A 52,442-nucleotide genomic window follows, 5' to 3' on the forward strand; every position below is an offset into this window, starting at 1 on the left:
GGTGCCGAGCTGCACGGACGCGCAGGCGGGCGCGACCCGGGTGCGCGTCGGCTGCATGGCGCGCGCACTGGAGAACCGGATGTTCGTAGCGCAGGCGGTAACCACCGGGACCGCCGACTGGAGTCCGGCTCTGGATACGAATACCGGCGAGGCCACGATCTACGCGCCGATGGACCACGGCTTTCCCGATGACGGCATCCTCGCGACGACCCGCGGCGGGCAAACGTGGGCGATCGCCGATCTCGACATCGACGCGCTCGAACGCCACCGCGCGCAGGCCCAGGTGGCCGTCGACCTCGATTGGGATGGCCAGAAGGCGCCGGCATTCCGGCAGGCCCGGCATTCGTGAGCGGCAATTCGTTTCACCCCGCACACCACCCCGAACCCGAAGCCGAATGCCCGCCGTCAGGTTCACTCCAACCCGAGGCATGACCATGACGAAACTTTCCGTACTCGCCCTGCTGTGCTCTTCGCGCCGACCACAACATCGGCTATCTCGACAAGGCCGAGCAGTGGATCCGCCTTGGACCCACGACTTTCGGCATTTTCGACGCCTTTCCTGATGACGCGGGCCGGGAAGCCCATCTCTCCGGCAAGGTTGCGGCGGCCTTGATGGCAAAGGCCGGGGAATTATTCTCCGAGCCGCCGACCATCGAGAAAGTAGAGGTGCTTGCGGCAAAGCTGCCCGGCTAGGCAACCCGGCAGGCGGAGACAGCCGAAACCGCCTTCGGGCGGTTTCGTTGGCTGCTGGCTCGAGAACAGGGGCCAGTGCCAATAAAACCAGCCCTTCGATGGGCGTCCCGACAGAATTGCAGAGGGCCACGACACATCGTCCGCTTTGGGTCGGAAGCAGCCGCCAAATCTATGAATTCAGCTGCGCATCCAGGTAGCTCCGCACGCTGACCAAGCCTGCAACGCCACCTTCCACCATCAGTTCGATCGCCGAACGTCCAGCAAACAGCGGCGCGTTGTTGGACGCCGTCACCCAGCCATCAGCGTTGCGCTCATCGGGGAAGATGGTGTGGAGTGCCTTGTAGATGCCGAGGACGTAGCTGATTCGGACGAGGACATCTCCGGACACTTCGGCATAGTCTCCACGTTGCCAAGCGTCGAGGGTGGTTCGGTCTCTGCAACCGAGGATCAAGACCTGCTGCTCGGGCGGTACCCGCCACTTCTCGCAGATGCGGAAAAACGTACGTAACCCGGGGCCCGCCATCTCTCGCTCGATCGTCATCCACCTGCCCCCGCTCCTCGCCTCGTTCGCCATACGGGCCAGTGCCCCGCCGCCATGCCGTTCCTCCGCGACGGATGTCTCGCGGGAGGCACGAAGGCACGGTTTTTGACACCACCCTGTAACTTACAGAATTTGCTGTAAACGCCTGTAATTCCGGACGCCCCCTTACAAATCAATCGGTTACAAACGTCCACATCTGGAATTCACAAGGCACCCGATCCACGTCTTGCCGCATCTCTGTAACTTACAGAAACAGCCGCCAAGTCCTGTAAAACGCCGCAAACTTGCGACCCCCATACGGTCAGAACTAGGCGTCACTTCACATATTGATCGCGTCCACCGCGGTGCGGTATCCCGTATGAGCCAACGAAGCCAACTCGGCACTTGCTTGCTCCGAGACAGGAAACGCATCTAGGCAGCGGCCAAGGATTTGGAGAACTTCGCCGACTTGGATGCCATGCAAGCGGCCTTTCATCGCAATACCCCATTTCTTCACTGCCAGACGATCACGCCGATGAGGCCTCTGGCCATCCAGAGCCTCTCACCCGTTCTGTCCCGACGATATCGTCTGCAGGTAACGCAGCGCTTTCCCGGCATCGCCATCCCGCACCGTTTCGAACAGGGTCCGATGATCGAGCACGTCGATCCGCGTAGCCGTCATGTGGACAGCTGCCAGTCCGGCGTCTGACTGCAGCCCCAACAGGGCTTCGAACACGTTGACGAACGGCCGAAACCGCTGCTGGATCGATTGATCATCTGGGCGTTGCTGCAGGGTGTCGAGATCTACGCGAAGCGCCTCCGCCAGCTCCGGCTCGGAGATCCCAAGTGCGCGTGCAAAGCGCGCCGGCGACAGGGCATCGGCGCCCTCATCCTTGAACACGCCTTCCGATGTTTGATCCTGATGCGTCATTGACCCCTCCATCGCATCGCACTGCGCTCACAGCAACACTCCCGACTCCTTGGATACCTTGGCCTTCCTGCAAGGCAGGGTCACCGCTCAGCCCTACGACAGGTTGCAGTGCATGATCGCGAAGTAAAAGTTGGTTCCCGGCGGGCAACCTGCAATGAGATCCAGCGCTGCTTGCGGGATCCAGCAGGTGATGCTCCGCGTGGCCGCACTGGATTCATCTCCGATGACGTCCAGCGTCATATGGTCCTTCCAATACTCAGGCACGTTGCTTTTGAAGGCACTCATCGCGTGCTCCTGCGTTCCGCTGACGGCCACAAAGAGGGTCTCCCCTTCGCCAGTAGCGCCATACGCGCAATAGGCGATGTGGTACTCAACTGGACGATGGCCCTGCTCGGGATTTTGCCCGGATACTCCCTCCGGTGCCCCTGAGCCCACCCCACCCTGCGCTCGAGTGTCTGCCTGCATTGCACTACTCCTTGATCGCCAGATTGGTCCGTTGTGGCGACAGGCCCATGCTCCGCGCATAGGCCACTGCCACCTGCTCAGATGGGAACCGCAGTGGTCGCGGGGTGTTCCAGCCATCCGGACGGATGAGGTTGGACGCAGGCAGGGGCTCATCCCGCAGCACCTTGGTGAATCCCCGCCCCCGGACCACAAGTACCCACGAGGACGCCCTGCCATCGAACACCTGGACGGGCTCGATGACCCTGACCAACCCGAACAACCGGGCGATCTGCAGTGGGAACAGGGAGATCAATCCGTATCGCATCGGCACACCTTCTTAAGGCTCGGGAGCAAGGATCGCCGGAAGGTGTCTCGCCAGCTGCGACCGAATCCATGCGATTGAACACACTTGAAACTTCGGCAGCTGGGGTGAACCGCCCACCGTCCACCGCACTTTGAGCCGCACATTCACGAATCCATCGTGACGGGTGGGATCACAAGGGAATTGAGGTGGGACAGCAGTTCTGTGTTCTGTCGAACGAGTGTTTCAAGCTGCCCGCTCATGTGGGCGCACTCCTCTCTGGCTCGAGCTGCCTCCATGAGCGCTTTGTCCCGATCCGCCAAGTGCTGTGCTTGTTGCAGTTCGCTGTGCGCCAGGCGAGCCATCAACTGCTGCGTCTGCGTAGAGACCGCACCCAACCTTTCTTCCGCCTCTCGAAGCGCCCTGCGGACTTCGGCCATGTCGGCCGTCTGACCATCGTAGGCATCGATGACTTGTTGCAGATGCTGCTCAGCTTGGGAGCGCTCATCTGCCCAGGCAACCTGTGCGTTTCGCAGGGCCTCGCCAGCGATCTCGACTGCACTGTTCCAGACAGAGGTCAACGCTGCGTTGGACATTTGCAGCACGGGCTCTGGCAGCGGCACGACGGCGACCGCGGGAGGCTGTTGGCGCTCCCGTCGCCACTCTCGCATCACGGCGCTTGCCGCGTTCATATCCACCTGGGCGGCATGACGGACCGCTGCGACGCTCGGAAACTTGCCACTGCGAGCGTAGAGCTCTGTTGCCGCAGCAATGATGCGGGATCGGGCGTCTCGACCGTCGCCCGCTATCTGGGTCTGGATCATAAGAAGATTCTTCTTGTAATGGCCGGGTTGACCAATGAATTGACCGGTTAGCGCGGTCTGACTGCGTGCGACGTGGCGCTATCTGCGAAAGGTCAACACGTTGTCGCCATTGGGCTTAGACGGCGACCACGGCCGATGCGGATGGCGTCCATGCAAGCGCAGGTCGTTCTCAGCACTGGCCTGGTCGTACGCCCGAACCAGGCTTCCAACCGCCATCAGCGGCTTGCCTCCCAGGCGCTTCCACTGGCCGGACAACAGTGATCGCATCGCAACCGCCCCGTCAGGCCAGTCACATCCCAGACGCTCCAGCGCGCCATGCAGCTGCGCGAGCCCCACCAGCTCATGGCCCAAGGCATACAGGTGGGCACCCCCCTCCGCGTAGCACCACAGCTTGCCCACGTCATGGGTGAGAGCGTGAGCGATCCCCACGTCTCGTTCCATGCCAGTCAATCGCGGCGTGTCCCGGACGTTCTCTGCCATCTCGATGGAGTGCACCGCCAAACCACCGGTATACGCATGGTGATGCGCCTTCGACGCCTGGCACTGCCAGAAGTTTCGGTACACAGCCGGCATGGAAAACACGTTGCTGAGAAAGCGCCTCAACGGCTCGGATTCACAGGCATCCACCACATCACGGCAGCGGAACACGATGTCGTCGCGCTTGCCGAACTGGTCCGGAATCAGGTTGAACACATCCAGCTCCGGCCTCGGCTGGATGCGGGTCACCACATGCGTTTCGCCCTCCGAGGTTTCCAGCGGCATTGCGCAAACCTCGGCCTTCAGTACCCGCTCGGTATCCTGGGCCATCGACGGCAGCCAGGACCACGCATCCATCTGACCGGTTTCCTGCAGGATCCTAAGGTGGCTTGCCCCCGAGTCGAAGGTGTGAACCTGCTCGACAATGGCGTTGATCAGGATCGTGCGGACATAGGGAATCTCGACTTCCATTTCGTACTCCTTGGATTAGGCAGCCTTCGAGGCGAGCAACTGATTCAGGGCACTGCGGAGCTGTTCAGCGGACATAGCCGACAGCTGTTCGGGCGTAATCGACTGGAGCTCAGCAGGCGGCTTCTGTCCGTGGGCACTGAGCAGCCCGGCGATCGCCAGCCCATCCTGACGCGCGAGGTTGGGGACGAAGCGCGAGTACACCGTGAACAACATCTGCGTATTGCTGTGCCCCATGAGTCGGGCGATCCACTCCGGACTCTCGCCCGAAGCCAGCATCAACGTCGCCGTGGTGTGCCGCGTCTGGTAGGGACGACGCTTCTCCAATCCCAGGAAGCGCAGCAGCGGATACCAGATCCGGTTTGCGAAGTTGTGCGCATCGATCGGATTGCCTTCCCGACTGCAGAACACGTATTCCACATCCGGATCCCGCTTCTCCCACTGCCGCTCCAACGCCTCCCTGACCATCGGCAGCATCGGGATGTCCCGGATCGAGCTTTCGGTCTTGGCGTTCTCTTCGGATTCGCCTGCCGAGAACACCTCCCGGATCCGGATCAGTCCTTGCTCGAAGTCGACGTACTTCCACTTCAGTCCGTTGATTTCGCCGGTACGCATACCCGTGAAGAACCGACAGGTAACGTAGTTCCGATAGTCAGGACGGATGGTGTTGCGGACCATCTCCACCTCCGCGAGCGAGAACGGCTTGACGTCGGAGCGCCTCCCCTTCAGCCGTTTCACCCCCTTGAAGATGTCCGGCATCCCGAAGCGTTCGCTGGCTTCCGTCATGCACTGGCGCAGGAGACCCATCGTGCGGTTCACGGTCGTCGGCGACAGCTTCGGACTGGAACGACCAGGAAGATCAGCCAACCTGGCGCGGAAGCTCAGTACATCTGCCTTGGTGATCGAATCGATCCGCCGGCTCCCGAACTCCGCCAACAGATGCGCGTCGAACGTGGCGTCCACGCTTTCACGATGCTGGCGCCGCCATTGCGGTGCCATTTCCGCACGCCAGGTAATAGAGAAGGTTCTGAAGTCCGGAATCGACACATTGGCCTCATCCGTCGGCGCACGCCGCACCTGCGGCTCAGGCCTGACCTCCTTGCCAGGCGCAAACCGCTTGCCTCGAGGACTCTCAGGAAACGTTGCCGCGTAGTCAAAGCTTCCCTGCCGAATTTCCTTGGAAATGCGGTTCAGCAACGACTGGACCTTGCGACGATTTTCCGCGGTGTCCTGAAGCGCGGTCTGCTCCCTGCAGCGCACGCCTCGAAAGAAGAAGTCGAGGTAGAGGGTCCCCGTCTCGGGGCGAACGCGGACCTTAGCCATGCGCCACCCGACCGCTTGCCATGGGGATGGCGTCCATCGTCGGTGCCCGCCCACAAGACACCTTGCCAATGTCCCGCTGGATGGCCTCCCAGATGAAGAGGAGCTTCCGGCCGCCAAACGGCCGGATGTAGTGCACGCCCTCCAGCAGCACCGCGTCCTTGAGGCGGGTGCGAATGGTCCGCGCGTCGTAGTGGATGCGGGTGGCGAGTTCGTCGGTGGTGATGTAAGTTTCCATCTGGTCGCTCCTGTCGATTGGCGTCAACAGCTGTCGCGTATAGGCGACGCTTGTTGACGATCATAGACGACAGGAGACGTATGTCAACGACAAATGTCGCTTATGTGCGACAATATTTAAGAGCCGTTCATGATTCGATTCCGCCTGACCGAGCTGATCGCGGACAAAGCGTTCAAGGAGCGGCGCGTCGTATCGCTGACGGAAGTGGCCGATGCGACGGGCATTCACCGTGCCACGTTGTCCAAGATGGCCAATCAGCCGGGCGCGAACATCGGCACGGACATCGTCGACAAGCTCTGCAAGTACTTCGCCTGCCAGCCGGGCGAGCTGCTGACCTATGTCGAGGAAGATCCCGGGCTCGCCTGAACGGCCCGGACTCAGTACCTGAGAACGCGATCTGGGAGGATCGCCGTGATCAGCAGGGGACCAAATGACTAACGACGAATTCAAAAGCACCCTTTGGGGGGCGGCCGACAAGCTGCGTGGCTCGGTCGCTGCGGCGACCTACAAGTATCCGGTACTGGGGCTGGTGTTCCTGAAGTACGTGTCGGACATGTTCGATGCCCAGGCGCAGGTGATCGTGAAGCGCCTGGCCGACCCTAAGGCCGAGTACTACATCCCGGACGAGGACAGCCGTGGGGAGATCGCCACCCAGTTCACCCAGGACAAGACCTTCTACGACGCCGACAACGTCTTCTGGGTGCCGCCCAATGCGCACTTCAGTGCGCTGCTGGCCCAGGCTGCCGCGCCGGACTTGGCGCAGCGCCTGGACAAGGCACTGGGCGAGATCGAAGCCGAGAACCCCAGCCTCAAGGGCGTGCTGTACCGCGAGTTCTCTCGCCTGGAGCTCGAGCCCGGGAAGCTCGGCGAGTTGATGCAGCTGCTGGCCAAGCTCAGCTTCGACCCCGGACGCCACGGCAGCCGCGACGTGTTTGGCGAGGTATACGAATACTTTCTCGGCCAGTTTGCTCTCAAGGAAGGCGCCCGCGCCGGCGAGTTCTACACGCCCAAGAGCGTGGTCAACCTGTTGGTGGAGATCCTGGCCCCGTTCAAGGGCACCATCTACGACCCGGCCTGCGGCTCGGGCGGTATGTTCGTGCAGTCAGCCCGGTTCAAGGACGCCCACGCCGCCACGCTTAAGAAAAAGGGCGATTTGGCCATCTACGGCCAGGAGCTGATGGCCGCCACAAGGCGCTTGGCCCTGATGAACCTGGCCGTGCACGGCCTGCACGGCGACCTGGGTGCCACCTACGGCGACACCTTCCACAACGATCAGCACAAGACCCTGCGTGCCGACTATGTGCTGGCCAACCCGCCGTTCAATATCTCCGACTGGGGCGGCGACAAGCTTGCCGACGACCCGCGCTGGGTGCACGGCATCCCGCCGAAGGGCAACGCCAACTTCGCCTGGCTGCAGCACATGCTGGCGCGCCTGTCCTCACGCGGCCGCGCCGGCATCGTGCTGGCCAACGGCAGCATGAGCTCGCAGCAGAGCGGCGAAGGCGATATCCGCCGCAGCATGGTGCAGGACGACGTGGTGGAGTGCATGGTCGCGCTGCCGGGCCAGCTGTTCTCCAACACCCAGATCCCGGCGTGCCTGTGGTTCCTGAGCAAGGACAAGGGGGCGGGCGATAACGGAAGCATCGACCGCCGTGGGCAGGTGCTGTTCATCGACGCCCGCAAGGCCGCGAGCGGGCGCATCAGCCGCACCCAGATCGAGTTCACCGACGAAGATCTGCAGCGGATCGCGCAGGCTTATCACCGCTGGCGCGGCACTCAGTTCAGCGACGGCGAGGAGTACACCGACGAGCCGGGCTTCTGCTACGGGGCCTCACTGGAGGAGATCGAAAAACACGGCTTCGTACTCACGCCCGGGCGCTACGTCGGCGCACTGATGCAGGAAGACGACGACGAGGCCTTCGGGGAAAAGATGGATCGACTGACCGCGGAGCTGGCCGAGCAGATGGCGAAGGGAGCGGAACTGGATGCGGTGATCCGGGAGAGGTTGGGAGCGTTGGGTTATGGGGTCTGATGGCGACTGGCAGGCTATTGAAGACGTCGTAGTCGATATCCTAGATCGGCGTGGCGTTACTCCGCTGAAACTTGGCGGCGACTTCTCCGCCTCAGGACACCGCGTTATCTCAGCAAAGTTGGTCAAGAATGGTCGCCTTGATCTTGAGGCGGACGAAGCCCGTTTCGTTGACGAATCGATCTACAAAAAGTGGATGCGCTTACCGCTTCTAGCGGGTGATGTCATCGTGACTTCAGAAGCGCCACTCGGTGAACTCGCCTACTTGTCCAAAGATGCGGACTGGTGTTTAGGGCAGCGACTATTTGCCCTTCGCCCGCGTGCGAATGTGATCGATGGCCGTTTTCTGTACTACGCACTTCAAACCCAAGCAGTCCGTGCTGATCTTGAAGGCCGCGCATCCGGAACAACCGTTCTCGGGATCCGCCAAGCGGAACTTCGAAAGGTCTTGGTCCCTGTTCTTTCAATTGATGTGCAGCGAGACGTAGGGGGGTTCCTTGGATCTCTCGACGATCGAATCGACAACCTGCGCCAGACCAACGCCACCCTCGAAGCCATCGCGCAAGCCCTGTTCAAGTCCTGGTTCGTAGACTTTGATCCCGTGCGCGCAAAGGTCGAAGGCCGCGAGCCCGAAGGCATGGACGCCGCCACCGCAGCACTGTTTCCAAGCGACTTCGAGGACTCCGAACTCGGCCCGATTCCTGGCGGTTGGGCTGCGGGAACGGTGGGCGACATCACGACTCTCAATGCCTCGAAGTGGACATCCAAGAAGCACCCAAGCACGGTCAGATACGTCGACCTTAGTGGAGTAACCCGAAATCGGATCGAAACGTGCACCGAGTTTGACTTCGATGCCGCGCCGAGCCGCGCACATAACCATCTGCGGGAAGGCGACACCATCGTCGGCACCGTGCGCCCCGGCAATCGGGCCTACGCCTACATCCATGAGCCGGAGGAAAACCTCACGGGAAGCACCGGGTTTGCTGTACTCAGCCCGAACACGCCAGGCCTGTCCAGCTTCGTTTATCTGGCGTCAACCAGTGACGAAGCCATAGAACGACTTGCCAATCTCGCCGATGGCGCTGCCTATCCGGCTGTTCGCCCCGGAGTGGTAGCCGATGCGCCGTGCACTCTTCCTTCTGGCTGCGTTATGGAAGCCTTCGCACAGATAGCAACGCCGCTGCTTGAAGGCATTGCGAAGAACAACGCCAGAGCAGTCGCGCTTGCCGCACTCCGCGACACCCTTCTCCCCCGCTTGATCTCCGGCAAGCTCCTCCTCCCCGACGCCGAAGCACTCCTCGACTAGGCCAACGCGTGAACCACACCTGTCCGATCTGCCATACGCCGCTGCCTGCCGCTCCGCGCTACCCGCGGTATATCTGCAACACCTGCGCAGCGCGCGCGACATCCTCCGACGGCAGGCAGCTCGGGTTCTCCAATGTCGACATGTCTGGTGGATACGAGGCCTATTACACCGACACCGGCGCGCCATACGACAGCCACGACTGTTGGATCGACGGCATAGCCTGCCATGCCGATGAGGCGCGCTTCGGCGGCATCGTCATTGAATGCTGTAAGCAGCCACCTGCGGGCTACTGGGACAACCGGCAATGATCGCAAGGAGAGCAAGGAATGACCGATTATTCGCAGAAGCCACAGTGGGAGCGTGTGGCCGATGCCGTTGCCGCACTCGGGGGAAAGGCGACCCGCGCCGAGGTTTGGGAGTACCTGAAGCGATCGCTGCCTGATTTCCCTTTCAGCACGGTATCGGCGGAGTTGAATGCCGTTGCCGTCAATGCACCGGCTCGGACGTCCTATCACGCGGGCAGCCAACCGCGTCGCACCGACACGGGGAATCGCTACGACCGTCTGTTCAAGGTTGGCTCCGGCAGTGGCGCGTACTACGAGGTCTATGACCCCGAGGTGCAGGGCGTGTGGGAAATCTACGCCGATCCCAGCTCGACCAGTACACACAAAACCTCGATTCGACCGGTCGGCGCGACGACCGCGGCGCTCATTGTTGTGCTCAGCGACGGTGCGGTGAAGCCAGGTAATACCTTTTTCCCGGTGCAGGCGCTGGACAACGGATTCTTCCCCGAGTCGATGATGCGGGCCAAGAACCCGGATGCCCCGGCCGTGCCGGCACACTTCACGACGGACGCTGGCACCTCGTTCCAGTCCGATATTTATCGCGGCACGAACACCGGCTACCTGCACAACCGGTCGGCGGCGTCCGCGTACTACCAGGCCAAGGGCGCGAAGGGCGGCGACTCCCTGCGTTACGAAAAGCTCGGTGAAGGCGAGTACCGCATTGTCCATGTGCCCGCGGCGTCGGCCGGTGACACGTCAGACGCAAGTTATGCCATGGAAACCAATCCAGAGGATCAGCGGCCAATGAGCATCAACAGGATCCTGTTTGGTCCGCCGGGCACCGGCAAAACCTACAACACCATCAATCAGGCGCTTCGCATCCTCGACCCTGACTTCCTCGATGAGTTCTCCGATGAACGTGAGACGCTGAAGCATCGCTTCGACGAACTGGCGCAGGCCGGGCTGATCAGGTTCGTCACCTTCCACCAGAGCTTCAGCTACGAGGACTTTGTCGAAGGCATCCGCGCGAGTACCGACGAGACGACCGGCAGGTTGCGTTACGAGGTCGAGGACGGCGTGTTCAAGCAGATCTGCGAAGCCGCACGCAGTCGAACCGTGGCTGCAGAGACTGGTTCGGGCGTCAGCATTTCCGGGCGGAAGATCTGGAAGCTCTCACTGGGTGATGCCAATTCCGAGCAGCACGTCTTCGACGAATGCATGGAGAACAGCATTGCCCTGATGGGTTTCGGTTTCGGCGCGGACCTGACTGGTGTTTCTTCACGGCATGAGATCTTCGAGCGAGTTCGGGCTGCCGAGCCGGCCACCAAATCCACCGACTACGCAATCACGGCGCTCGACCAGTTCGTCCGGCGTGTGCAGGAGGGTGACCTGGTCGTGGTGACCCACGGCAACCTCAAGTTCCGGGCCATTGGCGAGGTGACCGGTCCGTACCGCTACATGGGACAAGGCGAGGACGAGCATTACGTGCAGGCGCGGCCTGTTCGCTGGTTGCGCCAGTACGACCCGCCACGACCATACGGCGACCTGATGGAGAATCGCTTCAGCCAGATGACGATCTACGAGCTGAGATCGGGCTCGATCAATCTGGATCGTCTGGCGGTACTTCTTTCGCCCGAGACTGAGAATCAGATCCGGCGGCATGAGCCCGAGGCTCGGGTGCTGATCATCGACGAGATAAACCGCGGCAGTATCTCGCGCATCTTCGGCGAACTGATCACGCTGCTCGAGCCTTCAAAGCGAGCGGGTGCTCCGGAGGCGCTGGAAGTCACGCTGCCGTACTCCAAAGAGCGCTTCAGCGTGCCCGCCAATGTGCATCTGATCGGCACCATGAACACCGCCGACCGATCCTTGGCCGGGCTCGATGTCGCCTTGAGGCGCCGCTTCGAGTTCGTGGAGATGCTGCCCGACGTCGAGGCGCTTGGCGGTGTCAAAGTGGATGGCGTGCCGCTGGACGCGCTGCTGGATACGATGAATCGCCGGATCGAGGTTCTGCTCGGGCGCGACTACATGCTCGGTCACGCGTACTTCATGGGACTGAAGGAGACGCCGACGTTGGAGGCGTTGGCGCGGGTCTTCCGCCGCCAGGTGCTGCCACTACTGCAGGAGTACTTCTTCGAAGACTGGCAGAAAATCGTCTGGGTGCTCAACGACCACCGCAAGCCCGAGGAGCTGCGCTTCGTGCGTCAAGTGAACCTAGGCGTGGCCGAGCTGCTGGGCGACGAGGTCGAGCTTCCGGGCGAGGGGCGCCTGTGGCGCATCAACAATGACGCCTTTGACCTGCCCGAAGCCTATCGGGCAGTCATCAAGGCACCGCAAGCCGCCGCGTGAACCTGGTTACAGTCCGCGAGCATGCCAGGCTGACCACCGGCCCGGTGGTAGCCGGGAGTCTGGATGAGGCGAGTATCCCCTCCTCGGCCTTCGACTGGCTGTGCGGCGAGGCGCAGCGGTTCCGGTCCGGTGGCGCTGCACTGGTGCAGCTGGAAGGAAGGCGCTGGCTGCGCCTGGACAACTACGTGGGGGTGCTTGAATCGCCCTGTGGCACCCGGATCGAGATCCTGCCCAAACACGTACGCGGCGACACCGACGTACCCACGGCCCGTCGCGTATTGGTGCAGATGCTGTGCCATGGCCTGCGCCTGCCGGTGCGCGACACCGGACCGACCGCGCTGCAGACCTTCAATGCCCCAGTCAGCGAGTGGATCATCCAGCAGTTCCTGCAGGAACTCGATGTGTTGGTTCGGCGCGGTTTGCGCTTCGACTACCACCCGGTGGAAGAGGAACTTCGGTTCCTACGCGGGCGCCTGCAGGTTGCGCGACAGCTGCGGCAACCGGCCGGGCGGCAACACCTGTTCCAGGTGGAACATCAGGTGTTCGACGCCAACCGGCTCGAGAACCGGTTGATCGCTACGGCTCTGGACAAGGTGGCGCGCATGACCCGCGAGCCGGGCAACTGGCGCCTGGCGCACGAGTTGGAGCATCAGCTTGTTGAAGTGCGCCACAGCAGCAACGTCGTCGGCGACATCCGGCGTTGGAGCAGCGACCGCCTGATGAGCCACTACGGCCGGATCCGCCCTTGGTGCGAACTAATCCTCGGCGACCGCAACCCGCTGTCGGTACTGGGCGAATGGACCGGGCGCAGCCTGCTGTTTCCGATGGAGAAGGTGTTCGAAAGCTATGTGGAGGCGTGCCTGCGTCGCCACCTGCCACCCGGCGCAACGCTGAAGACACAGGCAGCAAGCGAATGGCTGTGTCGCACGCCGACGCGGAGGATGTTCCAGCTCAAGCCGGACTTCATCGTCGAGTTCGAGGGCGAACGCTTTGTCGTGGATGCCAAGTGGAAGCTGATAGACGGTACTGCCGTCGAGTCCAACTACGGTCTGGCGCAGGCCGACTTCTACCAGTTGTTCGCCTACGGACAGCGTTACCTACAGGGCCGTGGACGGATGGCGTTGATCTATCCAATGAACCTCGAATTCAAGGTTCCACTGGACAGATTTTCCTTCAATGATCAACTGATGCTGGATGTGTTGCCGCTGGATCTGGCTTCCGGGCGTTGGGTAGGAGATGTACTGCCTGGAAGGTAGTAGCCGTTGCGGCTCGGGCGGCCTTGGTCTGTTCACCGCAGATGCTTGCGTCTCATTTCGGCCAAAAGCGGACATCACGCACTGGCGGATGCCGGACTTTCCCTCATTATTGGGATGCTCCAGATCTAGTCGACAGTCAACTTCGGCCAACGATTCACTAGCCTCAATCAACGAGCCCATGGCTTAACGATACTCGGAACCATCAAGGCTCCCGCAGACTTGTCAGACTGGCGAATCAGCCCGAGAATCCAGAGATGGTGCCGCAAAGAAGTGTAGGTTCTGGCGCCGAGAGGTACAGCCCAGTGTTACGCAGCAAATCGCAATTGGGGGGGGAGCTGCTTGAGCAATCAAAAAAGGAAGGCTATTTCGTTAGTGAGCGGTGTTGTTGCCCGTTCGCGCGCAGGCAGAAAGCACTCGGCGGCTGACGAAGCCGAAAGGGCATTCCTATTTCGTAGCCAGCTCAGTGCGGCGATGATGGATGCGCGGGTTCGGGTCAGCCAACAGGCAATACCAAAATTCTTTGGGGAAGTCGCGAGGCTGACCGCGTTTGAGAATTTGAGATTCTCTAAGAGTCCAGTTGGCTACTCCTATCTAAGGCTTCTGATGACAACTGAGCCTCGAACTTTAAAGTTCGAGCTTTCATGGTTGGCTGAGAGAATCCGAAACGCTGTCGCAGAACTCAATGATTTCATCGCGCTGAAGGGACAGTTCGAGCAGTCGGTATTGAAGGGAAAAATGGCTCAAGCGCTCTCTGAGCTCAATTCCATCGAGGAGCGCCATGGAGCATCGCTATGGTCGATCTCGTTGCGCGTCGCGATTCTTCAGGATGAGGGGGGGGACGAGGCACAGAAGGACTTCACTGCTACCTTAAGAAAGACCTATCCAAAGGCAATTTTGCCATTCTACCTGCGGCATCTATCTGAGCGAGCCGAGCGGTCAGTTCCCATAGGTTGGTATCTTGAAAATGTGAAGCGGCGCATCGATCGATTCAAAGACGACGACCTGAAAACCTACTTACTATTCAAAGTCCTTGAGGAGTGGCCAAGAGATCAAAAGAAGGTCGCCGCGATACTGCGAATCGAACAGAATCACCATCTGATCGATATCTATGAGACATTGGTATCGCTAATCCAGCACCTAGCTGCTTCGTCGGAAGATGCGTCCTTGCGTAAGCACCTCACGCAGATTGTCGAGAGAATAAGTGGGATCGAAGACTTTCGGATCGAAAAAATCCGCATTCGGCTTGGCATGCAAACTAGTGCTAAATGTTTTCTCATCGATGATTGCATCGCGACAGACCGCCTTATTTCTGGCGATATCGTTGGCGCTTACAGGGCGTTGCGACATGAAGAGAGCGCCGCGCGCCTCAGTGGATTCACTATCCTCCTTCAAGGATTGGCGCTTTCGGTCGTAAAGGAAGGAAGCGCTGTTCTAGATAGAAGACCTGGTCACCTATACGGTCGCGCATCACACGCGATGGGGCGCGCCTCGATTGATGGTAGAAACGATGACGACGGCCTTGCAGACACGGCACGGAAGATAGGCCATGTATATTCCGGACTCTCGAGCTGCGCCTCAATTAGATATTTTCAACTCGCAATTGCGGCCAACTCAGCGGAAAAGCAATTTGAGTACATGAGCTTAGCTAGTGCAAATTGCGAGCACCTATCTTTCATTGATTTCTCGATCCGATTTCCAAGTGATGTAGCAACAGATCTAATCGGAAAATTGAAGGGGTTGGTATCGAGAGATGTGGCCCTTTGCTTCCAGCATGAAGATCACTTAGTTTCCACCAGTGTGGATGAGGCCGTTGCGGCTTATGCCCTGTGTACAGCCGCTCACAATGCTGGCCGATTCGATGATGTTGAGCGGAATATCGGAAGCGCCTTAACGTCTAAATCGACCATTCTTAGCAGCGCGGCATCGACTATCGCGCTGTCTGCATTCGGCGCGAACGGCAATTTCAAGAGCTCGGCCGAGCTTGTCAGTGCGGAAGTGGCAATCAAGGCAAGAGCTCCAGAGTCGCTCCCAATCGTGCAGGTTTTTTCCAATGCCGCTTGGCGCGACATTGCACCGTTCTCCGAGGATGTGGCGATGTCCAACGCACTCGCCGCACTAGCAGACATCGACTCAACTGACACGACTAGAACGAACAGGATATTCGCTCTACAGAAAGTCCTGAGAGGTATGGGGGTCGAGTTACCTTCAGATTTGAAGGAGGTAGCGAAGGGCAGCAGACAGCAAGAGTTCGTGTACTTCCTACTACGAGCGTGCTCTATGGATGTTTTGGACATGCTTACGTCGCTAGAGAGTTCGATGGCTGTCCTAGAGCAGCGCCGCGAGATTTACTCTGTCTTGCTTGATTTGGACCCCGCGAATTCAGATGAGTATCGCTATCAAATTCTCTCCATCTCCAAAGAGATCCGAATCTCGCAAGGACTGAAAACGATTGATGCGACAAGAATCCACGTCGATGCTCCCGCTATTCGGTCGATGCTTCGCCGTGATCTAGCAGAGAGTTTCGCCCGCTATCTCCAGCTGACAAAGGATGGTGACGCTAATCCGGAATCATTCGATGCGATCCTGCGTGACATAGCCAAGCCAGAGCAACTTGCTAAGCACCTCTTGTTCCCAAAAGAGACGGAAGCTGACGATCTGCTTTTCACCATGATCGGACAAGCACGCGATCGGTTTCTTTTCAACGTCCCGCACGGCCTCGATAGCTATCTAAGCAAAAGAGTGAGGCACGGCTCGATCGTTGGGCACCTCAGGGCGCCCGCCGAAGCGGAGGGAATGATCACGCAGCAAGACAGAGATGGTCGATACAAAGAGAATACGAGATGGGCGCACGCCATCTCGCTAGCGAAGAGCCCTGCCGAGATGCAGAGAGCATTTCTAAGCTTCGCAAGATCCTTGGATCAGCACTTACTTCGGTTGAAAGATGTGCTCCTTCACGTCAAGTGCGAGGAAAAACCACTTGGTCTTCTCGACGTTCGTCTGCAGCCTATCCAATACCGCCTCATCAGGTCTGTTGCACTTCAAGACCGCACGCTCGATACATTTCTAGAGACCATGATGGGAATGCTTCGCGCAATTCTGAACAGCGCTCTCGTTGGAGCGAATACCTATATTGTTCAGGAGACTTCGGGTCACGTCGACACCTTGTTTCAACAGTTGCGCACCACCGTACAGCAACAGCTACCACCATGTGCGGAGCGTTATGATATGAATGCTGCCATCAACAGAGCTTCGACCAACGTTCAAGCTGCTGTGACATCCGCCGCAAGCTGGTTCGCCCCCACCACGGTAGACGATGTGAAGTTCACGATGGATGATGCATTCGATATCGCCCTCATATCGGTGAGAACCATCAATCCAGATTTTGAGCCCGACATCAGTTTTGAGGACGAGTCAGGATTGCAATTCACCGTAAATGAACTGCCATTTATGCAGGACGTGCTGTTTGAGGCTATCGGGAACGTGGCTAAGCATGCGCATCTCAAGGCACCTTCCGTCGAAATCCATTCTCGGTATTCAATCGAACACTCTCTGCTCACAATTGAAGTCTTGAACGACATCAGTCCAGAAGTGAACCTGGAGCAGAAGATTGCGAGACTGGCTGAGCTGAAGCCTATTTTGAGAGACGCTGACTATCTGCAAAAAGCGAGGACAGAGGGGGATTCAGGTATCCCCAAGCTTGCTAGCACCGTGTTTCAATCTGAGCACGGCGAGTTAGAGTTCGATGTGACGCCTGAAGGTCGGTTCTCATTGACGTTTTCGTTGTCGGTGAATTCTGCGAAATGAAAGTCCTGATTGCGGATGATGAGCAGCCGAAGTTAGCGAGCATCGTAGACTGGCTATCGATATTTGCGCCAAACGTCGAGATTCTGACGTCTCGGTCAGTCAGATCCACCATACAAATAGCGATCTCCAGACGTCCGGAGCTAATTTTGCTGGACATGTCGCTGCCAACATTCGACATTGCTCAAGGCGAGACTGGGGGGCGTCCTCAAGGCTTTGGAGGGGCAGAAGTATTGAGGCATCTAGAGTTCCACGAGCTGTTGCCAAAAGTAATCGTCATTACGCAATACGAGGGCTTCGAGAGCAAAGGCAAGCACGTTGGCTTGCGTGAGTTGGGCGAAGAGTTACGCGGCCTACACGGTGATTCTTTCGTAGACTGCGTTTACTTCAGCGCGGTCAGTGACGAATGGAAGCTCCAGCTAGGAGAGTTCATTTCAAAAATGATGGACGAGAAAGATGCGGATTCTGCTGATTGATGACAATGCACCTCGTGTGGCGAGAATTATAAAACGCCTCACCGAGGATCTTGGGCTGGACTATCAGGCCATCGTCAGTGCGCGCAGCACAGCCGAGGCAGCTACACAGTTGAAAGTTGAGAAATTCGACCTCGTTCTGCTCGACCTAATAATTCCCGCGAGGTTAGATGGAGAGGGTGACGTCAGATATGCGCTGCAATTATTAAGTGAGATCCATGAGGGCGTCTATTTGATGCCTCGCAAGATTGTTGGCTTGACCGCATACGACGATGCCGCATTGGCAGCACAGCAGACATTCCGCGATGGAACTTGGACTCTCATCGTTACAAATGAAATCAGCGACGAATGGGCAGATACAATCAAGAATTGCGTTCTCTACCTTCGCAAGGAGGCTAACCAACACGCTCCGAGAGACTACGCGTCTGATGTTCTAATCGTTTCGGCTTTACCCAAAGAAATCGAAGCTGTTCGTAGACTACCTTGGCAGTGGAAAGCCTCCGAGCCTGCCGATGACAACACCTTCGTTGTTCGAGGTTCAATTCAAATTGATGATAAATCCTATAGCGTTGTAACGGCCCACGCCGCACGCATGGGAATGGTATCGGCGGCAGTATTGACTTCTAAATTGATCGGCATCTTCGCCCCAAAAGTATGCGTAATGCCCGGAATTTGCGCTGGCATCCCGAAGAGAACGGAAATTGGCGATGTCATATTTGCTGATTGCTCGTGGGACTATCAAAGCGGTAAACACGCAATGGACGAAGATGGGTGTTCGCTTTTTCAGCAAGAGCCCCACCAGATTGCCATAGATGCTCGCGTTGCTGCATACATCGATGAGATTGCTAAGTCCGAGAACTCACTTACCTCTATTTGGAAAGATTGGCCGAATTCGCCAAAGGTACCGTTCTCAGTGCATCGCGCCCCGATGGCCAGTGGCTCGGCAGTCTTGGCCGATTCGGATTTTGTTCAATCTGTGCTCAAGCAGAATCGCAAAATTCGAGCCATTGAGATGGAATCGTATGGGTTCTTGCATGCATGCAGCATGGCTTCTGAGCCCCGTCCCCTCGGCCTCGTGGCAAAGAGCGTGTGTGATTTCGCCGATAACATGAAGGGCGACGACTATCAGGCATACGCAAGCTATACGAGCGCACAGACTATCCGGCTATTCCTGGAGCGGTTTCTTCCTACGCTGGCAGCTTAGCTTCCCAAGACAGGCCATGCCTTGCCCTAGCCTTGATGCGTTGGCGACATGTCTGCTTTGGGTCGAAAGCAGCCGCTCCCGCCCTTGCACTACACCACCCAGGCATCCGCCAACAGCTCCGCCTGCGCAATCACCTTCTCAATCGCCTCCGGCTGCTTGTCCGGTGGATACCGGTGCGTGGCCAGCAGCACCTTCACCATCGCCACCATCTTCGCGCGCGAGTCCTTACGGTTCTGCCAGTTGATCGTCGCCGACTTGCGTAGCTTGTCGGTCAACTCCTGGGCCAGCGCGCGCAACACGGGGTGGCCGAGTTCTCGCACGGCAGATTCGTTCTCCGCCAACGCCTGGTAGAAGGCGAATTCCTCCTCGCTCATGCCGTCCGGCGGGCGTGCCTCGTTGATTTCCCGGGCCAGCCGGATCAGCTCTTCGATCACTTCGACCGTGGTCAGGCCGCGGTTCTGGTAGCGGTTGATCGCTTCTTCCAGCCGGGTGGCGAATTCCTTGCCCTGCAATGCGTTCTTTTGTCCGCGTGAGCGGATCTGGTCGGCTAGCAGGCGTTCCAGCAGTTCGGCCGCCAAGTTCTTCGTCGGCATCTCGCGGATCTGGGCGAGGAAGCGTTCGTCCAGCAGGCTGATGTCCGGCTTGTCCAAGCCGAGCGTGCCGTAGAGATCATTGACGCCTTCCACCAGCACGCCCCGGGCCACGAGTTGGCGCAGCGCGGCCTCCTTTTCCAGCCGCGACAACCCGCCTGCAGAACGGGTCAGCTTGATCAGGCTCACGCGGACCGCCTGGAAGAAGGCGATCTCTTCACGGACCGCCATCGCCTCGGGCCGGGTACCGGCCAGCGCCTGTGCCTTGGTCAGCTTGGCGACTTGGTCGAGGTAGGCGCGCACTCCTCGGTTGCGGCCCTTGTCGTCGGCTTCTGGGTTCAGCTTGAGGATGTGCTCCATCGCCGGGGCGAGCAGAGCCAGGGCGCGCTTCGGATCCTCGAATCCGCTGCAGTCGAAGCCTGCAAAGAACTCCTTACGAACCACATCCAGGGTGTCGAGCAAGATGCCCAGCGCCGCGCCGGAGGTGTCCACCGGCTCTCGCTCGGCACCGCTGTCGCGGGTGTATTGGCGGATGGCCTTCTTCAGCTCCTCGCCAATGCCGATGTAGTCCACCACCAGGCCACCAGGCTTATCCATCCAGATGCGGTTGGTGCGGGCGATGGCCTGCATCAGGCCGTGGCCCTGCATGGGCTTGTCCACGTACAGGGTGTGCACGGGCGGGGCATCGAAGCCAGTCAGCCACATGTCGCGCACGATCACCAGTTCCAGCGGCGTCTCGTGCGGCTTCAGCTCGTCGGGCGACTGCTTGAAGCGCTTCTCCAGCAGCTTGCGGTCGGCTTTGTCAGTGCGGTGCGGCTGGAAGTGCGGCGGGTCGGCGGAGCTGCCGGTCATCACGACCTTAATCCGACCGGAGTTGATGTCGTCTGCATGCCAGTCCGGGCGCAGCTTCACGATCTCGTCGTACAGCCGGACCGCGGCCTCGCGCGAAACGGCCACGATCATCGCCTTGCCGGCCACGGACTCCTTGCGTGCCTCCCAGTGAGCCACAAGGTCTTCGGCCAGGGTCGCCATCCGCCCGTCGGCCATGGCCAATGCCTCCAGCCGGGTGTAGCGGCTGGCAGTGCGGTTCTGCTCGGCCTCATCCTCGTCACCGGTAGCGTCGAGGAACTCGTCCATCAGCGCCTGCTTCTCGGCCTCGTTGAAGCGCAGCTCGATGATCCGAGACTCGTAGCTAACCGGCACCACCGCTTCGTCTTCCTGTGCGGCGATCATGTCGTAGACGTCGACATAGCTGCCGAAGACGGCCTCGGTGTCGCGGTCGTCCAGGCTCACAGGCGTGCCGGTCATGCCTAGGTAGATGGCATTCGGCAGGGCATCGCGCATGTACTTGGCCAGGCCGTACTTGGTTTTGCCAGTCTTCGTGTCCAGGTCGGCGCGGAAGCCGTACTGGGTGCGGTGCGCTTCGTCGGCGATCACCACCACGTTGTCGCGCTCGCACAGTACCGGCACCGAGGTCAGACCGGGCTCGGGCGCGAACTTGTTGATGGTGGTGAAGAACACCCCGCCGGCCTGCACCTCCGACAGCATCCGGCGCAGGTCCTCGCGACTGTCGGCCTGGGTGGGTGTGGCGCGCAGCGACCAGGCGCTATCGGAGAATGTTTCGTAGAGCTGGCCGTCCAAGTCGTTGCGGTCGGTAACCAGCACCACCGTGGGATTGCGGAACTCCTGCCGATCGCGCAGCGCCATCACATAAAACAGGGCCAGCAACGACTTGCCCGAGCCTTGGGTGAACCAGATCACGCCGCCCTTGCCATCCTTGCGCTGGGTTAGCGCTTCGACCGCGCGCTCGACTGATTTCTTCACCCCGTGATACTGGTGCCACTGGGCAATGATCTTGAAGCTGGCGCCGCCGTCGGCCCCGGCATAAGCAACGAAGCCGCGGAAGAAGTCCAGCAGCGTCGCCGGGTTGAGCAGGCCGCGCATGAGTACTTCCAGCTCCAGCTGCCCGTCGCGGACCTTCTTACCGTCCAGCAGCCGCCAGCGCGAGTAGCGCGACAGATCGGCACTGAGCGATCCGTAGCGCGCAACCGTGCCGTCTGAAACGACGTTGAGCAGGTTGAACCAGAACAGCTGCGGAATCTCGGCCTTGTAGTTCTGGATCTGGTTCCAGGCGGACTCGAAGTCCGCGTTGAGGTCGGCCGGGTTCTTCAGCTCGACCACCACGAGCGGCAAGCCGTTGACGAACAGCACGATGTCCGGCCGCCGCAGCTTTACGCCCTGTACGGTGAACTGGCGCACGGCCAGCAGGTCGTTGTGGCCATCAGGGTCGATCACCGGGACGCGCAGCACCTCGCGTCGGCCGTCGCTGGCGTTGCGCTCAAGGGGCACGCCGTTGCGCAGCCAGTCGTAGAGCTCGCGATTGCCGTCGATCAGGGACTGGTGCCCATAGCCGGCGATCTTCATCACCACAGCGTCTACATCGGATGCCGGGAGTTCGGGATTGAGGCGGATGATGGCTTCGCGGACCCGCGGTGCCAGCACCACGTCCGACCAGCGCTCGCGCACGCCCATCTCGCCACCCGGCGCAACTGCCTCGCCCTCGACGATGGCCCAGCCCGTGTTGGCCAGCCACTCCAGGCAGGCGTCTTCGAGGTGATGTTCCTTCATTACCTTGCGCAGTCCCGATGTCCCCCGGGGCAGTATGCCGCCGAATGGCTCACGGAATTGGCGGCCGTTGGGCGCAAGCCCGTCGATGGCACCGTCGTGCAGGTGGGCCGGGATTCCAGTGTCGGGGTCGCTTTCGCGGGTCTGGCTGTTGCTGTGACACATGGATCTGTCACAGAACCTGTCACAAGCCATTCCGGTGGGTTCCGGGGATGACCGACGGCGATCCTTCAGAAGTGGTCCGCAAGTTGGCTGTGACAGTCGAACTGGCACAAAAAAGCCCGCTTTCGAGGCGGGCTTTAGTCATCCAACGCATTGATTTATAGGGAAACTCTGGTGGCTATGGGTGGACTCGAACCACCGACCCCAGCATTATGAGTGCTGTGCTCTAACCGGCTGAGCTACATAGCCAGATTTCCCGAATTGTTCGCGTTGACCCCGACATTATGAGTGCTGTGCTCTAACCGGCTGAGCTACATAGCCGACGCGAACCCGGAATTATTCCGGGTTTGGCTGCCGTCGTCAATTGGCGCGGCTTGCGGCTTGCGGCTTCACGGCCCGGCTGGCAGAGTCGGAGGCAGTAGATTTCTGGAGTCCGCATCGTGATCGATCCGGACGGGTTCCGGCCCAACGTGGGCATCGTGCTGATGCACGAGGACGGGCGTGTGTTCTGGGCGCGACGCGTGCGCCGGGACGGCTGGCAGTTCCCGCAGGGCGGGATCAACAGCGATGAAACCCCGCTGGAAGCGATGTACCGCGAGCTGCAGGAAGAAACCGGCCTGCAGCCCCGGCATGTGGACGTATTGGGCGCCACCCCCGGCTGGCTGCGCTATCGGTTGCCGCCGCATGCCATCCGCCATCGCGACCGGCTGGTCTGCATCGGCCAGAAACAGGTCTGGTACCTGCTGCGGTTCAAGGGCAGCGAGGCCGACCTGCAGCTGGACCTGACCGAAACCCCCGAATTCGACGGCTGGCGCTGGGTGCACTTCTGGTACCCGCTGGACCACGTGGTGACCTTCAAGCGCACCGTCTACGCCCGCGCGCTGGGCCACCTGGCGCCGATGGCGCGCGACGTGGCCGGAGTGCTGGCGATCCCGGAGCCGGCGATGCCCGCGCCGCTGCGCTCCGGGCACGCACCGCGGCGTTGACGCCAAGCCTGCCGGCGCGCGGCCGGAAGGCGAAACTGAATGCATGGCGACCGCTCGTCGGCCCGATGTTGCATTGCAACAATTCCTGCCGTATGTTGCATCGCACAAACCGGAGATTCCCCCATCCGGTGCCACGGCAACGCCAGGAGAACGCCATGTACCAGTTCAACGACCAGTTCAGCAAGGCCACCAGCCAGTTCGCCGAAGCCGCCGCCAGCGTCAACCGCCTCGCCCTCGAGAATGCCGAGAAGGCGTTCGGCCTGCAGCTGGCTGCGATCAGCGAAAACCTCAACGCCAGCTTCGCCTTTGCCGGCGAGCTGATCGACGTGCGCGACGCCGAGGACCTGAAGGCCGTGTGGCCGAAGGGTATCCAGATCGCCCGCGCCAATGCCGAGCGCAGCTTCGGCGCCGCGCAGGAAGCGTTCGCCGGCACCCTGAAGACCAACGAAGCCATCGGCTCGCTGGCCAAGAACCAGTTCGAGCAGGCCGGCGCGCAGGTCAAGGCCGAAGTCGAGAAGGCCACCAAGGCCGCCTCGAAGACTGCCAAGTAATCCCCCCCCCCGGGACTGACGCAGGCCCGCTCCCCCTTCGGGTTCTGCGCTCGATCACCCGGCGGCTTCGGCCGCCGGGTTTTTTTTGCCTGCGATCCCGGCCGGCTTCAGCGCGGCTCCTGCCGCAGCATCGAGCCGAAGCTCAGGTACCAGGAATCGGCACCGCTGCTGTTGCGGCCGAAGCCCAGGAACACCGGCCCCAGCGGCGTGTCCAGCCCGCCGAACACACTGCCGGCGACCACCGCGCTGCCGCTGCCGAAGGCGCTGCGGGTATTCCAGACGTTGCCGGCTTCCACGCTGGCGCCCATGTACAGCGGCAGCGAGAACAGCCGGCTGGTATCGCCGGTGCGGCGATAGAACACCGCCCGCGTCAGCGCGGCCTGGCTGCCGACCAGCGAGCGTTCGGCGAAACCCGACAGGTTCAGGAAGCCGCCCAGGAAGGTCTGCGAACGGAAGCCGCTGGCGTCGTCCTCCAGCGCGCTGGCCACGCGCGCGCCCAGCAGCAGGTGATAGCGCTTCCATGCCAGCACCCAGTCCAGCGACGCGCGCGCCACTTCGCCGTCGGCGCGGGTGCCGGCCCAAGGGTGCAGGGACAGCACTTCGAGGTTGGCGCGGCCGCCGCGGGTGGGGAAGTCGATGCTGTCCAGGCTGTCCCAGGTGGCGCCGGCACGCAGCCCGGCGAAACTCTCCGAGCCCACCTGCACCAGCCCGGCGCCGCCCACGTCCAGACGCGCGCTGTCGCGCCCGCCGACCAGCGCCAGCTCCATCCGCCAGGTCGGCTGCGGCGAATAGCCCAGGCCGATGTCGAACTCGCGCCGCCGCAGCCGGTATTCCGCCAGCTGATCGCCCTGCCGCCACAGCGGCAGCGATTCGCTGCGCACTTCCACCGCCGGCCGCAGATAGAACGCGCCGCGCGTGCCGAACGGCTGGTACAGCTCGCTGCGCAGGCCGGTGATGCGACCCAGCTGGATCAGGTTGCGCCACTTGCCGCCAATCCGGTTGGCGTCGCTGAACACCAGCTCCGCCGACAGCAGGTAATCACTGCGGCCGTTGAAGTCGTCGTCCAGCTGCAGCCCGACCTTGCCGGATGCGGTCCACGCCTTCTGCTGCGGCTGCACCACCAAGGCGGCCCTGCCGTCGCGCGGCAGCAGGCGGTAGTCGATGGTTTCGAAGCGGCCGTCGCCGTAGGCATTGCCGATCGCGCGCTCGGTCGCGGCCACGTCGAAGGGTTTGCCCACCAGCGCCTCGGTGGCCCATGCCACCCGCCGGGTGGCCGAGGGCGTCTGCCCGGGCTCGACGTCGAGGAAGGCGACCAGCCCCGGATCGAAGTCGCGATGGCGCTGGCGCGCGCGCAGTGCGGCGTACTCCGCGACGGGCAGCGCCAGCGCGCGCAGCCGCGGCAGCTGCGCTTCGGCGGCACGTTCGCCCATCGCCACCGCTTCGGCCGAGCGATGGAAGTCCGCGGCGGTGATGTCGCCCAGCACCGGCTGCAGCAGCACGTCGGCATCACCCAGCGTGGCCAGACTGCGCGCGGTCTTCTCCGCCATCAACGCGGTGATCACCTGGTCCAGCACCACCGCCGGGTTGGTCAGCGCGTCTTCCTTGAGCAGCTGCGAACCCACGTCCACCACCACCATCGGATGCGCACCCATCGCGCGGACCTCGTCCACCGGCACGTTCTCGGCCATGCCGCCGTCCACCAGCAGCTGCTCGCCCACCTTGACCGGGGCGAACGCGCCGGGCACCGACATGCTGGCGCGGATCGCCACCGCCAGGTCGCCGTCGGCGAACACCTTCTTCCTGCCGGTGACGATGTCGGCGGCCACCGCGCGGAACGGGATCGGCAGCTGGTCGAACCCTTCCGCACGCCAGGTCGACAGGGTCAGCCGGCGCAACAGCAACATCAGCTTCTGCCCGCGCACCAGCCCCGCGGGGATGCCGAGGCGGCCGTCGCGATAACCGATCTCCAGGTCGATCAGGTGGCGAAAGTCCTCCTGCTTGCGCTCCATCGGCAGCTGCGCGCGCGGCGGGCCGTCGACGAACATGTCGTTCCAGTCGATGGTGGCCAGCAACCGCTCCAGCTCGTCGGCGTCGAAGCCCGCCGCGTACAGCCCGCCGACGATCGCGCCCATGCTGGTGCCGGCGATCGCGCAGACCGGGATGTGTTCGCGCTCCAGCACCTTCAGCACGCCGACGTGGGCGGCGCCACGCGCGCCACCTCCCCCCAGCACCAGGCCCACGCAGGGCGCATCGGACGGCGCCACACCCGGCTGCGCCGGCGCGCCCGCCGACCACAGCCCCAGCAACAACACCGCCACCACGCCCCGCATGCGCATCCGCCCCATCGCCTGTTCCAGATCCCCGACCATCCGGCCGATCCGCAACTTTACTGTCACCCCGCAGCGCGCATCATGACCACCGGCACATGAGTCGCATTTGCGCTGGCATTTACTATACCGGCGGGTATATGATCCCCGCTCTTTTCGCCCGACCTCCCGCAGCCGCGCATCTCTGCCTGCAGGCGCAAACGCGTCGCCGACCTTCCCAGGAATCTCCCATGACAGCCCAGTCTTCCCGTCGTCCGCCCCGCCCGGCCCTGCGCTGGATCCTGATGCTGGTCGGCGTCGCCGTGGTGTTCGGCGGCGTGCTCCTGTTCAAGGCGTTCTTCGCCAAGCAGACCAACAATTTCTTCGACAACATGCCGCAGCCGGCGGCCGCCGTGTCGGCCACCATCGCCAAGCCGCAGCGCTGGGCCGAGGGCGGCGAGGCGGTAGGCACGCTGGTGGCGGTCAACGGCACCGACGTCACCACCGAAGCCGGCGGCGTGGTCCGCAGCATCGAGTTCGAGGCCGGGCAGCCGGTCGCCGCGGGCGCGGTGCTGGTGCGGCTGAACACCGCCAATGAAGCGGCCACCCTGAAAGCGCTGGAAACCTCGGCCAGGCTGGCCGAAACCCAGGCCCACCGTTGGCAGCAGCTGGGCAAGGACAAGCTGGTTTCGCTGGACGAAGTGCAGCAGCGCACCGCCGCCGCCGCCGCCGCGCGCGCGCAGGTGGAAGCGCAGCGCGCGCTGATCGCGCAGAAGACCATCCGCGCGCCGTTCGCCGGCGTGCTTGGCATCCGCAAGGTCAACCTCGGCCAGTTCCTGGCGCCAGGCGCGCCGGTGGTCAGCCTGCAGCAGCTCGACCCGATCTACCTCGAATTCAGCCTGCCGGAACAGCTGATCGGCCAGATGGTGGACGGCACCAGCGTGCGCGCCACCGTCGATGCACTGCCCGGCCAGTCATTCGAGGGCAAGGTCACCGCGGTGGAGCCGCAGGTCGATACCAATACCCGCAACTTCCGCGCCCAGGCCACCCTGCGCAACCCGGACGGCGCGCTGCGCCCGGGCAGCTTCGCCAAGGTCGGCTTCGACCTCGGCAGCGAGCGTGAGGTGGTGGTGATCCCGCAGACCGCGATCAGCTTCAATCCCTACGGCAACGCGGTGTTCGTGATCGGCAAGGTCAAGCGCAAGCCCGGCGAGAAGGACATGCAGGGCAAGCCGCTGACCGGCGACAAGCTGGTGGTCACCCAGCGCTTCATCAAGACCGGCAACACCCGCGGCGACCTGATCGCCGTCACCAGCGGCCTCAAGGCCGGCGAACAGGTGGTCACCTCCGGCTTGTTGAAGCTGCGCAACGGCGCCGAAGTGACGATCAACAACGACGTGCGCCCGGCCGCCGACGCGCAGCCGGAAGTCGAGAACAGGTAAGGCCGGGACTGCCCATGAAATTCACCGATATCTTCATCAGGAAGCCGGTGCTGGCGATGGTCGTCAGCCTGTTCATCCTGCTGTTCGGCCTGCGCGCCTTCAGCGAACTGAACGTGCGCAAGTACCCCGAGATGCGCAACGCGGTGGTCAACATCAGCACCACCTATTTCGGTGCCGACGCCGACCTGATCCAGGGCTTCATCACCACCCCGCTGGAACGCGAGATCGCCAGCGCCGAAGGCATCGACTACCTGTCGTCGACCAGCTCGGCCGGGATGAGCAACATCCAGGCCTACATCCGCCTGGACAAGGACCCCAGCGAAGCGCTCACCCAGATCAGCGCCAAGGTCAACAAGATGCGCGGCCAGCTGCCGCCGCAGTCGGAAGACCCGGTCATCGATCTGCAGCAGGGCGAGCAGATCGCCGCGATGTACGTGTCGTTCGCCAGCGAGACGCTGGACAACAACCAGATCACCGACTACCTGACCCGGGTGATCCAGCCCAAGCTGGTGACGGTGGACGGCGTGCAGCGCGCGGACATCCTCGGCGCCGGCACCTTCGCCATGCGCATCTGGCTGAAGCCGGAAAAGATGGCCGCGCTGCAGGTCACCGCCAGCGACGTGTCGAACGCGCTGCAGTCCAACAACGTGCTGGCGGCGGTGGGCTCCACCAAGGGCCAGATGGTCGCCATCGACATGACCGCGCGCACCGACCTGCGCAATGCCGACGAGTTCCGCAAGCTGATCGTGCGCGAACAGGACGGCGCCATCGTGCGGCTGGGCGACATCGCCGACGTCGCACTGGGTTCGGAAAGCTACGGCACCTCGGTGCGCATCAACGGCGAGTCGGCGACGTTCATGGGCATCTACGTTGCCCCGGACGCCAACTCGCTGGACGTGATCAAGGCGATGCGCAAGGTCTGGGACAACGAGATCGTGCCGCAGCTGCCGCAGGGCATGCAGGCGAGCATCCCGTACGACAGCACCGAGGCGATCCAGGACGCGATCGACGAGGTGATCCGCACGCTGATCGAAGCGCTGCTGATCGTGATCGTGGTGATCTACCTGTTCCTGGGCTCGGTGCGCAGCGTGCTGATCCCGGCGCTGACCATCCCGCTGTCCCTGATCGGCGGACTGTTCCTGATGCTGCTGATGGGCTTCACCATCAACCTGCTGACCCTGCTGTCGATGGTGCTGGCGATCGGCATCGTGGTGGATGACGCGATCATCGTGCTGGAGAATATCCACCGCCACATCGAGGAGGGCATGAGCCCGTTCGACGCCGCCATCCGCGGCGCGCGCGAACTGGCCTGGCCGGTGGTGGCGATGACCACCACCCTGATCGCGGTGTACCTGCCGATCGGCTTCCAGGGCGGCCTGACCGGCGTGTTGTTCACCGAGTTCGCCTTCACCCTGGCCGGCGCGGTGCTGCTGTCGGGCGTGATCGCGCTGACGCTGACGCCGATGATGAGCTCGAAGATCCTGCAGCCGCACGATCCCGACCATCCCAAGAGCAAATTCGAGAACTGGCTCGACAGCCGCTTCGAAAAGCTCCACCACGGCTACCAGCGCAAGCTGCACAGCGCACTGGAAACCAGGTCGGTGATCGCCGCATTCGGCCTGATCGTGCTGGTGAGCTGCGTGTTCCTGTACATGGGCGCGCCCAAGGAACCGGCGCCGGTGGAGGACGAGGGCTTCATCTTCTCGGTCGCCAGCGCCGACCCCATCGCCACGCTGGACTACGTGGAGCGCTATACCGAGGAAGTCACCAAGATCGCCAAGACCGTGCCCGAAGTGCAGGACTACTTCCTGTTCAACGGCGGCTTCGGCGGCGGTGGCGGTGCCAGCCCCAGCGCGATGGCCGGCTTCGTGCTGAAGCCGTGGAGCCAGCGCAGCCGCTCCACCAACGCGGTGTTGCAGCAGGAGCTGCAGCCGAAGATGTCGCAGGTCACCGGCCTCAACATCTTCGCGCTGGTGCCACCTTCGCTGCCCAGCGCCGGCGGTGGCGGCGGCGGTGGCGAGTTCGTGATCGGCGGCGTGGGTGAGCTGTCGCAGCTGTCCGAGCTGGCCGACGCGATCCTGCAGAAGGCGATGGCCAGCAAGCGCTTCATCTTCCTGGACAAGGACCTGAAGATCGACAAGCCGCGCATCGAGGTCAACATCGACCGCGACAAAGCGGCCACGCTGGGCATCGACATGCGCACGCTGGCGGCCGACATGTCGGCGATGCTGGCCGGCGGCTATTCCAACCTGTTCTCGATGCAGAACCGCGCCTACCGGGTGATTCCGCAGGTGCAGCGCAGCGACCGCCTCAACGCGGCGCAGCTGGAGAACTACTACACCCGCACCCGCGACGGCGAGCTGATCCCGCTGTCCACCATCGTCACCCTCGAGGAAAGCGCGCAGCCGCAGTCGCTCAAGCGCTTCCAGCAGCTCAACGCTGTCTCCATCACCTTCGCCCCACGCCCCGGCGTGAGCAAGGGCGAGGCGCTGGCGATCCTGGACCAGGCGGCCAAGGAAGTGCTGCCGCAGGGTTACAGCGTGGACTACGCCGGCGAGTCGCGGCAGTTCAAGCAGGAAGGCTCGGCGATGCTGATGACCCTGGCGCTGGCGCTGGTGGTGATCTTCCTGGTGCTGTCGGCGCAGTTCGAAAGCTTCCGCGACGCGCTGATCATGCTGCTGACCGTGCCGATGGCGATCTGCGGCGCGCTGCTGGCGCTGAACGTGCTGGCGCTGCTGTCGCAGGTGCTGCAGTTCGCAGGGATCGAGGCGTTCCCCGGCATGAGCATCAACATCTACACGCAGGTGGGCCTGGTCACGCTGGTGGGCGTGATTTCCAAGCACGGCATCCTGATCGTGGAGTTCGCCAACAAGCTGCAGATCGAGCAGGGCCTGTCGAAGCGCGAAGCGATCGAGGAAGCCACCGGCATCCGCCTGCGCCCGGTGCTGATGACCACCGCCGCGCTGGTGTTCGCGATGATCCCGCTGCTGATGGCGAAGGGCCCGGGCGCGGCGTCGCGCTTCTCGATGGGCGTGGTGATCGCCTCCGGCATGACCATCGGCACGCTGTTCACCCTGTTCGTGCTGCCGGCGTTCTACCTGTACCTGGCCCGCGACCACGCGCACGCCGGTGGCAAGGAACATTCGTCGCTGCCGCCGCCGGAACCGCAGCACGGTTGATGGCCGCCGGCTGATGCAATGTGAACGCCCGGGGAAACCCGGGCGTTTTTTTGCGAGTTCACGAAGCCCCATTGTCCGGCCGCGGCGAACCTGCTGCCCGGCACAGCGGCGCATGCGGGAAGACCCGCTTGCCCCAACCGGCCTACGTGCCCAGCACGGGCACCCGCAGATGTCCTGCCAGCAGCATCGGATCGACGCCCGGCCCATGCGGCAGCACGCCCCAGCACGGCGCCGGCAGGCGTTCGCGCAGCATCGCGATGTTGTCCTCCACGCGCGCCATCGCCGGATCCACATGCGAGGCGATCCAGCCCGCCAGGTGCGCGCCGTCGTCCACGATCGCCCGCGCACTCAGCAGCGCATGGTTGAGGCAGCCCAGCCGCAGCCCGACCACCAGTACCACCGGCAGCCGCAGCGCGCGCACCAGGTCCACCTGCATCATCGATGCCGACAGCGGTGCGGCCCACCCGCCCACGCCTTCCACCACCAGCGCATCCACCTGCGAAGCCAACCGCGCATGCGCGGCGAGGATCGGGGTCAGCCGCACCTCCGTGCCGGCATCGCGCGCGGCCAGCTCGGGCGCCAGCGGATGTTCCAGCGCGAACGGATTGATGTCGGCGTAAGTCAATCCCGGCGCACCGGCGGCCTGCAGCGCCAGCGCGTCCTCGTTGCGCCACTGCCCGTCGATGCGCTCGCAGCCGCTGGCGACCGGCTTCATTCCCGCCGCGCGCAGGCCGTGCGCGCGCAGCGCATGCAGCAGCGCGCAGCTGGCCAGGGTCTTGCCGATGCCGGTGTCGGTGCCGGTCACGTAGATCGAGAACATCGCGCGCTCCGCCCGTCGTGATGGGCTGCGATGGTAATCGCAGCTGACCTGGTTGCTACACTGCGCGAATGAGCTTTACCGCCACCACGCTGACCGGCAGCAAGCCGGAACAATACGCCCAGCTGCTGGAACAGGCGCGCGCGCTGCTGCACGGAGAGCGCGACCGCACCGCCAACGCCGCCAACCTGTCGGCGCTGGTCTACCACGCGCTGCCCGACCTCAACTGGGTCGGCTTCTATTTCTTCGACGGCACCGAACTGGTGGTGGGCCCGTTCCAGGGCCTGCCGGCCTGCGTGCGCATTCCGCTGTCCAAGGGCGTGTGCGGCGCTGCCGCCAGCACCCGCGCCACCCAGCGCGTGGAAGACGTCAACGCCTTCCCTGGCCATATCGCCTGCGATTCGGCCAGCCGCTCGGAACTGGTGGTGCCGCTCTACCAGGGCGAGACCCTGCTGGGCGTGTTCGACATCGACAGTCCGATTCCCGCACGCTTTTCCGTTGAAGACCAGCATGGCCTGGAAGCGATCGCCCGGGCGTACCTGGAATCGCTTGGATGAACGTGAAGCTGCGCAACATCGGCCCCAAGTCCGCGGCGTGGCTGCGCCAGGTCGGGTTGCGCACCCGCGAGGACTTGGCAGAGGCGGGCACGGTGGGCGCCTTCATGAAGGTGCGTCGGGCCGGCTTCAAGCCCAGTCTCAATCTGCTGTACGCGCTGGAAGGCGCGCTGCAGGACTGCCACTGGCAGGACGTCCCCGATGCACGCCGCGTCGAGCTGGTGCAGGCCGCCGAAGCCGCCATCGCGCTGCTGCCGCCGCCGCGCGGACGGCCCGCCGCGGCGCCGGTGACCACCACCCATCATGAGGAAGCGGCGGCACCGGCGTTCGCCCTGTTCGACGACGACCGCCACGGCGGCTCCGCCGATTGACCCAAGGCAAGGGTACGGCCGCGGCGGCAGGCTACAATGCCCGCGCTTGAGGTGACCTTGCGGAATGCTCCGCGGGTTGAAACGGGAAGCCGGTGACGAAGCGCGAAGGCGCCTCCAGTCCGGCGCTGCCCCCGCAACGGTAAGCGCGACAACTCCGGCATCGGCCACTGTGCATGCGCATGGGAAGGCGCCGGAGGGGAACATCCTGCGATGGATGCGCCGCGCGCGAGCCCGGAGACCGGCCACAGGCATGTCTGATGGCGATGCGGAGGGCGTCGCGCGGCCCCGCGCGTGCGCCTGCGTCCGCCTGTGTCCGTGATTCCCCCGCCGTTGCCGTCGCCCACCATCCCAGGGCGCGCGGGCGTGCGCGCCGGAGAATCCACGAACATGAAGTTCCATCGCGATACCGTCTTCCGCCTCAGCCCGCTGGCGTTCGCACTGGCGCTACCCGGCCCGGCACTGGCGCATGGCGACGACGCCACCGACCTCGACAGGGTCGTCGTCACCGCCACCCGCACCGCCACCACCGCGGACGCCGCGCTGGCGGCGGTGGAGGTGATCGACCGCGCGCAGATCGACGCCAGCAGCGCGCGCTCGCTGCCGGAGCTGCTGCGCGGCCGCGCCGGCATCACCCTGGTCAACCAGGGCGGCCTGGGCAAGCTGTCCACCCTGTTCCTGCGCGGCACCGAATCCGACCACACCCTGTTCCTGATCGACGGCGTGCGCGTCGGCTCGCCAGCCTCCGGCCTGACCATGCTGCAGGACCTGCCGCTGGCGCAGATCGAGCGCATCGAAATCGTGCGCGGCCCGCGCTCGTCGCTGTACGGCGCCGATGCCATCGGCGGGGTGATCCAGATCTTCACCCGTCGCGGCGAGCGGGAAGGCATCAGCGGGCGTGGGCGCATCGCCGCCGGTAGCCACGGCCTGCGCGAGGCCTCGGCCGGCCTCGACCTGCGCGGCAAGCGCGGCGGCGTGGGCGTGGACGTGGCGCATCAGGAAACCGATGGCATCAACGCCTGCCTTGGCTTCTACAACCCGGCGACCTGGGCCGGTGCCGGCTGCTTCATCGTGCCGGGCACCCACCTGGACCGCGACGGCTACCGCAACAGCAGCGCCAGCCTGCGCGCCGACTTCGCGCCTAACGATACGTGGCAGTTCGATGCCCGCGCCACCCGCGCCGAAGGCCACAACGACTACGACGGCGACTACGTGGACAACTCCGACATCGTCCAGCAGACCGTCGGCGGCAGCGTGCGCTGGGCCCCGGCCAGGGATGTGCAGTTGAAGCTGACCCTGGGCCGCAACAGCGACGATTCCAACAACTACATCGGCAGCGTCTTCAGCAACCGCTTCACCACCAGCCGCGACAGCGCCAGCCTGCAGGCCGACCTTACGGTGGCGCAGGGGCAGCTGCTCAGCGCCGGCTTCGACTGGCTGCGTGATCGCGCCAACATCGTCGATGCGTGGTCGCCGTTCGCCGCCGCCCGCGGCAACCGCGCCGTGTTCGCCCAGTACCAAGGCGATTTCGGCGCGCACGACCTGCAGCTGTCGCTGCGCACCGACCGCAACGACCAGTTCGGCGCCCATGCCACCGGCGGCATCGCCTGGGGCATGGACATCGCCGACGGCTGGCGCCTCACCGCCAGCCACGGCACCGCGTTCAAGGCGCCCAGCTTCAACGAGCTGTACTACCCCGGCTACAGCAATCCGCTGCTGCGCCCGGAGCAGTCGCGCAGCAGCGAGCTGTCGTTGCAGCGCAGCGGCGACGGCTGGCAGGTGCAGGCCAACGCGTACCACAACCGCATCGATGACCTGATCGCCTGGGACGCCAGTCTCGGCAAGCCCGGCAACGTCGAGCAGGCGCGCATTCGCGGCCTGGAGCTGACCGCCAGCGTGACGCTGGGCGAATGGGACCTGCGCGGCCAGCTGGGCTGGCTGGACGCGCGCAACGCCAGCACCGGCTTCGGCCACGACAAGCGCCTGGCGCGCCGCCCCACCCGCAGCGCGCGCATCGACCTGGACCGCGAGTTCGGCGACTGGGGCTTCGGCCTGTCCGCCATCGGCGAGGCCGCGCGCTGGGACGATGTCGGCAACAGCCTGCGGGTGGGCGGCTACGGCACTCTCGACGGCCGCCTGTCGTGGCGCTTCGCACGCGGGTGGACGCTGCAGGCCAACGTGGTGAACCTGTTCGACAAGCGCTACGAAACCAGCGCCTGGTATGTGCAGCCGGGCCGCGAGTACGCCCTGAGCCTGCGCTGGCAGCCGCAATGAGTTGAGGGAGGCGGCACCGCAAGGACGCGCGCAGGGATGCGACGGGGCCCGGCAGGAATGCCGGGCTTTTTTGTGCCGGCGGTCGGGATTTTCGCTGCAGGGCGGGCTGCCCACTTGCAAACCGGACGGGGCGCGCCCAGCATAGTGAGTAATTGATTACTCACTGTCCGGAACTCCGATGAGCCTGCGTCCCCGCCCCCTGCCCGCCGACGAGCGTCGCGCCGCCACGGTGGAAGCCGTGGTCGAACTGGCCGCCGAGCAGAACCCCGGCGACATCACCACCGCCGCCATCGCCCGGCGCATGGGCCTGACTCAGGGCGCGCTGTTCCGGCACTTCCCCAACAAGGACGCGATCCTCGAAGCGGTGCTGGGCTGGGTCAGCGAACGCCTGCTGGCGCAGCTGGACCAGGCGGCGGCCTCTGCCGCCACCCCGCTGGCCGCGCTGGAGGCGATGTTCATGGCCCACGTCGGCTTCGTCGCCCGCCACCCCGGCGTGCCGCGGATGCTGTTCGGTGAGCTGCAGCGCCCCGGCGACACCCTCCCCAAGCGCATGGCGCAGACCCTGACCCAAGGCTATGCCCAGCGCCTGCGCGGGCATCTGGCGGCGGGCATCGCGCGGCAGCAACTGGATGCCGGGCTGGACCTGGACGCCGCCGCCACCCTGTTCATAGGCACCGTGCAGGGACTGGTGATGCAGTCGCTGATCGCCGGCGACGTGGCGCGCATCCGCCGCGATGCGCCCGGCGTGTTCGCCATCTACCGCCGCGGCATCCGGAGCCAGCCATGAGCCTGCCACGCCTCTCCCGCCGCACGCTGATGCTGGTCGCGGCGATCATCCCGCTGGCGCTGCTGTTCGCCTGGGTTGCGGTGCGCTCCGGCCCGCTGGCGCCGATCGAAGTCACCACCATCAGCGTGGCCAAGCGCAGCATCGCGCCGGCCCTGTACGGCATCGGCAGCGTGCAGGCGCGCTACAGCTACAGGATCGGCCCGACCTACGCCGGACGACTGCAGCGGCTGGACGTGCACGTGGGCGATGCGGTCAAGGCCGGGCAGGTGCTGGGCGCGATGGCGCCGGTGGACCTGGACGACCGCATCGGCGCGCAGCAGGCCGCCATCGCCAGCGCGCAGGCGGCGCTGCAGCAGGCGCAGGCGCGCCAGCGCTATGCGCAGGCGCAGGCGCAGCGCTACGGCCAACTGGCGCAGCAGCAGCTGGTCAGCGTGGAAACCGCCTCCGCGCGCCGGCAGGAGCTGGACGTGGCCAATGCCGGCCTGGCCGCCGCGCGCGACGACATCCGCCGCCTGCAGGCCGAACGCGACGCGGTGCAGGCGCAGCGCGGCAACCTGGCGCTGGTGGCGCCGGTGGACGGGCTGGTGGTGGCGCGCAACGCCGACCCCGGCACCACGCTGGTGGCAGGGCAGGCGGTGGTGGAAGTCATCGACCCGTCCAGCCTGTGGATCGACGCCCGCTTCGATCAGATCGCCGCCGGCGGTCTGGCCGGGGGACTGCCCGCCGATATCACCCTGCGCTCCGGTCCGGACGGCGCGCACGCGGGCACGGTGCTGCGCACCGAGCCGGTGGCCGACGCGGTGACCGAGGAAACCCGCGCCAAGCTCGTGTTCACCACCCTGCCCGCGCCGCTGCCGCCGCTGGGCGAACTGGCCGAAGTGACCGTGCATCTGCCGGCGCAGGCGGCGATGCCCGCCATTCCCAACGCCGCCATCCGCACCGTGGGTGGCCAGCGCGGCGTGTGGAAGCTGGTCAATGGCGCACTCGAGTTCGCGCCGCTGGCACTTGGCCGCAGCGACCTGGACGGCAACGTGCAGGTGCGCAAGGGGCTGGCCGGCGGCGAACAGGTGGTGCTCTACAGCGAGAAAGCGCTGACCGCCAACAGCCGCATCCACGTGGTCGAACGGATCCGGGGCACCGCGCCGTGATCAGCCTGGCCGGCCGCGACATCCTGCACGCCTGGGGCAAGTTCCTGTTCACCGGGATCGGGCTGGGCCTGCTGATCGGGGTCACCCTGACCATGGCCGGGGTGTATCGCGGCATGGTCGATGACGGCAAGGTGCTGCTGGACAACAGCGGCGCCGACCTGTGGGTGGTGCAGCGCGACACCCTCGGCCCGTATGCGGAATCCTCCAGCCTGCCGGACGACCTGTGGCGCGACATCCACGTGCTGCCCGGGGTGGCGCAGGCCGCCAACGTCACCTACCTCACCATGCAGGTGCGGCAGGGCGAGCGCGACGTGCGCGCGATGGTGGTCGGCATCGCCGCAGGCAGCCCCGGCACGCCCGGCTGGCCGCCGCAGCTGGTGGCGGGCCGGCAGATCACCCGCGGCCATTACGAGGCGGTGGCCGACGTCGCCGGCGGGTTCCGCCTCGGCGACACGCTCGGCATCCGCCGCCATCGCTACACCGTGGTCGGGCTGACCCGGCGCATGGTGTCGTCCAGCGGCGACCCGATGGTGTTCATCCCGCTGAAGGACGCGCAGCAGGCGCAGTTCCTCAAGGACAACGACGCGATCCGGATGCAGCGCCGACGTACCGCCGAAAACCCCGCCTTCAACCGTCCCGGCGTGCCCGGCCTGCTGGACGCGGTGAACGCTTCACAGGCCAGCAACAGCGCGGTCAACGCGGTACTGGTGCGGCTGGCGCCCGGCCACGCCGCCAGCGAGGTGGCCGAACCGATCCGGCGCTGGAAGCGGCTGACCGTGTACGACCGCCCGCAGATGGAGGCGATCCTGGTGGGCAAGCTGATCGCCACCTCGGCGCGCCAGATCGGCATGTTCCTGGTGATCCTGGCCGCGGTCAGCGCCGCCATCGTCGCGTTCATCATCTACACCCTGACCATGGACAAGATCCGCGAGATCGCCGTGCTCAAGCTGATCGGCACCCGCAACCGCACGATCGCGTGGATGATCCTGCAGCAGGCGCTGGTGCTGGGCGTGATCGGCTTCGTGGTCGGCAAGATCAGCGCCACCTTCGCCGCGCCGCTGTTCCCCAAGTACGTGCTGCTGGTGCCCGGCGATTCGGTGCTGGGCTTCTTCGCGGTGCTGCTGCTGTGCGTGGCGTCCAGCGTGATCGCCATCCGGATGGCGCTGAAGGTCGATCCGGCCGAAGCGATCGGGGGTTGAGCATGGCCGCCACCGGCATCCGCATCGAAAGGCTGAGCAAACGCTACGGCAGCGGCGACACCGCGGTGCTGGCGCTGAAGGACGTCAACATGCAGGTCGCGCCCGGCGAAGTGGTGGGCCTGATCGGCCCGTCCGGCTCCGGCAAGAGCACGCTGCTGAAAAGTCTCGGCGCGGTGATCGATCCCAGCGCCGGGCGCATGCAGCTGGGCGATGAAGTGATCTTCGACGACGGCTGGAAGGTGCGCGACCTGCGCGCGCTGCGCCGCGACAAGATCGGTTTCGTGTTCCAGGCGCCCTACCTGATCCCCTTCCTCGACGTCACCGACAACGTCGCCCTGCTGCCGATGCTGGCCGGCATGCGCAACGACGCGGCGCGCGCGCGGGCGCTGGAGCTGCTCACCGCGCTGGACGTGCAGCATCGCGCCCGGGCGATGCCGTCGCAGCTGTCCGGCGGCGAGCAACAGCGGGTGGCGATCGCGCGCGGGCTGGTCAACCGTCCGCCGGTGATCCTCGCCGACGAACCCACCGCGCCGCTGGATTCCGAGCGCGCGCTGGCGGTGATCCGCCTGCTCAACGACATGGCGCAGCGCTTCCAGACCGCGGTCATCGTGGTGACCCACGACGAGAAGATCATCCCCACCTTCAAGCGCATCTACCACATCCGCGACGGCGTGACCTTCGAGGAAGCCGGCGAAGGCCGCGGCTTCGACTGAGCCGGCCGCAATCGGGTGGCTTCGGCCCGCGCCGTTGGCTGCGCGCAGACCTCCGGTTGCTGCGCGACGAGCCGGCGCCGACGCTGCGCGAACTGGCGGCGCAGCCGGCCAGCGCATACGACGCAGCATGTGCCGCAATCGTGCGCAGCTGGCCGCCGCGTGCCACCATGCGTGGCCATCTGTTCGATGACACCGCAATGTCCGATCTCGATACCCTGCGCACGCGCGCCCTGCAGGCCGCGCAACAGGCCTATGCCCCGTATTCGCGGCTGCGCGTCGGTGCCGCGCTGCGTTCGACCGCCGGCCAGGTCTACACCGGCTGCAACGTGGAGAACGCGTCCTACACCCTCGGCAACTGCGCCGAGCGCGCGGCCATCGCCGCCGCGGTGCAGGCCGAGGGCGCCGGCTTCCGGCTGGCCGCCATAGCGGTCACCGCCTTCGATTCCGCCGGCGACGTGCTGCCGATTTCTCCCTGCGGCGGCTGCCGGCAGGCGCTGGTGGAATTCGGCGAAGACGCGACCGTGAGCTTCCGCCAGCCCGACGCGCAGTGGCTCGAGGTGACGGCGGGCGCACTGCTGCCGCATCGCTTCAGCTTTCCCGAGCGCTGAAGCACCGGCAACGCTGCGGTCATCGCGCGGGCTTGTGACTGCCCTCGTCGACGACAGGCAGACTCCCCGCGCTACAGCCAACGCCACGCCGGTACCGCCGCAGGCACGGTCTCGCCCAGCGTGAATGCCGCACGCACCTGCGCCGCCGCACGCTCGGCATCGGCGGCGGTACGCGCATGCACGATGGCCAAGGCCGCGCCAGCTTCCAGCCACTGGCCGCGTTCGGCCACCTCGGACAGGCCCACCGCCGGGTCGATGGCCGCGCCGGGCACGCGCCGCCCGCCGCCCAAATCGACCACGCATTCGCCCAGCGCGCGCACGTCGATGGCCTGCACCACGCCGGCTGCCTGCACAGTGACCTCCCGCTGCACCGGCGCCTGCGGCAGCGCGTGCGCGAACACATCTACCGGCCCGCCAAGCGCCGCCACCATCCGCGCGACGCGCTCCGCCGCCGCGCCGCTGTCCAGCGCCTGGCGCGCGCGCAACAGCGCCGCGTCCTCGCTTTCCGCCAGCCCTGCCATGTGCAGCAGGCGCGCCGCCTGCGCCAGCACCAGCGCCTCCAGCCGCAGGCAGCGCGGGCGGCCCGCCAGCAGGTCCAGCACGCCCCGTACCTCCAGCGCATTGCCCGCGCTGCGCCCGAGCACCTGGCCCATGTCGCTGAGCATCGCCGCCAGCTGCAGGCCGCTGCCTGCCGCCACCGCCTGCATGCGCGCGGCCAGCGCCTGCGCATCGGCTTCGGCCGGCGTCTGCGCGCCGCTGCCGGTCTTGATGTCCAGCACCAGCGCCTGCGCGCCGCCGGCGAGCTTCTTCGACAGGATCGAGGCCACGATCAATTCGGGCACGTCGACCGTGGCGGTGACGTCGCGCACCGCGTACAGGCGGCGGTCGGCCGGCACCAGGTCCGCGCTCTGGCCGACGATGGCACACCCCGCCTCGCGCACCACCCGCGCCAGCCGCGCGGGGTCGGGATTCACGTCATAGCCGGGCAGGCTTTCCAGCTTGTCCAGAGTGCCGCCGGTATGGCCCAGGCCGCGCCCGGAGATCATCGGCACATACGCGCCGCAGGCCGCCAGCAGCGGCGCCAGCGCCAGGCTCACGCAATCACCGACGCCGCCGGTGGAATGCTTGTCCAGCACCGGGCCAGGCAGGTCGCGCCAGTCCAGCCGGCGGCCGGAATCGCGCAGCGCGAAGGTGAAGTCGCGGCACTCGGCGGCATCCAACCCACGCCATGCCACCGCCATCGCGAACGCGCCGATTTGGCCCTCGCTCCACGCTTCGCCGGCGATGCCATCGGCCAGCGCCTGCCACTGCTCGGCGTCGAGCCTGCGCCCTTCGCGCTTGGCGCGGATCAGCGCAACGGCGGACCAGGGTTTCATGCGGAGCGCGCGCAGCGCTGGCCGCGCGAAAGAGGGCGAAGCGACATCGGGATCACCGCAGGCAGCCGAAGACCGGCGGCGCCAGCCTAGGCGCGACGGCGCGCGCCGGCCTTGATCCAGGACAATCTTCGCCGCTGCTTATTCCACCGTGACCGACTTGGCCAGGTTGCGCGGCTTGTCGACGTCGGTGCCGCGTGCCAGCGCGGTGTGGTAGGCCAGCAACTGCACCGGGATGGCATGCACGATCGGCGAGAGGATGCCGACGTGGCGCGGCGTACGGATCACGTGCACGCCTTCGGATTCGCTGAAGCTGCTGTCGGCGTCGGCGAACACGAACATCTCGCCGCCGCGCGCGCGCACTTCCTGGATGTTCGACTTCACCTTCTCCAGCAGCGCGTCGTTCGGCGCGATCACCACCACCGGCATCTGCGTGTCCACCAGCGCCAGCGGGCCGTGCTTGAGCTCGCCGGCCGGGTAGCCCTCGGCGTGGATGTAGGAGATTTCCTTGAGCTTGAGCGCGCCTTCCAGCGCGATCGGGTAATGCGTGCCGCGGCCAAGGAACAGCGCGTGCTGGCGCGGCGCGAAGCTCGAAGCCCAGGCCGCCACCTGCGGCTCCAGGTTGAGTGCGTGCTGCACGCTGCCGGGCAGGTGGCGCAGCGCCTCAAGCAGCTCGCCTTCGCGCGCCTCGTCCAGCTGCCCGCGCAGCTTGCCCAGCGTCACCGCCAGCGCGAACAGCGCGACCAGCTGGGTGGTGAAGGCCTTGGTGGAAGCAACGCCGATCTCCGCACCGGCGCGGGTCAGGAACACCAGCCTGCTGGCGCGGGGGATGGCCGACTCCGGCACGTTGCAGATCGACAGGGTCTTGTCCTGTCCCTGCGCCTTGGCGTACTTCAGCGCCTCCATCGTGTCCAGGGTTTCGCCGGACTGCGAAATGGTGACCACCAGCTGCTTCGGATTGCCCACCACCTTGCGGTAGCGATATTCGCTGGCGATGTCGACCGCGCACGGAATGCCGGCCAGCGCCTCGATCCAGTAGCGCGCGGTCAGGCCGGCGTAATAGCTGGTGCCGCAGGCGAGGATCTGCACCGACTCGACATCCGCCAGCACGCTGGCCGCGTCCTTGCCGAACAGCGCCGCATCGAATCCGCCGGCATCGACGATGCCCTCCACGGTGTCGCCGATCGCGCGCGGCTGCTCGTGGATTTCCTTCTGCATGAAGTGGCGGTACGGGCCCAGTTCCAGCGAGGCCAGCGACACGTCGGACACGTGCACCTCGCGTGCCACCGGCGCATCGCTGGCGTCGAACACCTGCACGCCGTCGCGGGTGAGCTCGGCGGTATCGCCCTCTTCGAGGAAGATCACCCGGCGCGTCGCGGAGACAATCGCGGAGACATCCGAGGCGACGAAGTTCTCGCCCTCCCCCAGACCCACCAGCAGCGGGCAACCCATGCGCGCGGCCACCAGCGTGGACGGATCGCGCTTGTCGATCACCGCCAGCGCGTAGGCGCCATGCAGCTCCTTCACCGTCGCCTGCAGCGCGGCCAGCAGGCTGCCGCCCTGGGCGCGGTGGTGGTGGATCAGGTGGGCGACCACTTCGGTATCGGTCTGCGAGGTGAACTCGTAGCCCAGCGCCTCCAGCCGATGCCGCTGCGCCTCGTGGTTCTCGATGATGCCGTTGTGCACCAGCGCCAGCTCGCCATGGCTGATGTGCGGATGTGCATTGGATTCGGTGACCCCGCCGTGGGTGGCCCAGCGGGTGTGGCCGATGCCGAGGCGGGCATCCAGGCCTTCCGCCAGCGCGGCGGCCTCCATCTCGGCGACGCGGCCGGTACGGCGCACCCGGCGCACGGCCTCCCCGGACAACACCGCGATGCCGGCCGAGTCGTAGCCGCGGTATTCCAGTCGCTTCAGGCCATCCACCAGCAGAGGCACGACGTCACGGTTGGCGATGGCGCCGACGATTCCACACATGCTGGCACTGCTCCGTTTGGGGACGTGGAAGTGTAGTCGCAGCGGGCGGACGGGTGTCCGCGCGGACACCGGGATGCGTCCGCCCGGACACCGGACGCTGCCATCAAATCCATATATATCAATCACTTGTGATTGGCACGCGGATTGCTCAAGGACAGGCATGGACCCTTCTTCCACCGACGCCCGCATGGACAATCACCGCCGCATCCGCGACACCTCCGGCCAGGACCAGGTCATGGCCACACCCTTTCGCCCCGGCCGTCGCAGGCGGATCGCCATCGCCGCGACCAGCGCCGCCTTGGTGCTGGCGCTGGGCGGCTGGGTGGCCTCCGGCTGGCTGTCGGGCGACCGCTCGTTCGACGCCTCGCGCCTGCGCATCGCCAGCGTCACCCGCGGCGACCTGGTGCGCGACCTCAGCGCGGAAGGCCGGGTGATCGCGGCCAACAGCCCCACCCTGTACGCGATCGCCGCCGGCACCGTGGCGCTGCAGATCGTCGCCGGCGACAAGGTGGCGAAGGGCCAGCCGCTGGCGGTGATCGACAGCCCCGAGTTGCGCAGCAGGCTGGTGCAGGAAGAATCCACCCTTGCCAGCCTGGAGGCCGAAGCCAGCCGCGCCGTGCTGGATGCGCAGATCGCCCGCGCCAATGCGCAGCGCGCGCTGGACCAGGCCAGCGTCGACCGCACCGCGGCGATGCGCGACCTGGAGCGCTACCAGCGCGCGTACGACGGCGGCGCGGTGCCGCAGAACGATCTCGCCCGCGCGCAGGACCTGATGAAGAAGGCCGACATCGGCCTGTCCGCGGCTCGCAAGGATTTCTCGCTGCAGAGCAGCGGCGCCGGCCTGGATGCGCGCAACAAGCAGTTGCAGGCGCAGCGCCAGCGCGCGGTGGTGGAGGAAGCGCGCCGGCAGGTGGATGCACTGACCCTGCGCGCGCCGTTCGATGGCCAGGTCGGCCAGGTGCAGCTGCCGCAGGGCACCCAGGTCGCGACCAACGGGCCGGTGCTGAGCGTGGTGGACCTGAGCCGCTTCGAGGTCGAGATCAAGGTGCCGGAAAGCTTCGCCCGCGACCTGGGCATCGGCATGCCGGCGCAGATCAACGCCAACAACGCGCGCTACGCCGGCGAGATCGCCGCGGTCTCGCCCGAGGTGGTGAACGGCGAGGTCACCGCCCGCGTGCGCTTCACCAAGGGCAGGCAGCCGCCGGGACTGCGCCAGAACCAACGGCTGTCGGTGCGGATCGTGATGGACACCCGCCGCAACGTGCTGATGGTGGAGCGCGGACCGTTCCTGGAACAGGACGGCGGCAACCTCGCCTGGGTGGTGGACGGCAGCAGCGCGACGCGTCGCCCGATCCGCACCGGCACCTCCAGCCTGTCCTCCGTGGAAATCGTCTCGGGCCTGAAGGTCGGCGACCGCATCGTCGTCTCCGGCACCGACCAGTTCGGCACCGCCGAACGCGTCCGTATTTCCGGCGACTGACGCCACGCCCAGCCCATACCCCATCGCTCAACTTCGCATTTTCCGACCAGACAACTGCACAAGGAATCATCGCCATGCTCGACATGCGCCAGGTCACCAAGGTCTACCGCACCGAACTCGTGGAAACGCACGCGCTGCGCTCGCTCGACCTGCAGGTCGGCGAGGGCGAGTTCGTCGCCGTCACCGGGCCGTCGGGCTCGGGCAAGACCACCTTCCTCAACATCGCCGGCCTGCTGGAGGAATTCACCGGCGGCGACTACGTGCTCGACGGCGTCAACGTGAAGGGCCTGAACGACAACGCCCGCTCGCGCCTGCGCAACGAAAAGATCGGCTTCATCTTCCAGGGCTTCAACCTGATCCCCGACCTCAACCTGTTCGACAACTGCGACGTGCCTTTGCGCTACCGCGGCATGCCGGCATCGGAGCGCAAGCTGCGCATCGAGGACGCGCTGGGCCTGGTCGGGCTGGGGTCGCGGATGAAGCATTACCCGGCGGAGCTCTCCGGCGGCCAGCAGCAGCGGGCCGCGATCGCCCGCGCGCTGGCCGGCAGCCCGCGCCTGCTGCTGGCGGACGAACCGACCGGCAACCTCGACTCGCAGATGGCGCGCAGCGTGATGGAGCTGCTGGAGGACATCAACCAGCAGGGCACCACCATCGTGATGGTCACCCATGACCCGGAGCTGGCCGCGCGCGCGCAGCGCAACGTCCACATCGTCGACGGCATGGCCACCGACGTGGTCATGGACGCCGCCATCGCCCACCCGCCGCACGCCCACGTCGCCACCGCCTGAGGACACCGCCATGTTCGGCTATTACCTCAACCTCGCCCTGCGCAGCTTCCGCCGCAACCGCGTGCTGACCGCGCTGATGGTGCTGGCGATCGCGCTCGGCATCGGCGCCAGCATGACCACGCTGACCGTATTCCACGTGCTCTCCGGCGACCCCATGCCGCAGAAGAGCGAGCGCCTGTTCTACGTCCAGCTGGACCCGGAAACGCGCGACGGCTACAAGCCCGGCGCGGAACCGCAGGACCAGCTCACTCGCTTCGACGCCGAGGAGCTGCTGCGCCAGAAGCAGGCCAAGCGGCAGGCCATGATGACCGGCGGCGGCGGCGTGGTGGAGCCGGAAGGCAACAAGCTCAAGCCGTTCACGGTTGGCCTGCGCTATACCTCGGCCGATTTCTTCGCGATGTTCGAGGTGCCGTTCCTGCGCGGCCGGGCCTGGACCGGCGGCGACGACGACGGCCGTGCGCGGGTGACGGTGGTGACGCGGGAACTGGGCGAAAAACTGTTCGGCGGCAGCGACCCGGTCGGCCGCGAACTGCGCATCGATGGCCACGCGCTGCGCATCGTCGGCGTGATCGACGAATGGCAGCCGGCACCGCACTTCTACGACCTCAACACCGGCCGCTACGACAGCGACGAGCAGGCGTTCGTGCCGATCAGCGCCGCGCTGGACCTCAAGCTGGGGCGCAACGGCAGCATCAACTGCTTCGGCCGCAGCATGGTCAACGACCCCACCGCGCAGAACGTGCCGTGCAGCTGGATGCAGTACTGGGTGGAGCTGGAGAGCGCCGGCGACGCTGCCGCGTACAAGCGCTATCTCGACAGCTATTCCGAACAGCAGCGCAGCGCCGGCCGCTTCGAGCGCCCGGCCAATACCCGCCTGCGCAACGTGATGGAGTGGCTGGAGTTCCGCCAGGTCGTGCCCGGCGATGTGCGCCTGCAGATGTGGCTGGCGTTCGCCTTCCTGCTGGTCTGCCTGCTCAATACCGTCGGCCTGCTGCTGGCCAAGTTCCTGCGCCGCAGCGGCGAGATCGGCGTGCGCCGCGCGCTGGGCGCGTCGCGGATGGAGATCTTCAAGCAGTGCCTGGTCGAAGCCGGCACGGTCGGCGTGGCGGGCGGCGCGCTCGGCCTGGTGCTGGCCCTGCTGGGGCTGTGGGCGGTACGCCAGCGCCCGGCCGAATACGCGCAGCTGGCCCACCTGGACGGCGGCATGCTCGCGCTGACCTTCGTGCTGGCCATCGGCGCCAGCCTGCTCGCCGGCCTGCTACCCGCCTGGCGCGCGATGCGCGTGCCGCCGGCGCTGCAGCTGAAATCGCAATGACCCGCGCGACACCGCGCGGCACCTGACATCCCGGAGAATCCCGATGGAAATCCGTCCCATCCTGTCCACCCTGTCGCGCCACAAGACCGCGGCCGCGCTGATCGTGCTGGAGATCGCGCTGACCTGCGCGATCCTGTGCAACGCGCTGTTCCTGGTCGCGCAGCGGCTGGAAACCCTCAACATGCCCAGCGGCATGGACGATGCGCACCTGATCATGGCCCGCGCCACCGGCATCGGCACCCAGGTCGATGCCAACGCCCGCACCCGCGAGGATCTGGCCGCGCTGCGCGCGATCCCCGGCGTGACCGACGTGGTGATCGTCAACCAGACGCCATTCCGCAATGGTTCCTGGAACACCTCGCTCGGCACCAGCCCCGACCAGGAAGTACCGACCCTCAACGCGGCACAGTACATGGTCAGCGAAGGCACCCTGAAGGCGATGGGCCTGAAGCTGGTCGCCGGCCGCGACTTCCAGGCAGACGAGTTCCGCAACACCACCGAACTGGAAACCGCGACCGACGCATCCGCGCTGAAGTCGCCGCTGATCCTCAGCGCCGCGGCCGCGCGCAAGCTGTTCCCCGATGCCAGCCCGCTCGGCAAGACCGTGTACATGGCCGACGTCCCGCTGACCGTGGTGGGCGTGGTAGAGACCCTGGTGCGGCCGGCGCGGATGGGCGGCAACCGCGACTACTCGCTGATCTTCCCGTTCCGCATGCACTTCGCCAACGGCGGCATCTACCTGGTGCGGGTGGCCGATCCGGCGCGGCGCGACGAGATCCTCAAGCAGGTGGACGCCACCTTGGAGAAGGTCGATCCCAACCGCCTGATCCAGCCGTCGATCACGTTCTCCGAGAACCGCCGCGAATTCTTCGCCGACGACCGCGACATGATCGGCCTGCTGCTGATCGTGTGCGGCCTGCTGTTGCTGGTCACCGCGCTGGGCATCGTCGGCCTGGCCAGCTTCTGGGTGCAGCAGCGGACCAAGCAGATCGGCATCCGTCGCGCGCTGGGCGCCAGTCGCGGGCAGATCCTGCGCTACTTCCAGACCGAGAACTTCCTGCTGGCGACGATGGGCATCGTGCTGGGCATGGTGCTGGCGTTCGGCATCAACCAGCTGCTGATCAGCAAGTACGAGTTGCCGCGGCTGCCGCTGTCCTACCTGCCGATTGGCGCGCTGGGCCTGTGGCTGCTGGGCCAGCTGGCGGTGCTCGGCCCGGCCCGACGCGCCGCGTCGGTGCCGCCGGCCGTGGCCACGCGCTCGGTCTGATCCCGCCACCGCTGCCACTACAATCGCGCCCATGCCCGTCATCCTGGTCATCGACGACAACCCTTCGGTCGGCACCGCGCTGGACGTCCTGTTCTCGCTGCACGACATCCGCACGCTGTGCGCGCAGTCGCCGGAGCAGGGTCTGGACATCCTGGCGCGGGAGCCGGTGGACCTGGTGATCCAGGACATGAACTTCGTCGCCGACACCACCTCCGGCGACGAGGGCGTGGCCCTGTTCCACCGCATCCGCCAGAGCCATCCCGACCTGCCGGTGATCCTGCTGACCGCATGGACGCACCTGGAAGCGGCCGTCGACCTGATCAAGGCCGGCGCCGCCGACTACCTGGCCAAGCCCTGGGACGACCGCAAGCTGGTGGCCACCGTCAACAACCTGCTTGAGCTCGGCGACAACCGCCGCCAGCTGGAGCAAACGCGCGCCGGCGAACGCCGGCGACGCACCGTGCTGGAACGCGAGTACGACCTGCGCGGCATCATCTATGCCGACCCCGCCAGCGAAGCCGCGCTCACCCTGGCCTGCCAGGTCGCCCGCGCCGACATCCCGGTGCTGATCAGCGGCCCGAACGGCGCCGGCAAGGAGCGCTACGCCGAGATCATCCACGCCAACTCGCGGGTGGCGCAGGGGCCGTTCGTCGCCCTCAACTGCGGGGCCCTGCCCGGCGAACTGATCGAAGCCGAGCTGTTCGGCGCCGATGCCGGCGCCTACACCGGTGCCAACAAGCCACGCGAGGGCAAGTTCGAGGCGGCCGATGGCGGCACCCTGTTCCTCGACGAGATCGGCACCCTGCCGCTGGCCGGGCAGGTGAAGCTGCTGCGGGTGCTGGAGACCGGCTGCTTCGCGCGGCTGGGCAGCAACCGCGAACGCCACGTGCAGGTGCGCATCATCAGCGCCACCAACGCCGACCTGCCGACCCTCATCGCCGAAGGGAAGTTCCGCGAAGACCTGTTCTACCGCCTCAACGGCATCGAACTGCGGGTGCCGCCGCTGGCGGCCCGCCCGCGCGACATCCTGCCGCTGGCGCGGCACTTCCTCGGCGCCGGCAAGCATCTGGGCGAAGACGCCGAACGCGCGCTGCAGCGCCATCCCTGGCCCGGCAACGTGCGCGAACTGCGCAACGTGATGCAGCGGGCGGTGCTGCTGGCCCGCGGCGATACCGTCAGCGCGGCAGACCTCGGCCTGCCGCCCGCACCCGCGGGCGCATTGCCTGCAGGCGAGGATCCGGATCGCGCACTGATCGAGGCCGCGCTGGCCCGCAGCGGCGGGGTGCTGGCGCAGGCGGCGGCCGACCTCGGCCTGTCGCGGCAGGCGCTGTACCGCCGGCTGGACCGGCTCGGTATCCCGAGGACCTGATGCGCGTCCTCCGCGTCCTGCCCATCGCAGTCCGCATGATCGCCATCGCGGCGGCGGGCATCGCGGCCACCGCCGCCGCCACCGCGCTGCTGGCGCAATGGCTGCAGCCGTGGGCCGCGGCGCTGCTGGCGGCGGGCGTCATCGGCGCACTGGTGGGCGCGGTGATCTGGCGCGCGTTGGTGCCGATGCGTGCCCTGTTCCGCGCCCTGGCCGGCACCGTGGCCAGCTACCGCGACGGCGACTTCAGCTTCGGCATCACCTGGGACAAGGCCAGCGACCTGGTCGAGCTGGTGGACGCCCACAACGCGCTGGGCACCGCCCTGCGCGAACAGCGATTGGCGCTGGTGCAGCGCGAACTGCTGCTCGACACCATGGTGCAGAACACACCGGTCGCGATGGTGCTGCTGGACCCGTCGCGGCGCATCGTGCTGGGCAACCTGGCCGCACGCCGCTTGTTGGGCAACGGCAAGCGGCTGGAGGGGCGCGACTTCGACAAACTGCTGGACGATGCCGATGCGGCAGTGCGCGATGCGTTCGCGCGCGGCGGCGACGGCATGTTCACCGTCGGCAAGGACGATGACGAGGACATCTACCACCTGTCGCGGCGCCGCTTCCGCCTCAACGGCCGCGTCCATGAACTGGTGCTGCTGCGCCAGCTCACGGCCGAACTGCGGCGGCAGGAGGTGCAGACCTGGAAGAAGGTGATCCGCGTGATCAGCCACGAGCTGAACAACTCGCTCGCCCCGATCGCCTCGTTGGCGCATTCCGGCGCGGAGTTGCTGCGGCGCGGCCAGCACGAACGGCTGCCGTCCGCGCTGGCCACCATCGAGGAGCGGGCGCGCCACCTGGAAGGCTTCATCCGCGACTACGCGCGTTTCGCCAAACTGCCCTCGCCGCGCCTGGCGCCGCTGGAATGGCGGCGCTTCGTCGCCCAGCTGCGCACGCAGGTGGAGTTCGTCGCCGAAGTCCAGCCGGCCGACGGCATCGCCCGCGTCGACGCCGCGCAGCTCGAACAGGCGCTGATCAACCTGCTCAAGAACGCGCACGAATCCGGCACTTCCCCAGGCGATGTGCGGCTGTCGGTCCGGCGCATCGCGGACGGCTGGCGCATCGAAGTGCTGGATCGCGGCAGCGGCATGAACGAGGCGGTGCTGGCCAACGCGCTGCTGCCGTTCTATTCCACCAAGCGCCACGGCACCGGCCTGGGGCTGGCGCTGGCGCGCGAAATCGCGGAGGCCCACGGCGGCCGCATCGCCCTGCTCAACCGCGACGGCGGCGGCCTATGCGTGTCGATGGTGCTGCCGGGTTAAGACGCCGTCGCCGCGCGCCGCCGCCGCATCACAGCGCCGCCTGCACCGCCCAATAGCCAAGCAGCAGCACGCCGGCCACGATCTGCACTGCCAGCCCCACGCGCAGCATCATCCGCGATCGTCGCCGCTGCAGGCGCAGCGCGAACCCACCAGCGAGCAACAGCAGGCCATAACCGATGGCCCACGCAAACCAGGCGATGCCAACGCCGATGCAGCCGAAGTTCTCGCAATACGTCCGCCACAGGCCGATGCCAGACAGCGCAAGCGCAAGCGCGCCAACCGCATAGGTCACCGCCAACAGGCGCGGGGCCAGTTGCCTCAGGCGTGGTAGCAGCATCGCCACGTCCACTCAGTCCTGCTTCTTCACCGGACGCCGCCAGCCGTCCACGGTCTCCTGCTTGGGCCGCGCCAGCGTCAGCTTGCCAGCCGGCGCGTCCTTGCCGATCACCGAGCCGGCACCGATGGTCGCGCCTTCGCCGATGGCGACTGGTGCCACCAACGAACTGTTGGAGCCGATGAACGCGTTGTCGCCGATCGTGGTGGTGGACTTGTTCACCCCGTCGTAATTGCAGGTGATGGTGCCGGCACCGATATTCACGCCGGCGCCAACTACCGCATCCCCCAGATAGGTCAGGTGGTTGGCCTTGCTGCCACGCCCCAGACTGGTCTTCTTGGTCTCGACGAAGTTGCCCACGTGCACGCCTTCCGCCAGCACGGTGCCGGGGCGCAACCGCGCGTAGGGGCCGATCTGCGCGCCGCCTTCGCAGATCGCGCCTTCGATATCGCAGTGCGCGGCCACCACCGTGCCGGCGCCGATGCGCGCGTCCCTGATCCGGCAGAACGGGCCGATGCGCACGCCGTCGCCCAGCACCACCTCGCCCTCGAACACCACGTTGGCATCAAGCTCGACGTCCCGGCCCACGCGTACGCTGCCGCGGATGTCGATGCGTGCGGGATCGACGACGCGTGCGCCCTGCAGGCACAGCGCACGCACCTGCCGCAGCTGGAACGCGCGCTCCAGCTGCGCCAGCTGCCAGGAATCGTTCGCGCCCTCGGTTTCCAGCGAGTCGTCGACGATGGCGATCTCCGCCGCGGCGTACTCGCGCGCGGCGGCGGCGAACACGTCGGTGAGGTAGTACTCGCCCTGCGCGTTGTCGTTGCGCAGCTCGGCCAGCCAGCGCCGCAGCGCGCCGGCCCCGGCGGCGATCACACCGGTGTTGACCAGATGGATCCGCCGCTGGGCGGCGTCTGCGTCCTTGTGCTCGACGATCGCGGCGACATGGCCCTCGGTGTCGCGCACGATCCGGCCGTAACCGGTCGGATCCGGCGGCTCGGCGGCCAGCACCGCGAGCGAGCGCGGCGCATCCAGCAGGCGCTGCAGGGTTGCCGGCGTGATCAGCGGCACATCGCCGTACAGCACCAGCACGCGCGCATCATCCGGAATGCCGGGCATCGCCTGTTGCACGGCATGGCCGGTGCCAAGCTGCCGGGACTGTTCGGCCCAGTGCAGGTCGGGCTGATCGGCGAAGGCCGCGCGCACCTGCGCGCCGCCATGCCCGAACACCACGTGGATGCCCGCCGGCGCCAGCTGCCGCGCAGCGTCGATCACGTGCGCCAGCATCGCCCTGCCGGCAATCGCCTGCAGTACCTTCGGCAACGCCGATTTCATCCGTTTGCCTTCGCCGGCAGCAAGGATGATGACGTGCAGCGGCGAAGCGGACGGATTCGGCATGGTGCGGATTCTCCTTTCGGTGACAGCGGCGATTCTAGCGGTCGCAGCCCCGCTTCCGCTGCGTCACAATCATCGACATGAGCCTGCGTCGCCATCTTGGGGGTTATGCCGCGGTCGGCCTGCTGCAATGGGCGGTCGAATACGCGGTCATGCTGGCACTTAGTCAATGGGTGTTGCCGGTCGCCCCGGCCAATGTCGCCGGGCGCATTTCCGGCGCGCTGCTGGGATTCTGGCTGAACGGCAAGTGGACCTTTTCCGGCGATGGTCGTCAGCTTGGCAGGCGCGCCGCGCGGCGGTTCCTCGTCATGTGGGTTGCGTTGACGGTGCTCAATACCGTGGCGGTTGACCTGGTTGACCAGCAAGCGGGTTTGGCGGCCGCGCAATCGTTGAAGCCGCTGTTCGATGTATTGAGCGCGGGTCTTGGCTTTGTGTTGTCGCGGCACTGGGTATACCGGACAACTTGAGAAGTTCCGCTTGCGGCTCGCGGCTGCGCCTGCACCGGGTGCAATAGCCCCGCCCCAGTCGCCCCGCGCCGCGAGTCGCGGTTATTGATTGTCGTGCTGGAAGATATCCGGATGCAAAAAGACAAAACCCCAGCTTGTTG

The 52,442-nt window shown here is 65.3% G+C and carries 44 protein-coding genes, 1 tRNA gene and 1 riboswitch (1 of these 46 cut by a window edge); of the genes, 29 read left to right on the plus strand and 16 right to left on the minus strand.

Features of this window, described 5'->3' with window-relative positions; genetic code table 11:
• Positions 1 to 349: the end of a carbon-nitrogen hydrolase family protein gene (locus E5S66_RS12200; RefSeq protein ID WP_138349632.1), read on the plus strand. It extends 527 nt beyond the left edge of the window; the window shows 349 of its 876 coding nt (coding positions 528-876); its start codon lies beyond the left edge, outside the window; it ends in the stop codon at positions 347 to 349.
• A 513-nt stretch (positions 350 to 862) separates the two neighbouring features.
• On the opposite strand, the gene E5S66_RS12210 is transcribed toward E5S66_RS12200, so the two are convergent.
• The 8 genes from E5S66_RS12210 to E5S66_RS12245 all read right to left on the minus strand — a co-directional run bounded on the left by E5S66_RS12210 (position 863) and on the right by E5S66_RS12245 (position 6,216).
• Positions 863 to 1,234, minus strand: a complete 372-nt coding sequence (locus E5S66_RS12210) for an MbcA/ParS/Xre antitoxin family protein (protein ID WP_212745355.1) — start codon at positions 1,232 to 1,234, stop codon at positions 863 to 865.
• A gap of 541 nt (positions 1,235 to 1,775) precedes the next feature.
• Positions 1,776 to 2,144, minus strand: coding sequence for a hypothetical protein (locus E5S66_RS12215; RefSeq protein WP_138349636.1), 369 nt, complete (start codon positions 2,142 to 2,144; stop codon positions 1,776 to 1,778).
• 93 nt (positions 2,145 to 2,237) lie between these two features.
• Positions 2,238 to 2,609 (minus strand): hypothetical protein, encoded by a 372-nt coding sequence (locus E5S66_RS12220; protein WP_138349638.1) that lies wholly within the window; start codon positions 2,607 to 2,609, stop codon positions 2,238 to 2,240.
• A 4-nt stretch (positions 2,610 to 2,613) separates the two neighbouring features.
• Positions 2,614 to 2,913 carry a hypothetical protein gene (locus tag E5S66_RS12225; protein ID WP_212745356.1) on the minus strand — a complete coding sequence of 100 codons (300 nt, stop codon included), beginning with the start codon at positions 2,911 to 2,913 and terminating at the stop codon, positions 2,614 to 2,616.
• A 143-nt stretch (positions 2,914 to 3,056) separates the two neighbouring features.
• A complete protein-coding gene (locus E5S66_RS12230) occupies positions 3,057 to 3,713 on the minus strand; it encodes a DNA-binding protein (protein WP_138349642.1) in 657 nt (218 codons plus the stop codon).
• Positions 3,714 to 3,791: 78 nt separating this feature from the next.
• On the minus strand, positions 3,792 to 4,661 hold the full coding sequence (locus tag E5S66_RS12235; protein ID WP_138349644.1) for a hypothetical protein: 870 nt from the start codon (positions 4,659 to 4,661) through the stop codon (positions 3,792 to 3,794).
• 15 nt (positions 4,662 to 4,676) lie between these two features.
• The gene (locus E5S66_RS12240; RefSeq protein ID WP_138349646.1) at positions 4,677 to 5,981 is read right to left on the minus strand and encodes a site-specific integrase; all 1,305 of its coding nucleotides are present in this window, start codon (positions 5,979 to 5,981) and stop codon (positions 4,677 to 4,679) included.
• Positions 5,974 to 6,216: a hypothetical protein gene (locus E5S66_RS12245; RefSeq protein WP_138349648.1), complete on the minus strand. Its 243-nt coding sequence runs from the start codon at positions 6,214 to 6,216 to the stop codon at positions 5,974 to 5,976. The genes E5S66_RS12240 and E5S66_RS12245 overlap by 8 nt, the downstream gene beginning before the upstream one ends.
• A 129-nt stretch (positions 6,217 to 6,345) precedes the next feature.
• Here E5S66_RS12245 and E5S66_RS12250 point away from each other — a divergent pair, with 129 nt between their 5' ends.
• From E5S66_RS12250 to E5S66_RS12290, 9 genes are all read left to right on the plus strand, one after another.
• Complete coding sequence (locus E5S66_RS12250) at positions 6,346 to 6,582, plus strand: helix-turn-helix domain-containing protein (RefSeq protein WP_138349650.1); 237 nt, start codon at positions 6,346 to 6,348, stop codon at positions 6,580 to 6,582.
• 64 nt (positions 6,583 to 6,646) lie between these two features.
• On the plus strand, positions 6,647 to 8,248 hold the full coding sequence (locus E5S66_RS12255) for a type I restriction-modification system subunit M (RefSeq protein ID WP_138349652.1): 1,602 nt from the start codon (positions 6,647 to 6,649) through the stop codon (positions 8,246 to 8,248).
• Positions 8,238 to 9,551 carry a restriction endonuclease subunit S gene (locus tag E5S66_RS12260; RefSeq protein ID WP_138349653.1) on the plus strand — a complete coding sequence of 438 codons (1,314 nt, stop codon included), beginning with the start codon at positions 8,238 to 8,240 and terminating at the stop codon, positions 9,549 to 9,551. The genes E5S66_RS12255 and E5S66_RS12260 overlap by 11 nt, the downstream gene beginning before the upstream one ends.
• 8 nt (positions 9,552 to 9,559) lie before the next feature.
• Positions 9,560 to 9,859, plus strand: a complete 300-nt coding sequence (locus E5S66_RS12265; protein ID WP_138349655.1) for a hypothetical protein — start codon at positions 9,560 to 9,562, stop codon at positions 9,857 to 9,859.
• Positions 9,860 to 9,877: 18 nt separating this feature from the next.
• On the plus strand, positions 9,878 to 12,184 hold the full coding sequence (locus E5S66_RS13795) for an AAA family ATPase (RefSeq protein WP_138349657.1): 2,307 nt from the start codon (positions 9,878 to 9,880) through the stop codon (positions 12,182 to 12,184).
• On the plus strand, positions 12,181 to 13,440 hold the full coding sequence (locus E5S66_RS12275) for an McrC family protein (protein WP_138349659.1): 1,260 nt from the start codon (positions 12,181 to 12,183) through the stop codon (positions 13,438 to 13,440). The genes E5S66_RS13795 and E5S66_RS12275 overlap by 4 nt, the downstream gene beginning before the upstream one ends.
• 339 nt (positions 13,441 to 13,779) lie before the next feature.
• Positions 13,780 to 17,244 (plus strand): hypothetical protein, encoded by a 3,465-nt coding sequence (locus E5S66_RS12280; protein ID WP_138349661.1) that lies wholly within the window; start codon positions 13,780 to 13,782, stop codon positions 17,242 to 17,244.
• Complete coding sequence (locus E5S66_RS12285; RefSeq protein WP_138349663.1) at positions 17,241 to 17,717, plus strand: response regulator; 477 nt, start codon at positions 17,241 to 17,243, stop codon at positions 17,715 to 17,717. Before E5S66_RS12280 ends, E5S66_RS12285 begins: the two co-directional genes overlap by 4 nt.
• Positions 17,698 to 18,918 (plus strand): phosphorylase family protein, encoded by a 1,221-nt coding sequence (locus tag E5S66_RS12290; protein WP_138349665.1) that lies wholly within the window; start codon positions 17,698 to 17,700, stop codon positions 18,916 to 18,918. Before E5S66_RS12285 ends, E5S66_RS12290 begins: the two co-directional genes overlap by 20 nt.
• Before the next feature lie 89 nt (positions 18,919 to 19,007).
• On the opposite strand, the gene E5S66_RS12295 is transcribed toward E5S66_RS12290, so the two are convergent.
• Entirely contained in the window at positions 19,008 to 22,328 is a 3,321-nt protein-coding gene (locus E5S66_RS12295) for a type I restriction endonuclease subunit R (RefSeq protein WP_212745357.1), read from the minus strand.
• A gap of 139 nt (positions 22,329 to 22,467) precedes the next feature.
• Positions 22,468 to 22,544, minus strand: a tRNA-Met gene (locus E5S66_RS12300).
• 191 nt (positions 22,545 to 22,735) lie between these two features.
• Here E5S66_RS12300 and E5S66_RS12305 point away from each other — a divergent pair.
• On the plus strand, positions 22,736 to 23,281 hold the full coding sequence (locus E5S66_RS12305) for an RNA pyrophosphohydrolase (protein WP_138349667.1): 546 nt from the start codon (positions 22,736 to 22,738) through the stop codon (positions 23,279 to 23,281).
• A 155-nt stretch (positions 23,282 to 23,436) separates the two neighbouring features.
• Positions 23,437 to 23,832 carry a phasin family protein gene (locus tag E5S66_RS12310; RefSeq protein ID WP_028840227.1) on the plus strand — a complete coding sequence of 132 codons (396 nt, stop codon included), beginning with the start codon at positions 23,437 to 23,439 and terminating at the stop codon, positions 23,830 to 23,832.
• 107 nt (positions 23,833 to 23,939) lie between these two features.
• Here E5S66_RS12310 and E5S66_RS12315 read toward each other — a convergent pair whose 3' ends face one another.
• Entirely contained in the window at positions 23,940 to 26,201 is a 2,262-nt protein-coding gene (locus E5S66_RS12315; RefSeq protein WP_138349669.1) for a patatin-like phospholipase family protein, read from the minus strand.
• Between the two features lie 188 nt (positions 26,202 to 26,389).
• Here E5S66_RS12315 and E5S66_RS12320 point away from each other — a divergent pair, with 188 nt between their 5' ends.
• Both E5S66_RS12320 and E5S66_RS12325 read left to right on the plus strand, forming a co-directional pair.
• Positions 26,390 to 27,580 (plus strand): efflux RND transporter periplasmic adaptor subunit, encoded by a 1,191-nt coding sequence (locus E5S66_RS12320; protein WP_138349671.1) that lies wholly within the window; start codon positions 26,390 to 26,392, stop codon positions 27,578 to 27,580.
• 14 nt (positions 27,581 to 27,594) lie between these two features.
• The gene (locus E5S66_RS12325; RefSeq protein WP_138349673.1) at positions 27,595 to 30,759 is read left to right on the plus strand and encodes an efflux RND transporter permease subunit; all 3,165 of its coding nucleotides are present in this window, start codon (positions 27,595 to 27,597) and stop codon (positions 30,757 to 30,759) included.
• 142 nt (positions 30,760 to 30,901) lie between these two features.
• Here the strand turns inward: E5S66_RS12325 and bioD are convergent, their stop codons facing one another.
• Positions 30,902 to 31,579 carry a dethiobiotin synthase gene (gene bioD, locus E5S66_RS12330; protein ID WP_138349675.1) on the minus strand — a complete coding sequence of 226 codons (678 nt, stop codon included), beginning with the start codon at positions 31,577 to 31,579 and terminating at the stop codon, positions 30,902 to 30,904.
• Between the two features lie 68 nt (positions 31,580 to 31,647).
• On the opposite strand from bioD, the gene E5S66_RS12335 reads away from it, so the two are divergent.
• The 8 genes from E5S66_RS12335 to E5S66_RS12370 all read left to right on the plus strand — a co-directional run bounded on the left by E5S66_RS12335 (position 31,648) and on the right by E5S66_RS12370 (position 39,227).
• A complete protein-coding gene (locus E5S66_RS12335) occupies positions 31,648 to 32,133 on the plus strand; it encodes a GAF domain-containing protein (RefSeq protein ID WP_138349677.1) in 486 nt (161 codons plus the stop codon).
• Complete coding sequence (locus E5S66_RS12340; protein WP_138349679.1) at positions 32,130 to 32,501, plus strand: TfoX/Sxy family protein; 372 nt, start codon at positions 32,130 to 32,132, stop codon at positions 32,499 to 32,501. The genes E5S66_RS12335 and E5S66_RS12340 overlap by 4 nt, the downstream gene beginning before the upstream one ends.
• A gap of 32 nt (positions 32,502 to 32,533) precedes the next feature.
• A riboswitch (cobalamin riboswitch) is annotated at positions 32,534 to 32,762 on the plus strand.
• Positions 32,763 to 32,888: 126 nt separating this feature from the next.
• The gene (locus E5S66_RS12345; RefSeq protein ID WP_138349681.1) at positions 32,889 to 34,772 is read left to right on the plus strand and encodes a TonB-dependent receptor domain-containing protein; all 1,884 of its coding nucleotides are present in this window, start codon (positions 32,889 to 32,891) and stop codon (positions 34,770 to 34,772) included.
• A 178-nt stretch (positions 34,773 to 34,950) separates the two neighbouring features.
• Positions 34,951 to 35,559, plus strand: coding sequence for a TetR/AcrR family transcriptional regulator (locus E5S66_RS12350; RefSeq protein ID WP_138349683.1), 609 nt, complete (start codon positions 34,951 to 34,953; stop codon positions 35,557 to 35,559).
• Complete coding sequence (locus E5S66_RS12355; protein ID WP_138349685.1) at positions 35,556 to 36,707, plus strand: efflux RND transporter periplasmic adaptor subunit; 1,152 nt, start codon at positions 35,556 to 35,558, stop codon at positions 36,705 to 36,707. Before E5S66_RS12350 ends, E5S66_RS12355 begins: the two co-directional genes overlap by 4 nt.
• Complete coding sequence (locus E5S66_RS12360) at positions 36,704 to 37,906, plus strand: ABC transporter permease (protein WP_138349687.1); 1,203 nt, start codon at positions 36,704 to 36,706, stop codon at positions 37,904 to 37,906. The genes E5S66_RS12355 and E5S66_RS12360 overlap by 4 nt, the downstream gene beginning before the upstream one ends.
• 2 nt (positions 37,907 to 37,908) lie before the next feature.
• Positions 37,909 to 38,619 (plus strand): ABC transporter ATP-binding protein, encoded by a 711-nt coding sequence (locus tag E5S66_RS12365; protein ID WP_138349689.1) that lies wholly within the window; start codon positions 37,909 to 37,911, stop codon positions 38,617 to 38,619.
• Between the two features lie 197 nt (positions 38,620 to 38,816).
• Positions 38,817 to 39,227, plus strand: coding sequence for a cytidine deaminase (locus E5S66_RS12370; protein WP_171033554.1), 411 nt, complete (start codon positions 38,817 to 38,819; stop codon positions 39,225 to 39,227).
• A 71-nt stretch (positions 39,228 to 39,298) separates the two neighbouring features.
• Here E5S66_RS12370 and E5S66_RS12375 read toward each other — a convergent pair whose 3' ends face one another.
• Together E5S66_RS12375 and glmS are read right to left on the minus strand one after the other, a co-directional pair.
• Positions 39,299 to 40,603, minus strand: coding sequence for a thymidine phosphorylase (locus E5S66_RS12375; protein WP_138349691.1), 1,305 nt, complete (start codon positions 40,601 to 40,603; stop codon positions 39,299 to 39,301).
• A 138-nt stretch (positions 40,604 to 40,741) separates the two neighbouring features.
• Complete coding sequence (gene glmS, locus E5S66_RS12380) at positions 40,742 to 42,574, minus strand: glutamine--fructose-6-phosphate transaminase (isomerizing) (RefSeq protein WP_138349693.1); 1,833 nt, start codon at positions 42,572 to 42,574, stop codon at positions 40,742 to 40,744.
• 187 nt (positions 42,575 to 42,761) lie between these two features.
• On the opposite strand from glmS, the gene E5S66_RS12385 reads away from it, so the two are divergent.
• From E5S66_RS12385 to E5S66_RS12410, 6 genes are all read left to right on the plus strand, one after another.
• Positions 42,762 to 44,054, plus strand: coding sequence for an efflux RND transporter periplasmic adaptor subunit (locus E5S66_RS12385; protein WP_138349729.1), 1,293 nt, complete (start codon positions 42,762 to 42,764; stop codon positions 44,052 to 44,054).
• A 74-nt stretch (positions 44,055 to 44,128) separates the two neighbouring features.
• Positions 44,129 to 44,845, plus strand: a complete 717-nt coding sequence (locus E5S66_RS12390) for an ABC transporter ATP-binding protein (RefSeq protein ID WP_138349695.1) — start codon at positions 44,129 to 44,131, stop codon at positions 44,843 to 44,845.
• 10 nt (positions 44,846 to 44,855) lie between these two features.
• Positions 44,856 to 46,160 carry an ABC transporter permease gene (locus E5S66_RS12395; protein WP_138349697.1) on the plus strand — a complete coding sequence of 435 codons (1,305 nt, stop codon included), beginning with the start codon at positions 44,856 to 44,858 and terminating at the stop codon, positions 46,158 to 46,160.
• A 43-nt stretch (positions 46,161 to 46,203) separates the two neighbouring features.
• Positions 46,204 to 47,427 (plus strand): ABC transporter permease, encoded by a 1,224-nt coding sequence (locus E5S66_RS12400; RefSeq protein ID WP_138349699.1) that lies wholly within the window; start codon positions 46,204 to 46,206, stop codon positions 47,425 to 47,427.
• A gap of 31 nt (positions 47,428 to 47,458) precedes the next feature.
• Positions 47,459 to 48,796 (plus strand): sigma-54-dependent transcriptional regulator, encoded by a 1,338-nt coding sequence (locus E5S66_RS12405; protein ID WP_138349701.1) that lies wholly within the window; start codon positions 47,459 to 47,461, stop codon positions 48,794 to 48,796.
• A gap of 35 nt (positions 48,797 to 48,831) precedes the next feature.
• Positions 48,832 to 50,106: a sensor histidine kinase gene (locus E5S66_RS12410; protein WP_138349703.1), complete on the plus strand. Its 1,275-nt coding sequence runs from the start codon at positions 48,832 to 48,834 to the stop codon at positions 50,104 to 50,106.
• 28 nt (positions 50,107 to 50,134) lie between these two features.
• On the opposite strand, the gene E5S66_RS12415 is transcribed toward E5S66_RS12410, so the two are convergent.
• Both E5S66_RS12415 and glmU read right to left on the minus strand, forming a co-directional pair.
• On the minus strand, positions 50,135 to 50,443 hold the full coding sequence (locus E5S66_RS12415) for a hypothetical protein (RefSeq protein ID WP_171033552.1): 309 nt from the start codon (positions 50,441 to 50,443) through the stop codon (positions 50,135 to 50,137).
• Positions 50,444 to 50,455: 12 nt separating this feature from the next.
• A complete protein-coding gene (gene glmU, locus E5S66_RS12420) occupies positions 50,456 to 51,838 on the minus strand; it encodes a bifunctional UDP-N-acetylglucosamine diphosphorylase/glucosamine-1-phosphate N-acetyltransferase GlmU (RefSeq protein ID WP_138349707.1) in 1,383 nt (460 codons plus the stop codon).
• Between the two features lie 77 nt (positions 51,839 to 51,915).
• On the opposite strand from glmU, the gene E5S66_RS12425 reads away from it, so the two are divergent.
• Positions 51,916 to 52,302, plus strand: coding sequence for a GtrA family protein (locus E5S66_RS12425; protein ID WP_138349709.1), 387 nt, complete (start codon positions 51,916 to 51,918; stop codon positions 52,300 to 52,302).
• The last annotated feature ends 140 nt before the right edge of the window (positions 52,303 to 52,442 follow it).

This window comes from Thermomonas fusca (genome assembly GCF_005862345.1).
Taxonomy (GTDB): Bacteria; Pseudomonadota; Gammaproteobacteria; order Xanthomonadales; family Xanthomonadaceae; genus Thermomonas; species Thermomonas fusca.

Bases quoted from the DNA above. Each gene is read 5' to 3' on its own strand.
- E5S66_RS12335 (WP_138349677.1), top strand. From the start codon at position 31,648: ATGAGCTTTACCGCCACCACGCTGACCGGCAGCAAGCCGGAACAATAC.
- E5S66_RS12370 (WP_171033554.1), top strand. From the start codon at position 38,817: ATGTCCGATCTCGATACCCTGCGCACGCGCGCCCTGCAGGCCGCGCAA.
- E5S66_RS12415 (WP_171033552.1), bottom strand. From the start codon at position 50,443: ATGCTGCTACCACGCCTGAGGCAACTGGCCCCGCGCCTGTTGGCGGTG.
- E5S66_RS12345 (WP_138349681.1), top strand. From the start codon at position 32,889: ATGAAGTTCCATCGCGATACCGTCTTCCGCCTCAGCCCGCTGGCGTTC.
- E5S66_RS12235 (WP_138349644.1), bottom strand. From the start codon at position 4,661: ATGGAAGTCGAGATTCCCTATGTCCGCACGATCCTGATCAACGCCATT.
- E5S66_RS12315 (WP_138349669.1), bottom strand. From the start codon at position 26,201: ATGGTCGGGGATCTGGAACAGGCGATGGGGCGGATGCGCATGCGGGGC.
- E5S66_RS12290 (WP_138349665.1), top strand. From the start codon at position 17,698: ATGCGGATTCTGCTGATTGATGACAATGCACCTCGTGTGGCGAGAATT.
- E5S66_RS12220 (WP_138349638.1), bottom strand. From the start codon at position 2,609: ATGCAGGCAGACACTCGAGCGCAGGGTGGGGTGGGCTCAGGGGCACCG.
- glmS (WP_138349693.1), bottom strand. From the start codon at position 42,574: ATGTGTGGAATCGTCGGCGCCATCGCCAACCGTGACGTCGTGCCTCTG.
- E5S66_RS13795 (WP_138349657.1), top strand. From the start codon at position 9,878: ATGACCGATTATTCGCAGAAGCCACAGTGGGAGCGTGTGGCCGATGCC.
- E5S66_RS12250 (WP_138349650.1), top strand. From the start codon at position 6,346: ATGATTCGATTCCGCCTGACCGAGCTGATCGCGGACAAAGCGTTCAAG.
- glmU (WP_138349707.1), bottom strand. From the start codon at position 51,838: ATGCCGAATCCGTCCGCTTCGCCGCTGCACGTCATCATCCTTGCTGCC.
- E5S66_RS12320 (WP_138349671.1), top strand. From the start codon at position 26,390: ATGACAGCCCAGTCTTCCCGTCGTCCGCCCCGCCCGGCCCTGCGCTGG.
- E5S66_RS12325 (WP_138349673.1), top strand. From the start codon at position 27,595: ATGAAATTCACCGATATCTTCATCAGGAAGCCGGTGCTGGCGATGGTC.
- E5S66_RS12340 (WP_138349679.1), top strand. From the start codon at position 32,130: ATGAACGTGAAGCTGCGCAACATCGGCCCCAAGTCCGCGGCGTGGCTG.
- E5S66_RS12400 (WP_138349699.1), top strand. From the start codon at position 46,204: ATGGAAATCCGTCCCATCCTGTCCACCCTGTCGCGCCACAAGACCGCG.
- E5S66_RS12230 (WP_138349642.1), bottom strand. From the start codon at position 3,713: ATGATCCAGACCCAGATAGCGGGCGACGGTCGAGACGCCCGATCCCGC.
- E5S66_RS12225 (WP_212745356.1), bottom strand. From the start codon at position 2,913: ATGCGATACGGATTGATCTCCCTGTTCCCACTGCAGATCGCCCGGTTG.
- E5S66_RS12215 (WP_138349636.1), bottom strand. From the start codon at position 2,144: ATGACGCATCAGGATCAAACATCGGAAGGCGTGTTCAAGGATGAGGGC.
- E5S66_RS12375 (WP_138349691.1), bottom strand. From the start codon at position 40,603: ATGAAACCCTGGTCCGCCGTTGCGCTGATCCGCGCCAAGCGCGAAGGG.
- E5S66_RS12365 (WP_138349689.1), top strand. From the start codon at position 37,909: ATGGCCGCCACCGGCATCCGCATCGAAAGGCTGAGCAAACGCTACGGC.
- E5S66_RS12355 (WP_138349685.1), top strand. From the start codon at position 35,556: ATGAGCCTGCCACGCCTCTCCCGCCGCACGCTGATGCTGGTCGCGGCG.
- E5S66_RS12410 (WP_138349703.1), top strand. From the start codon at position 48,832: ATGATCGCCATCGCGGCGGCGGGCATCGCGGCCACCGCCGCCGCCACC.
- E5S66_RS12210 (WP_212745355.1), bottom strand. From the start codon at position 1,234: ATGACGATCGAGCGAGAGATGGCGGGCCCCGGGTTACGTACGTTTTTC.
- E5S66_RS12255 (WP_138349652.1), top strand. From the start codon at position 6,647: ATGACTAACGACGAATTCAAAAGCACCCTTTGGGGGGCGGCCGACAAG.
- E5S66_RS12295 (WP_212745357.1), bottom strand. From the start codon at position 22,328: ATGGCTTGTGACAGGTTCTGTGACAGATCCATGTGTCACAGCAACAGC.
- E5S66_RS12425 (WP_138349709.1), top strand. From the start codon at position 51,916: ATGAGCCTGCGTCGCCATCTTGGGGGTTATGCCGCGGTCGGCCTGCTG.
- E5S66_RS12390 (WP_138349695.1), top strand. From the start codon at position 44,129: ATGCTCGACATGCGCCAGGTCACCAAGGTCTACCGCACCGAACTCGTG.
- E5S66_RS12240 (WP_138349646.1), bottom strand. From the start codon at position 5,981: ATGGCTAAGGTCCGCGTTCGCCCCGAGACGGGGACCCTCTACCTCGAC.
- E5S66_RS12285 (WP_138349663.1), top strand. From the start codon at position 17,241: ATGAAAGTCCTGATTGCGGATGATGAGCAGCCGAAGTTAGCGAGCATC.
- E5S66_RS12260 (WP_138349653.1), top strand. From the start codon at position 8,238: ATGGGGTCTGATGGCGACTGGCAGGCTATTGAAGACGTCGTAGTCGAT.
- E5S66_RS12310 (WP_028840227.1), top strand. From the start codon at position 23,437: ATGTACCAGTTCAACGACCAGTTCAGCAAGGCCACCAGCCAGTTCGCC.
- E5S66_RS12395 (WP_138349697.1), top strand. From the start codon at position 44,856: ATGTTCGGCTATTACCTCAACCTCGCCCTGCGCAGCTTCCGCCGCAAC.
- E5S66_RS12385 (WP_138349729.1), top strand. From the start codon at position 42,762: ATGGACAATCACCGCCGCATCCGCGACACCTCCGGCCAGGACCAGGTC.
- E5S66_RS12245 (WP_138349648.1), bottom strand. From the start codon at position 6,216: ATGGAAACTTACATCACCACCGACGAACTCGCCACCCGCATCCACTAC.
- E5S66_RS12350 (WP_138349683.1), top strand. From the start codon at position 34,951: ATGAGCCTGCGTCCCCGCCCCCTGCCCGCCGACGAGCGTCGCGCCGCC.
- bioD (WP_138349675.1), bottom strand. From the start codon at position 31,579: ATGTTCTCGATCTACGTGACCGGCACCGACACCGGCATCGGCAAGACC.
- E5S66_RS12405 (WP_138349701.1), top strand. From the start codon at position 47,459: ATGCCCGTCATCCTGGTCATCGACGACAACCCTTCGGTCGGCACCGCG.